Origin of the sequence: Bacteroides sp. ET225 (assembly GCF_024733745.1) — a bacterium.
Taxonomy (GTDB): domain Bacteria; phylum Bacteroidota; class Bacteroidia; order Bacteroidales; family Bacteroidaceae; genus Phocaeicola; species Phocaeicola excrementipullorum.
The window spans coordinates 1-57,671 of sequence record NZ_JANRHN010000013.1; the positions used below are offsets into that span (position 1 = coordinate 1).

A 57,671-nucleotide genomic window follows, 5' to 3' on the forward strand; every position below is an offset into this window, starting at 1 on the left:
AATAGCATGAACGCAGATTCACAAAGAGATTGACCCCTTATGAATCTGCGTTCAACGCATAGCGCATTACGCTCCATACCATCCGGCCGTTTATTTCTTCGATTTCTTATAATCCTTTTCAATAGCCAAAGCTATCCAGTTAGCCAAAGCCTGCCTGTTGTCAGCAATGACCAAACGTTTCTGGTCGCGTGCATTCTGTATATTTCCCACCTCAAGGAAAACAGCCACGGGAATTGTGTTGCGGAGCACATACAAGTCACGCCCGCTTACAGTCCCGTCGAAGCCACGGTTAGGCTGGTGCCGGTCGTACTTCGCTCTGAACGTCCGCTGAATCTCTTTCGCCAACCGCTTTCCATAGGTGCTGCCCGGAGCATGGTAAAAGAACACATCCGTCTGATCACCGCGCGAACGGCTGTCAACATGAACGAACACGCATCTTTTATAACGGCTCTTGTCCTTGCGTGACAAGCGGTTCAGCGCATCACACCGCTGCTTCAGACGCTCAACCTGATTCAACGGTATCGCTTTCCCAAGACAGGTTTCCCTTTTGCTGTTATTCAGTATCTCCTGGTCACGAATGCCGTCTTTCGCATCCTGAATGATGAAATGCACCTTCGCCCCCCTGCGCAACAGCTCTCTCCCCAGTCGGAGAATGATGTCATAAGCATATTCATCCTCGTGAAGTTCCTTTCCTCTGTATTTTCCGATGCATCCCGGATCCGGTCCGCCATGCCCGCTTCCCAAATAGAACACAGCTCCCTCCAATGAATTCGAAACCTTTCCATAAGAAGCGTATTTCTTCCCGAACAGCGGTTCGTAATTCTTCTTTTTCTTCTGTGCTGAAAGAGGAAAAGCTATCAGAAAGCACAAAAGAAAAGCCACATAGCACTTCATCCCTCTCATTTCAACAGTTCATCAATCTTCTTGCACAAAGCGGCAAACTCATCTTCATTATACAGACGGGTCATCAAGACAATCTTTCCGTCTTTATCTATCAGAACATTCCTTGTTATCCCGGCGTTCCGCTCCGCATAAAGCGCAAAGATGTCCGCTCCCGGATCCAGCCCCAACGGATAAGTCACTCCCGTCTGTTTGGCAAATGCCTTCACACGCTCCAACGGTTCGTCGCGGTCGATTCCGTACAAAGCAAACGAAGCATTATCCTTGTGCTTCTGCCAAATATCCTTTTCGATAAAAGGCATCTCCTTACGGCACACCCCGCACCAGCTGGCCGTAAACTGAAGCATCACTACCTTACCACGCAAATCTGAAAGCTTCACCTTCTGTCCGTCAGTCAGCGTCATCTCAAAATCCGGAGCTGCGTCGCCCAACTTCACAATATAACCGGCAGCATCAGAAGCATTCTGCGCCGAAACATTTAAACAGAAGCAAGCAGCCAAAACTAAAAGAAAAATACATTTTTTCATGTCGTAACAATTTATTTTCACGCCAAAGATACAAAACTTTTGGAACTCATTCATATCTTCTCCTTCCACCGAAGAGTAAAAAACGCAGATGTTCAGGATATTGTTCTTTTCTTTCTGATACTTAAACGCCTCCATTTGTTTATTTTTTCAACAAATAACATTATATTTGCAGAAATTGAAAAACAATCTCTCACCATCATTCAACTGACAGATAAAAACACACAATTATGGATTACACAAATATTATAGGAGAAAAAATCAAATCGCTGAGAACAACAAAAGAGATAAGTATCAATGAATTGTCGGAAAGTACGGGACTGAGCGTCGAACAGATCAAGCGCATCGAAGACAATACAGACATTCCGTCGCTTGCCCCGCTCATCAAAATAGCAAGGGCGCTGGGTGTACGGCTCGGCACATTCCTTGATGACCAGCCCAACGAAGAGGGACCTGTCGTGTGCAGGAAAGGAGAAGCTGACGACACCATCAGCTTTTCGAACAATGCATCCGACGCACGCCACCACATGCACTATCATTCGCTTTCAAGAGCCAAAAGCGACCGGCACATGGATCCGTTTATCATAGACATCGATGAAAGCGGCAACAACGAATTCAGCCTATCGGCGCACGAGGGAGAAGAATTCATCATGGTATTGAAAGGGAAACTTGAAGTTGAATACGGCAAGAAAAAATACCTGCTGGATGAAGGGGATACAATTTATTATGACTCAATTGTACCTCATCACGTGCATGCCTATGAAGGCAAAGCCGCACGTATCCTTGCTGTCGTTTACACCCCCATCGAACTTTAAAAAACAGACCGCTATGCCGCAATTATATGAAAGGACACTGGGAGAATGGCTGGAACATTGGGCAGAAACCACTCCCGACAAAGAATATCTCGTATACTCCGACCGTAACCTGCGCTTCACATGGAAACAGTTTAACCAGCGTGTAGACAACATGGCGAAAGGACTGCTTGCTATCGGAGTGCAAAAAGGTACACACGTAGGCATCTGGGCAGGAAATGTCCCCGACTGGCTGACATTTCTTTATGCCTGCGCCAAGATCGGCGCAGTGGCCGTAACTGTAAATACAAGCTACAAGCAGGCTGAATTGGAATACCTTTGCGAAAACTCCGACATGCACACACTCTGCATCGTCAATGGAGAGAAAGACAGCAACTATGTGGAGATGACATACAAGATGCTTCCCGAACTGAAAACGTTTGAGCGGGGACGGATGAAAAGCAAACGCTTCCCACACATGAGAAACGTCATTTACATCGGACAGGAAAAGTATCGGGGCATGTATAATACCGCCGAAATTCTGCTCCTCGGGAACAATGTGGACGACGAAGAACTGGCCAAAGCAAAAAAGGAAGTGAACTGCCACGATACGGTCAACATGCAATACACTTCAGGAACCACCGGATTCCCGAAAGGCGTCATGCTCACACATTATAACATCGCCAACAACGGCTTTCTGACAGGCGAACACATGAAGTTTACATCCGATGACAAACTGTGTGTCTGCGTGCCCCTTTTCCATTGCTTCGGCGTGGTGCTGGCAACAATGAACTGCCTCACCCACGGGTGTACGGAAGTAATGGTTGAAAAATTCGACCCGCTGCTTGTGCTGGCATCTGTACACAAAGAACGGTGTACGGCTCTCTATGGCGTACCCACCATGTTCATCGCAGAACTGAACCATCCCATGTTTTCGATGTTCGACTTAAGCAGCCTGCGTACCGGCATCATGGCCGGCTCGCTTTGCCCGGTGGAGCTGATGAAACAAGTGGAAGAAAAAATGTTCATGAAAGTAACCAGCGTATACGGTCTTACTGAAACCTCTCCGGGAATGACGCACAGCCGCATTGACGATGACCCGGAAGTACGCTACAACACTGTAGGCCATGAATTTGAATTTACGGAAGTTAAAGTCATCGATCCCGAAACGGGCGAAGAATGTCCGGTTGGGGTACAGGGAGAAATGTGCAACCGGGGATACAACACCATGAAAGGATATTACAAAAATCCGGAAGCTACGGCAGAAGTCATAGACAAAAACGGATTCCTGCACTCCGGCGACTTAGGCGTAAAAGACGAGAACGGCAACTTCCGTATCACAGGCCGCATCAAAGACATGATTATCCGCGGAGGCGAAAACATCTATCCGCGGGAAATCGAGGAGTTCCTCTATCAGATGCCGGGCATAAAAGACGTGCAGGTAGCCGGCGTTCCGTCAAAGAAATACGGTGAAGCGGTAGGAGCGTTCATCATTCTCCACGAAGGATATACGATGAACGAATTTGACGTCCGCGAGTTCTGCCAAGGAAAAATCGCCCGCTACAAGATTCCCAAATATATATTCTTCGTCAAAGAATTCCCGATGACAGGAAGCGGAAAAATTCAGAAGTTCAAGTTGAAAGACCTGAGCCTCCAGCTTTGCAAAGAACAGGGAATCGAAATTATCTGACAACAACCACATAAAAGAGAATGCTTCCATCCGTCAGGCATCAAAGCGGATGTATGGAAGCATTCTTTATGCACGAACCGCTCTTATGCGACTCCAAGCAGTTCTATATCAAAAATCAGGACAGAGCCTCCGGGGATGCCCGGCTGACTGAGTTTTCCATAACCCATCTCAGCAGGAATATATACCTCCCAACGGTCACCGACATGCATCTGCTGCAAAGCGATTATCCAACCTTCTATCAAATCGCTCAGACGGATAGCCAGAGGCACACTCCCGCGGCTGGAATCAAACTGCTTTCCGTCGATAGTCTGCCCTGTATAGTGAACGGTGACAATGCTCCGGGCCAACGGACTTTTGCCACTGGAATCTCCCGACGAAAGTACTTTATAAAAAACTCCTTTCGCCAAAGCATGTACTCCCTCTTCCTTTGATTTTTCAGCCGGCCAATCTTTATTGGCCTGTATGTATGTCTTCTTATCCATGACTTATCAAACCGTCAGTTCTTTTCCACCTTTACCAGTAACGTTTTCCCAGCTTGCTCTCCGTCCATCTTGAACGATTCCGACTTAACCAGCCCCACTCCTTCGGCATACCATTCATTTACCCTGAGCGTAGTGGTCTTCAAGATAATCTTCGTCCGCTTCAGGTATGAAATCTTCACACAATTGAATTTTCCGGCTCTCGTATTCACCTGCTCCGTTCCCATATACGAAGCGCCCGAAATGGTTACATCATTCTTCAGCATGTTGCGAATCCACTGGAACTTCCGGTCCGGAAGATTCTCCCCCGCTTCTGCCCCATCTTTTATGGAAAACGAATTGTCGCCCTTGAACTTCAGCTTTTCCGTCCATTCCAAGCGAGCCGCCGTATCATAGCGGGCAGGATCGGAATCCGAATCAACATAAGGCCCATACATCAAATCTTCCGTACAGGTCGAAACCGTCCCGTCATAAGTCCAGTTATATAATGTATAGCTTGTATTGTTTTTAGTTTTCACAGTCACGATCTTGTCGTAATAGCTCGCCTTCACCGTATTCCCCTCTTTGGTCACATTTTTCACCGTTATTTCCTCATCCGAGGTGCTCTGCCCCACTTCATCATAATTCACATAATGCAGTTTGGTACCTTCTGCCGTGCAGAAATATTGTGCCTGCGCCGCATGGCAGGCGAACACCCCGGCCAATAAAAACAAAATCTTTTTCATAATACAAATCCGTTTTGCAATAAAATGTGACGCAAACTTACGAATTTCTTTCTTTTTCTGCCTATCTTTGCGCTTGAAAAACATTTAAATCAACTTATTATGGGTTTATTATCAGCTTTATTCGGAGAAAAAAAGCAGGAAAAAGACCAGCAGACTCCGGAAGAAAAACAGAACTTGAAGAATTTCGACATATTGAAATACGATGGCATCAGAGCGCGGAATATGGGCAAACTGGACTATGCCGTCAAATGTTTTGAAGAGGCTGCAGCACTGAACGAAGAACCGGAAACGTTGGGACTGCTAGCCAGTGCGTACTTGCAGGCAAACCGCACGGACGACGCCCGTACCACGCTCGACAGGCTGGTAGAAAAAGATCCGTCCAACATACAAAGCCTGCTTTCACTGGCAAGCGTATGCTATCTCCAGCAAGATTATGAAAGCATGGATACGGCCTGCCAGAAAGTGATCGCTGCAGATGACAAAAACGCGCAAGCCTATTTCCTCGCAGCACGTGCCGCCAAAGGACTGAACAATGACCTGAATGCCATTGTAATGCTCACCAAGGCCATCGCGCTCAACGAAACATTCGTACAAGCCTACCAACTGCGCGCCGAAGTGCTTTGGAGCATGCGGCAAGCAAGCGAAGCAACGGACGACCTCAACCGTATCCTGTCGCTGAATCCCGACGATGAAGACGCTCTGCTGCTGAAAGGGAGAATCGAAGCGGCTCTCGCCCACACAGAAGAAGCCTGCAAATGTTTCGACAAAGTAATGGAAGTCAACCCGTTCAACGAAACGGCCTATCTGCTGAAAGGAGAAATGCTGAACGAACAGAAGAAACTGACGGAAGCAGAAGCTCTCTACACAGAAGCTATCGACCTGATGCCGGACAAAGCCGTCTTCTATCAGGAAAGAGGACGTATCCGACTGCTCAGCGGAAACAAGGCCGGAGCAACGGACGACATGAAGAAAGCCATCGAAATCGCCCCGGAAAAGGAAGAGCAAATCTCTGGAAATTTCAGCAACTTCGGAAACAGCGGACTGCAAACGGGAATATACTGACCGGAAAAGTATCTCCGCACACCATAAAACACTTTTTAAGCCGGTACGTTCATGTGGTCCGTATCCGGCTTTTGTTTTTCAGAATATGCCCGTACAAGATGTACATCCGCCCCTTCAGTTTTATGCTCCAGCACCTGGACTGTATAGTCCAAAGGCTGGAACATAGAATCGGCCGCGGCATCTAAAGGATATATTCCTGCTAAAACAGACGGATGAAATAAGTGGCGAAAGTTCGCGTCCTGTATTTATTCTTTACAGGGCCGCACGCCATGACCCGCACTTCTGCTAAAATTATCCAACGGCAATACCCGATAATTGGTATGGAGAGTAAGATTGTGGGAATATCTGGAGCCGACAGAGGCTGCCGACCAAGTATGCCCCAACATACCTGTTGCCGATACGTTTCCTCCTGATGCCAGCCGCTCCCCCGTTATGGGAAAGAAAATCGTTCCTCCCGTCTTGTTCGGTCCGCAGTAAAAATTCCACCCCAGCTGGCTGCTATCCCATTCACCGTTATATTCCGCAGCATTATTGGTAACGTTTTTACCCGTTGTAGTGAATCCCGTAAAGGCATTGCTTGGCGGCAGTGAAAAACCTGCCGGACAGGGATCATACACGGTTTTTATCACTGGAGTGTCGTTATAGGTATTATTGTTGCCATAAGCATCAGAAATCTGCATTCCATAAATTAACATACGCATTGTCTCCCCATAATTCTTTTTGCATAACGTCGGGTTTGCGGATGTAATTTTTGATACACTCGCTGCCGAACGGAAATGATTCTACCCCATGGCTGGCCGTAGAAGCAATCCCCTCTGCATTATACCATGTTTTATTGTTGCTGCCATAGCCGCTGGCTGGGCGCAGGGGATCTTTGCGTCCCCATTCATAGAAAGTACAGTTTCCGCGGGTAGAGGTGGTTGCAGCTGTTTGGTTGATGGTTATGGCACGGGGCTGCCCGTGGGCACTGAATCGTATCCGGCAGGAGCGGGGTGCATAGCTGACTACTTCTTTTTCGCACCATCCCAATTGAACAGGCATCAATTCATAGGAAACATTCTGATGGTTGGTCACTCTGACGGTACGGAATACATCTTCGTCCGTTACCCAAATATGCCACGACCAGAGAATTGTATTCTGGCTGTCTTTAATGGCAATAAGGGCATTTCCCTGCCGGATGCTTTCTTTGCCTACTGTGAAAGAAATCGTACCGCCATTGGCTCCGCTGTTATATTTGATATCGGTTACCAGCGAAGGACCGTCCTGCCAGACCAGTTCAGCTTTTGCGGGGATGCAGCCTGCATTGTTAGCGATATAAGGGTCGGTTATGCCATTACCCAGATGATTGATGAACGGACTCAGCGCCCCCCTTATGGAAGCCTTAGAGGTGTATGCCACCTGGTTGGTCTGTCCGTTCTTAATGGCATTGCCATACACCAGAGGGAGCGAATATGTGCCCGGTGCATTTACCACGTAACAGTTTGCCGTATTTTCCACAGCTTTTCCCCCCGTGCTGTTCGACAGGTTGTAAGGAAGAGCTTTTGAGCCTTTCTCTGCCGTTGCCCGGAGAGCTGCCGTATGAGTGCTTTGAGATACGCCGGTCTGGACAGCGGCTGTAACCTCGAAAGGAACGGCCTCCTCGCTTCCTGTTCCACTTGCTGTAAATTGAGTGAGCCAGTCGGGTTTGGCGTCAGTCCATGTCACTCCGTTGTCAACAGAATATTGGGTTGACCATTCCACAGGCTCCGTCACTCCCTGATTGTTTTTCCGGTAGCTGGTAACGCTGTACGTCTGCGTGCCTCCCAAATAATTAAAAGACAAGTTTCCGGAGGAAACCGCCAGCGTGTACTGCCAATTTATTGAAGTGCTTGAAAGCTGGTAAGTTACCGTCTTTCCTTTCTGCCACTCACTGTTTCCGATCTGTCCGGCAAGAATATTGTCGGTTATTCCATCATTGAATATTACCTCGATTACTGCCCCATCGGGTAAGGTCTGCGGAATCATCATGAAGGTTTGTTCCGGGGCAGTAATAACGGCATTGAGTGCTCCTGAAGTGGAACGGTTCAGTGTTTGCGAAAAGTTTTTCGGATTGCCTACGTTGCTCCATGTGCCGGTTTCAAGATTATAAACTCCTGCCGAGTTTACACCTTTAAGCGTAACGCTCTTTACCGTGCCCGCCTTCATGTCACTGCCACATACAAACTTCACCGCCGTCAACGCATGGTGGAAGGTCAGATTGACCGCCGTATTGGTTCCGCCGCTGACTTCTCCCGATGCGGCTACCAGCAAATCCTGCTGTTCTGCTACATTGTCCGGAACCGTGCAGGCAATGGTTGGCGTACCCGCAGTTTGTCCCGAAAGCCGATAGGCGCTGTTATTCTGAGGCGCATAAGCAAAGAATTTCAATTTATAGGCACTGCCCGGCCAATAGTGTATAGAAGCAGGCACCCATAAACTGCCCGTTTTGCTCACCGATACATCATACATATAGCTCGAAGTTTGCGTATTGTTCCAACTGCCCGTATACGCGTAGGCGGAAATGCTGAATACATCATACATATTGCTCGTGGTAACGGGAGCAGAACGGGCAGACAGACCACTTTCAGGCAGGAAGGCAGATACTATGCTATCGGTGTAAAGCGTATGCAGATAGAAAGGTTTTGTGCCTTCTGTGTGCAGGGTGGAAACAGTAGAGCGCGTAGTCCCTCTGCCTTCATCTGCATCAAAGGAAACCCATGTATCCTGAATATCCGTTGTAAAGCTGATACGGTTCCCCTCATGAGATTGTTCCATTTGATCGGAACAGGAGGTCATAAAGACAGGTATTGCAAGTAATTGAATAATAATAGAATAGTGTCTAAATTTACGATTTGTCATACATGATAAATTATATACATTACATAATTTGTAAAAATAGGCATTAAAAAGCATTCCGGGAATGGTTTTCAATGTACATTTTATACAGTTACATAATTGATTAACAGCAATATGAATTTGTACTGCCATGTACACCGCTCGTTGCACCCCCTTTGCATGACTTGCGTTTGTCTGGTTTTTATGTGAAAAAGAGCACCAAAAGGCAGGAAGCGTATCCCCCTTGCCTCTGGTTGGAGATATTGGTACACCGAAGCTGTGCTTGCGTTTGCATGTCTGCTCCAAACCATATCAATCCTTCGGCGAAGAAACCATCATTTGCCGGAAAACTAGATGGCAAGAAAAAAATCCGAAATAAACAAAGAAAAAATTCAATCAAATGCTTGTTTTTTCAAGAAAAGTATTACATTTGCAACCGATATAATGACAAAATAACAACTGACGTATGAACACATTTGCAACATACTTCTTCTTTTTCTTTTATTACTTTTACTTTAGCAATGAAGTGAAGCGGGAGTTTGTGTATGTACGTTAAAACAAAATGAAACAAACAAGAGACGAATGAATATAACGAAATCCCGCTTCAATACGAAGTCGGGATTTTTTTTTAGACAAAAGCAAACAAAACAAGATGAGAAGAATAGCAATACAAGGAATTGTGGGATCGTATCATGACATTGCAGCCCACAAGTATTTCAAGGAAGAAGATATCGAACTGGTCTGCTGCAACACCTTTGAAGAAGTGTTCGAAGCGATGAAGAAAGACAGCAATGTGATCGGAGTCGTTGCCATCGAAAACACCATTGCAGGAAGCCTTCTCCATAACTACGAGCTATTGCGGGACAGCGGAGCAACCATCATCGGAGAGCACAAGCTGCGCATCAGCCACAGCATCATGTGCCTGCCCGGTGAAGACTGGGGAACGCTTACAGAAGTAAACTCCCACCCTGTCGCACTCGCACAGTGCAGAGATTTTCTCCAGCATCACCCCCAGCTGAAAGTGGTGGAAACGGAAGACACTGCGGCCAGCGCACGCGACATCAAAGAAAAAGGACTGAAAGGGCACGCTGCCATCTGCTCCAAATATGCCGCCGAACTGTATGGGATGAAGATTCTTCAGGAAGGCATTGAAACAAACAAACACAACTTCACCAGATTCCTTGTAATCAGCGATCCCTGGATGGCCGACGAACTGAAGGTGCGCTCAAAGATGAACAAGGCAAGCATCGTCTTTTCGCTCCCGCACAATCAGGGAAGCCTTTCGAAAGTATTGTCTATCTTTTCATTCTACAACATAAACCTGACAAAAATCCAGTCGCTGCCCATCATCGGACGTGAATGGGAATACATGTTCTATGTTGACGTCATGTTTGACGATTACCTGAGATACAAACAATCCATTGATGCCGTAACACCGCTTACCAAAGCACTTAAAATATTAGGAGAATATGCAGAAGGAGAATCAACAATATAAGATTGCGCCGGCCGACCGTCTGGCCAGCGTGAGTGAATACTATTTCAGCCGCAAGCTGAAGGAAGTGGCCCGCATGAACGCGGAAGGAAAAAATGTAATCAGCCTCGGAATAGGAAGCCCCGACATGCCACCATCAGAAGAAACCATCAAGGTGCTGTGCGAGAACGCCCAAAAGCCAGACGCACATGGCTATCAGCCTACAGTAGGCATTCCGGAACTCCGGCAAGCCATGTCGGAATGGTATAAGCGATGGTATGACGTGGATCTTGACCCGAATACGGAAATCCAGCCGCTCATCGGATCGAAAGAGGGAATCCTTCATGTTACGCTGGCTTTCGTGAACCCAGGCGACCAGGTGCTTGTTCCTAATCCGGGCTATCCAACCTACACTTCGCTGAACAAGATACTGGGAAGCGAAATAGTGAATTACGACTTGCGTGAAGACAATCACTGGCAGCCGGATTTCGAACAGCTTGAAAAGATGGACTTGAGCCGTGTGAAACTGATGTGGACCAACTATCCGAATATGCCTACCGGAGCCAACGCCACAATGGAGCTTTATGAAAAGCTGGTGGATTTCGCCCGAAGACACAACCTGGTTATTGTGAACGACAACCCGTACAGTTTCATACTCAACAAAAAACCGATAAGCATACTCAGCGTCCCCGGAGCCAAAGAGTGCTGCATTGAGTTCAACTCCATGAGCAAGAGCCACAACATGCCCGGCTGGCGTGTGGCAATGGCTGCAACCAATGCACAGTTCATCCAATGGATCGTGAAGATCAAAAGCAACATCGACTCCGGAACATTCCGTCCCATCCAGTTAGCCGCTGCCCAAGCCTACCGGAACAGCGCGGAATGGCATGAAGAAGCAAACGTGAAGGTGTATGGACGCCGCAGAAAACTGGCAGAGGAGATTATGCAGGTATTAGGCTGCAGCTTCGACCGCGAACAGGTGGGCATGTTCCTTTGGGGACGCATACCTGACACGTATGCCGATGTAGAAGACCTGACGGAAAAGGTGCTTCACGAAGCAAGGGTATTCATCACTCCGGGGTTCATCTTCGGAAGCAACGGAAAGCGGTATATCCGCATCTCGCTCTGCGCCAAGGAAGAGAAGCTGGCCGAAGCCCTCGAACGAATCAAACAAATCATGCAATAACAGAAACTTAAACACTCAATAACATATGGAACTCGAATTACAACCCATTGAACTGGAAGGCGTATCAAAGGAAAGGCCTCTGGTGATTGCAGGCCCATGCAGTGCCGAAACAGAAGAACAAGTGATGTCAAGTGCCAAACAGTTGGCCGACAAAGGTATCAAGATATTCCGTGCAGGCATCTGGAAGCCCCGGACCAAACCGGGAGGATTTGAAGGAATCGGGGTGGACGGACTTCCCTGGATGAAAGAGGTGAAGAAGGAAACCGGAATGTATGTAGCAACCGAAGTGGCGACAGCCAAGCATGTATACGAATGCCTGAAAGCGGGTATCGACATCCTTTGGATCGGAGCACGAACTACAGCTAATCCTTTTGCCGTACAGGAAATTGCCGATGCGCTGAAAGGTGTAGACATTCCCATATTGGTGAAAAACCCCGTCAATCCGGATCTGGAACTGTGGATAGGCGCACTGGAGCGCATCAACAACGCCGGACTGAAACGCATCGGAGCGATCCATCGCGGATTCTCTTCTTATGACAAGAAGATCTACCGGAATCTTCCGCAATGGCACATCCCCATCGAACTGCGCCGCCGCATACCCAACCTGCCGATTCTCTGTGATCCCAGCCACATCGGCGGCAAGCGGGAACTGATTGCTCCGCTCTGCCAGCAGGCGATGGACCTCGGTTTCGACGGGCTGATTGTTGAATCGCACTGCAACCCCGATGCGGCATGGAGTGACGCTTCGCAGCAGGTTACTCCTGATGTGCTCGACTATATACTGAGCCTGCTCGTCATCCGATCGGAGCATCAGAGCACGGAAAACCTGAATAACCTGCGCCGGCAGATTGACGAATGCGACAATGAACTGATGGACATTCTGGCCAAACGGATGCGTGTATGCCGCGAAATCGGAACGTTCAAAAAAGAGCACAACATGACCATTCTGCAAACCGGCCGCTACAATGAGATCCTTGACAAACGGGGCGCACAGGGTTCACTTTGCGGCATGGACGCTGATTTCGTAAAGCAAGTGTTTGAACTGATCCATGAAGAGAGTGTAAGGCAGCAAATGGAAATAATCAACAAATAATGCGTACTTTCTCTTTCGGGTGGCCGAAAGAAAAAGATACCCAAAAGAAAGGGTGCCGTCTGCACTTCCAAAGCTACTGCGGGAACGTTTCGGACTAAAGTCCGGAACTCCCTCCGCTTCACGCTTTTCCAGTGAAGACAGATTTTTTTCTTTTGGTATCTTTTCTTTTTGCCTTGATGCAAAAAGAAAAGTACATAAACACCCACAAAAACATAACAACATGAGAATACAAATATTAGGAGCCGGGAAAATGGGATCCTTTTTCAGCGATGTACTTAGCTTTGAACACGAAGTAGCCGTTTACGATGTAAATCCGCAACGGTTACGCTTTATGTACAACTGCCTCCGGCTTACAAAAACAGAAGAAATAGAAGAATTCAAGCCGGAACTGGTAATCAATGCGGCAACAGTGAAATATACGCTCGACGCTTTCAGGCAAGTCTTGCCTGCACTTCCGAAGGACTGCATCATCAGTGACATCGCTTCAGTAAAGACGAACCTGAAGGAATTTTATGAAGGATGCGGATTCCGCTACGTATCCACCCACCCGATGTTCGGACCGACTTTTGCCAGCCTCGACAAGCTGAGCGAAGAAAATGCCATCATTATCAAAGAAGGCGACCACCTGGGACGGATATTCTTCAAAGACCTCTACCAGCGGCTGGGACTGAACATTTTCGAATATTCTTTCGAGGAGCACGACGAAACGGTGGCCTATTCGTTGTCAATCCCGTTTGTATCGACCTTTGTGTTTGCAGCGGTAATGAAGCATCAAGACGCTCCGGGAACAACTTTCAAACGACACATGGCTATCGCAAAAGGGGTGCTCAGCGAAGACGACTATCTGCTTCAGGAGATTCTTTTCAATCCGCGCACTCCGGCACAAGTGGAAGGCATACGCACAGAGCTGAACGAACTGCTCGACATCATCAGCCGGAAAGACTCGGAAGGGATTCATGCCTATCTTAGCAAGATTCGAAACAATATAAAATAAACGACTAACAACAAGCAGAAGAGGCGCATCCGTTATGGAATGCGCCTCTTTTATTGGATACTTATGGTTCTTTTCTGTTTAGAATCTGTAGCCAACGCCAATTGCAAAGCTCATGTTCTTAGGAGATATTTCATCACCATTTCCATCTTCAGATTTACCCGGAGCAATGAATCCATGCTGAGCAGTGAAGTTTACGAGGTAGTGTTCGCCAAGTTCAACACCTACTCCCCATTGAAGCCCTAAATCGAAGCGTTTCCAATCACCGCCTTTATCATCAAAAATCTTATAATCATCACCATTATCCCAATGCTCTTTGGCTTTTCCACCAAGACCAATAGCCAGATAAGGACCTGCATTGATTACAAATTTTGTATTGTCGGTAATATCAAACTTATAAGCAGCCAGAATAGGAATATCCAAATAAACAGGTCTGACTGTTACTTTTTCACCTGCATATTTCACCTTATATCCTTTGGAAGTAATCATTACTCCCGGCTGAAAATACCAATTTTCATTAAATGCATAATCAGCTCCAACTCCCATTGTGAAACCAGGAAGTGCTTTAGTTTCATCCAATTTAGTCTGATTACTGAAGTTCATGCCAAACTTCACGTCCCATCTTACCTGAGAGAAACCAAATACGGCAACCATTCCCAAAGCTAACGTTAACAATAACTTTTTCATAACTCTAACTTTTTTAATTAGCGGCCAATCCTTGTGATGCCAAATCTTTTTTATTTTTTTAAGAAAAAGGACAAGGACTCTTCATCCGCATAAAACGGAAAAATTCCTTTTTCTGTCTATTTTACAGAAACAAAAATGCTTTCTGTCTGAATACAAAACTATAAATAAGTTTTAGAAAAACAAACACATTCAAGGTTTATAAATGAAATTTATACAAATAAACAAAACACTTCTTATATTGTTTTCCAGCATAAAGAATCGAGTAGGAGGAAAACGAAGCAGTTTTCTTCCTACTTTCGTTTTCCGACCTCTCACACCACCACGCATGCGGTTCCGCACGTGGCGGTTCTTTATTTAGGATACCATTTGAGATACTCGTCATAAAGGGTTGGATACCCGGCAATTTTTAGTCGTTCGTTAGTCATAGAACTGTGTGTTATCCAACTGTCAGCGATACGCCAGTACCCCAGTCGAGTATAACCCCATTCATAGGCTTTCCTCTTAGGGATTCCACATCGAATCAGATTTGATATTCTCGTCTTAGGGTTTTTCCAAGATTTCCATATGCACATTCGTATGCGACGTCGTAACCACTCGTCTGTTTCAAGGAGAAGACGTTTCATGTTGGCAAGGTGGTAATAACCTATCCAGCCTCTTATATATTCCTTAAGTTTTTGTTTTCTACGTTCATAACCCATTCCATTGCTACGACCTGTCAGCCCTTTCAAACGGAGCTTCATCGTGACTTTGGATTTGGGGTGTACACATAATTCAAATTTACCTTTGGAGTTATAAAAGGAATAACCTAAGTATTTGACACCTTTGACATATGAGACGGTTGTCTTTTCCTTGTTTACTCTAAGATGAAGTTTACCCTCTATAAATCGGGTAATAGACTCCTTGGTTTGTTTCGCAGCACTTTTACTTCGGCAGAATATCATTGAATCATCAGCATACCGAACAAAGAGATGACCTCTTCGGGTTAGCTCCTTGTCGAGTTCATTAAGCATGATATTACTTAACAGGGGACTTAAAGGACCGCCTTGAGGAGTGCCTTCGTTGCTCGCCTCAAACATACCATGATTCAGGATTCCGCTGCGGAGATATTTGTGTATAAGACTCACCACTCTTCCATCCTTTATTGTACGGCTCAGTATTTCTATCAGACGGCTGTGGCATACTGTATCGAGGAATCGCTCGAGGTCAAGGTCTACTACATATTTGTAACCTGAATTGACGATGCCTTTCGCTCTGCGTAATGCATCATGGCAGCCACGTCTCGGACGGAAACCGAAACTGTTTTGGCTAAACTGAGGTTCGTAGATGGGGGTCAGTACTTGGTTGATGGCTTGCTGTATCAGTCGGTCTACAACGGTCGGTATTCCTAACTGTCGCATCTTGCCGTTATCCTTAGGAATTTCCACTCTAAGGACAGGATTGGGACGGTAGCTGCCGTCAAGCACAGAGCATATCAGGCTTTTCCTGTTGGTGAGGAGCCATGGGAGAAGTTCATCACATGACATCCTGTCGATACCGCCACACCCTTTGTTTCTGAATACAGTCTTATAAGCCTTATTCAGATTCTCGGGTGAAAGAATAACTTCCAGAAGATGCTCTCTGTCAAATGGTACTTCCACGACATTGTCTTCAACCATCCATATGCAGGTCTGCGCTCCCACATACCGTTCAGATTCCGTCTTAGCTCTCTGAGGGCAGCCTGAAACTTCAGTTCCAGTTTTGTGCATTCTCTCCAGCATACGGTAGTTTTCAATTATTATCGTTTAAATAAAGTTCTGTCCTTCACAAACTTATCGACACGTTTGCTACTATGACATCTGCTGACTTCTCACGGCAAGCTTTACTCCGCTGATTTCGATTTTTTTTCACTATTCTCATGCGTCCGTGAGACCTCCTCGGATAAGGGCATTAACTTTCAATCTTATGTCTGCTTCATTTACATCAACCGTTCCGAATAGCTATAGGGCTTTGGTTTGCTTTGCAACCTTACCCACGGTTATATGCCTTATATGAAGTTTCTGTTCGTCAGACCAGATGTTTGCCGCCAGCTTCTTTCAGATTCCAACTCGCGATGGACACCCTTGCTTTTGGCTGTATGATTCCCGCTATTAGGGCTCATTGGGGACTTGCACCCGTTAGCTAATACTCATGCCGAGCATACAAAAAAATAACCCGTCATCTGATTTGAGATAACGGGTTATTTTAATTAAGATGACGGCTCATTTTAATCAAGATGACGGCTCATTTTTTTGCCGGCATCATTTGTCATAATTTTATCTTCTTCGATACGGGTTTCGACTCATTGTGCAGGCGGTCGAGAGCAGTCACCACATACCGGTATTTTGTCTTGCCGTCTTCGTACGGGAGCTTGTAAAACTCGTTATGCGTAATGGCAACGATATGGGAAGGATCGTCAAGATTTACCTTCTCCTTCCGCAGGAAACGGTATACGACATAATGTTTCGCCTCGTCCATCTCGTGCTTTGCTTTCGGGGCGGTCCAGAACAGGATGTAACCGTCTGCCGTCCATACCGGCTTCAGTTTCCTCACCTTCTTGGGAGCCTCATCGTCCATGAAGGGCGAAGCCGGCCATAGCGCAGGATATTTATGGTATTTGTTTGCCAGCATGTCGCGATAATTGCCCTTGTTTTCAACCACTGCGGCTGCATACCACTGGCAACTCCCCTGCACCGCGGGAAGCGAGCGCTGCAAATTATATTTGGCAGGAATCTGACTCTGGTTCGGATTCATCAGGTCCGGCTTGGTAACCGTCCGCACCACATCCTGCCCGATGTACAGCGGACGTGCCGCCGCATTCTTCGCCCACCAGCGGATCAGCGTTTCGTAATCGGCCGCGGGGTGACCGATTTCCCAGTAGATTTGAGGTATATTGTAGTCCACCCAGCCGTTGTTCACCCACAGCAGCACATCGGCATAGAGATCGTCGTAATTCTGAAGGCCGTTTGTGTTGCTTCCGTTGGGGTTGCTTTTCTTGTTCCGATAGATGCCGAACGGCGAAACGCCGAACTTGACCCACGGCTTGGCAGCACGCACCGTTTCGTGAATCTCCTTTATCAGCACGTTCACATTGTCCCTGCGCCAGTCGCCGCGGTCTGTAAATCCGCGTCCGTATGCCGCAAAGCTCAAGTCGTCCGGAAACTTCTCTCCCGCATTGGGGTAAGGATAAAAGTAGTCGTCCATGTGGATGGCATCGATGTCATAACGGGTCACGATGTCGCGCACAATCTTGCAGATATACTTGCGTGATTCGGGAAGCCCCGGATCAAAATACAGCTGGCCGGCATACTCAACGAACCACTCGGGATGCTTGTTATAGGGATGCAGAGGCGAAAGCGCCGTTGTCCCTTTGGTCTTTGCGCGATACGGATTGATCCAGGCATGAATCTCCATGTCGCGCTTGTGACACTCCTCCACCATAAACTGCAGAGGGTCCCATACCGGAGAAGGAGCTTTTCCCTGCACTCCCGTAAGGAAACGGCTCCAAGGTTCGTACGGAGATTTATACAAAGCGTCGGCCTCCGCCCTCACCTGAAAGATAATGGCATTGATTCCCGCCCCTTTCAGGTTGTCGAGCTGGCTTTCCAGAGTTTTCTTTATCTGCTCGGCCGGCACTCCCTGAAACTGTCCGTTCACACACTGAATCCACGCGCCGCGGAATTCACGCTTCGGGGATCCATTCTGAGCATACGCTGCGCAAATGCCGAATACAAACGCCATTGCGAGCCACAAGTTTCTTAGTTTCATCTTTATATTTTTATTGGTTCATACACCTGTTAACGCGCGGCAAAGATAACCAAAATACAGAGAAATCTAAAAAAAGTGGTTATCTTTGCATCTCAATCAAGAAAGAAAAATCATGTCGGAAAGCAACTACATAACCATCAAGGGAGCAAAGGTAAACAACCTGAAAAACATCGACGTAGACATACCGCGCGACAAACTGGTAGTCATCACCGGCCTGTCGGGCTCCGGAAAGTCATCACTGGCTTTCGACACGCTTTACGCCGAAGGGCAACGGCGCTACGTGGAAAGCCTTTCATCATACGCCCGCCAGTTTCTGGGAAGAATGGGAAAACCTGAATGCGACTTCATCAAGGGAATCCCGCCAGCCATAGCCATCGAACAGAAGGTTATCAGCCGCAACCCGCGCTCCACCGTAGGAACTTCGACCGAAATCTATGAATACCTCCGCCTGCTGTTTGCACGCATCGGAAAGACTTATTCGCCCGTCAGCGGCAAACTGGTGAAGAAGGACAGCCCCGAAGACATCGTAAACTGCATGCTGGCACACCCGAAAGGGATGCGCTATACGGTGCTCACGCCCATCCTTCCACGCGAGGGACGCTCTTTCTCCGAGCAGATTGAAATGGACATGAAGCAGGGATTTACCCGACTGGAAGTGAACGGCGAAATGACCCGCATCGAAGATTATGCCTATAACGAAAAAGACACCGTCTATCTGCTGGTCGACCGCATGAGCTGCGATGACAGCAAGGATGCCATGAGCCGGCTCACAGACTCGGCAGAAACGGCGATGTACGAAGGCGACGGTGCCTGCCTGCTGCGTTTCTACCTGCCCGACGGGACAACCGAGCTTCATTCGTTCAGCACCAAATTCGAAGCCGACGGAATAAAGTTTGAAGAGCCCACCGACCAGATGTTCTCGTTCAACTCCCCCATCGGAGCCTGCCCCACTTGTGAGGGATTCGGCAAAATCATCGGAATCGACGAACATCTTGTCATTCCCAACCGGGCACTGAGCGTATACGACGGTGCCGTGCTCTGCTGGAGGGGAGAGAAAATGGGAGAATGGCTCAACGAATTTCTCCGCGAAGCTCCCGCCCACGACTTTCCGATCTTCGCGCCCTACTACGAACTGACACAGGAACAGAAAGATTACCTCTGGCACGGGCCGCGCGAGAAAGCATGCATCGACTCGTTCTTCAAGATGCTCGAAGAAAACCAATACAAAATCCAGTACAGGGTGATGCTGGCCAGATACAGAGGAAAAACGCAGTGTCCCACCTGCCATGGCAGCCGGCTCAAAAAAGAAGCCAACTATGTACGGGTAGGCGGAAGAAACATTTCCGAACTGGTTGAGATGCCCGTATACGAGCTGAAAGAGTTCTTCCGGACACTGCATCTGGACGAACACGACCAAACCATAGCCAAACGCCTGCTGAACGAAATCACCAGCCGGCTCAACTTTCTCGACGATGTGGGATTGGGATACCTTACGCTGAACCGGCTGAGCAACACGCTGTCGGGAGGTGAAAGCCAGCGCATCAACCTCGCCACATCGTTGGGAAGCAGTCTGGTAGGCTCGCTCTATATCCTCGACGAACCAAGCATCGGCCTGCACAGCCGCGATACAGCCAGGCTGATAAAGGTGCTCCGCCAACTTCAGCAGCTGGGCAATACCGTGGTGGTTGTGGAACATGACGAAGAAATTATCCGCGCCGCCGACTATATCATCGATATCGGACCGAAAGCCGGACGACTGGGAGGAGAGATTGTGTATCAGGGAGATATGAAGGACTTGCAACCGGGAAGCAACAGCTACACCGTAAAATACCTGCTTGGCGAAGAAATCATCGAATGCCCCAAGACACACCGCTCATGGAACAATTACGTTGAAATAAAGGGAGCGCGGGAAAACAACCTCAAAGGAATCGATGTCCGTTTCCCCCTCAATGTCATGACCGTGGTAACAGGAGTGAGCGGATCGGGAAAAAGCACGCTGGTGCGCGACATATTCTACAAGGCACTCAAGCGCGAATACAGCGAAGCCAGCGACCGCCCGGGAGAATTTGTATCGCTGGAAGGCGATATCAGGCAAGTGAAAGATATCGAGTTCGTCGACCAGAATCCGATAGGCAAATCCTCGCGAAGCAATCCGGTGACCTACATCAAGGCCTACGATGAAATCCGCAAGCTGTTTGCCGAACAGCCTCTGTCGAAACAGATGGGATATACAGCCGGCTATTTCTCGTTCAACACAGAAGGCGGACGCTGCGAAGAATGCAAAGGAGAAGGAACAGTGACGGTAGAAATGCAGTTCATGGCCGACCTTGTGCTGGAATGCGAATCGTGCCACGGCAAACGTTTCAAGAAAGAAACGCTGGAAGTAAAATATGAAGGGAAAAACATCTACGACATACTGGAAATGACCGTAAACCAAGCTGTCGAATTCTTTACGGAACACAACCAGAAGAAAATTGTAAAAAAGCTCCAGCCCCTTCAGGACGTGGGATTAGGATACATCAAACTGGGACAATCGTCGTCCACTTTGTCCGGAGGCGAAAACCAGCGGGTCAAACTGGCCTACTTCCTGAGCATAGAAAAGGCTCAGCCCACCATATTTGTCTTTGACGAACCGACCACAGGGCTTCACTTTCACGACATCAAGAAGCTGCTCAGTGTGTTTGACGCGCTCATCAGCCGCGGACATACAATTGTTATCATCGAGCACAACATGGATGTAATCAAGTGCGCGGATTATGTAATAGACCTCGGTCCGGAAGGAGGAGAGATGGGAGGCAATCTGGTTGTAGCGGGCACACCCGAGGAAGTTGCCAACTGTGCAGCATCTTATACGGGACAGTTTCTGAAAGAGAAACTGGCGGAAAAATAAGCATCCGCAGAAAGGAGGGGCGCAGAAAAGCTTTCAAAAGAAAAACCTTTCTGCGCCCCGCACGCTGATTTATCATTACATCTTACACTTTCAGAAGACCGTTTTTCAGTTCATCGTCTACTACGGCCATCATGCCTTCCACTTGAGCAAGTGCCAGCATACGTCCGTGGAACGAATATCCCGCATTGTAGCCTTTATCTTCGTCACCCAACATCGTGCGGCCATGATCGACACGCATCGGCAAGCCCGGCTTTTCGGTTTCAAAAATACGGATCAGATCAATCAGATGGCCCCTGCCCTCCAGGTGTGAACTCTCAATAAAGTTGCCTCCCGGCATAGCGGCTGTACTGCGCAGATGCACAAAATGGGTGCGCTTTGCAAATTTACGCGCCAGTTCACGGGTATCATTGTGCTCGCCCGCGCTCAGCGAACCGGCACAGAAAGTCAAGCCGTTATGAGGGTTATCCACTGCATTCAAGAACCAGGCAATGTCCTCTTCATTGGTCACGATGCGCGGAAGTCCCAGAATTTGGAAAGGAGGATCATCAGGATGCACGCACATATTGACTCCGTACGCTTCGCATACAGGCATAATCGCTGCAAGGAAATAACGCATATTTTCCCGCAGGGCATCACGGTCGATGCCGTCGTATAAAGCCAGCAGGCGCTTGAAGATTGCTACCGGATTCTTGTCGCCTTCTTTTATGTTTCCGTTCACAAATCCCTGCGTCTTGACAATAATCGAATCGATCAGTTCGTCCTTTTCAGCCTCGGTTATCACCTTGTCAAGCTCTGCCACCTTGCCCAGCTCGTCTTCCGTGTAATCGGCCTCTGCACCGGCACGCTGAAGAATCTTTGTATCAAAATAAGCGAAACGCACGCGATCGTAATAAAGCGATGTGCTGCCGTCGGCCCAAGGATGAGCCAGATCCGTACGGACCCAGTCGATAACAGGCATGAAATTGTAACAGACGGTCTTAATGCCGCATTTTCCCAAGTTGGCCAGGCTTACTTTATAGTTCTCGATCAAGTGCTCACGCTCAGGACCGGCATACTTGATCGCTTCACACACCGGAAGACTCTCCACCACCGACCAGCGCAGCCCGTACGATTCAATGTACGATTTCAGGTCGTTGATAGCTTCTTCCGTCCAAATCTCACCGTTCGGCACATCATGCAAGGCAGTAACAATCCCCTCCACTCCTATCTGACGGAGCATCGGAAGGGTTATCTTATCCTTCTTGCCGAACCAACGCCATGTTTTTTCCATCATAACTAAATTCCTTTTATATTATATAATGCTTTGAATCAATTGTCAGCCGGCAGCGGGATTCTTCCTCCACCGAACAATGGCGGCCTTCTTCTTACTGCTGCACGGGCGATACAAAAGTAATGGGTTTTTGCAGCAAAACAAAATCGAAATAAGAAAATCTCTTGCATGAAGACAACCAGCAATATCTGCGCTCCAAAATGTGACAATTCCGGCGGAAAACTTCACCGGAAAATTCAAATGCCTCCAAATATATGCCCATAAAAAAGAATATTCAAACCGAATGTTGTATCTTTGAACATCAATCATCCGACTTTATGAATACTGACAACTTAAAACTGCTTTATCAGAAATACACGGGAAAGTTTCCCGAAACAGCAGAGCCGCTGCCCGGTGCCGGATCAAACCGGAAATACTACCGGCTGAAAGGCTCTTTCCAATGCATCGGCGTTTGCGGCACCTCACCGGAAGAAAATGCGGCATTCATCTACATGTCAGAGCATTTCAAGAAGAAAGGCCTTCCCGTACCTGAAGTTTATGCCGTTTCTGACGACAGGCTCCATTACCTGCAGGAAGACCTGGGAGATACTTTGCTGTTTCAGCTCATACAGCAGGCGCAGCACAGACAAAACGCAGACACAGGCCTGATGAATCTGCTTGAAAAAACCATCCGCCTGCTTCCGGAGTTTCAGTTCAAGGGAGGAGCGGATATGGATTTCAGCAAATGTTACCCTCCCGTATCATTCAGCCGGCGCAGCATTCTGTGGGATCTGAACTATTTCAAATATTGCTTTCTGAAGACAACAAGGCTGGAGTTTGAAGAAAACGCACTCGAAGATGACTTCGAAAGCATGTGCGGCATATTGCTGAAAGCGGCTTCCGAACCGACGTTCATGTATCGGGACTTTCAGAGCCGGAATGTGATGATAAAGGACGGAGAACCCTGCTTCATCGATTTCCAAGGAGGAAGAAAAGGGCCTTTCTACTATGATGTGGCTTCCTTTCTGTGGCAGGCAAAAGCAAACTTTCCAAACAGTGTCCGGCAGCATCTGACAAATGAGTATCTGGACGCACTTCAAATTTACAAGCCCATAGGAAAAGATGAGTTTGCATCCTGCCTGCGCCATTTCGTCCTGTTCCGCACGCTGCAAGTGCTGGGAACCTATGGCTTCAGAGGCCATTTCGAACAAAAGGCACATTTCATAGAAAGTGTCCCTTTTGCCGTCGAGAACTTACGGCAACTGCTGGAAGAGGGATTCGCCGAATATCCATACCTCTGTGACACACTCCGCAGAATGGTGGAGCTTCCCCAATTCTGTTACGAACGAAACAAAAAGAAACTGACCGTCACCGTAATGAGCTTTTCCTATAAGAAAGGAATACCCGAAGACACAAGCGGAAACGGAGGAGGATATGTTTTCGACTGCCGGGCGATACACAATCCCGGACGTTACGAACAATACAAGCAGCTGACCGGACTTGACGAGCCAGTCATCCGTTTTCTGGAAGATGACGGAGAGATCACTGCCTTTCTTGCCCATGCAGACGCATTGACAGAGGCACACGTAAAGCGTTTTATCGAGCGGGGATTCACCCACTTGTCGGTCTGCTTCGGATGCACGGGAGGGCAGCACCGCTCAGTCTATTCCGCACAGCACGTGGCAGAACATCTATACCAGAAATTCAACGTCAACGTCCGTGTTATCCACAGAGAACAGCACATTGAACAATTCTTCGAATCAAAATAAGTCTTATGAAAGCCATGATATTTGCAGCCGGACTTGGAACCCGGCTCAAACCGCTCACTGATCATACGCCGAAGGCACTGGTCAAGGTCAACGGACATCCAATGCTCGAACATATCATCCTGAAGCTGAAAGCATCCGGATTTACGGAAATAGTGGTCAACATCTATCACTTTGGGGAGCAGATCATCGACTTCCTCCAAGCCAACGGAAACTTCGGACTGAACATTCATATCAGCGACGAACGCGACCAGCTGCTTGATACAGGAGGAGGTATCAGAAAAGCGTCTGCCTTTTTTCAGGGAAACGAGCCTTTTCTCGTACACAATGTAGACATTCTGTCAAATACAGACTTAAGGAATCTTTATCTGCACCATCTGAAAGAAGGATCCGACGCAACATTGCTCGTAAGCCAACGCGCAACAAGCCGTTACCTGCTGTTTGACGGGAACAACGTCTTGAAAGGATGGATCAACAAGCAAACAGGAGAAACAAAGCCCGAAGGGTTCGTATGCACACCCGGACTATACAAAGCATATGCCTTCAGCGGCATACACGTGCTTTCGCCTTCCATTTACCGCTACATGAACGAACAATGGAAAGGAAAGTTTTCGATTATGGATTTCTATCTGCAAAACTGCCAGCATGCGACGCTGAAAGGATTTTTCGACAAAGACCTCCGGCTGATTGACATCGGAAAGCCCGAAACATTGGCTCAGGCTGAACAATTCATCAATACCATGTAACGGCACTTCCCGTATTGCTTCGCTGGTCCCACTTCAGAGCGTCAGTCAGCATACTTGAATTGGCTCTGATTGAGAAGTTGTACGAAGTGAACGGACCGAACACCAGACCGCAGCTCATGTTGAAGCAGTGCAGGTCGCGCGTAATATTGAGCGTCGTCATTGACATTTCTTTCGATGTAAAGTCATAACCCGTAGAATACGTCATGTTCCAGCGGCTTCCTATCTTGAAGTTACCCGATACGTTGAGCGAATGCGTCAGCGAATAGGGATAACGCATCTTCTTGATGTTGATTTTCTTCGTGCGGTCTTCACGGATACTGTAACTGTAACTCAGACTGATGCTCCAGGGGAATTTGAACGCCAGATAACCGTCCGAGTCGATTGTTGCCGCTTCTGTCTTGCGCATGTTCGACTTGTTGTCGGTTTCTTCCGTTGCTTCCTCATCGCTCTCTTCATCCACATTGTCCTCTTCCTTTCCCTCTTTCTCCTTATCTTCCTTTTTCCCGAAGAGTTTCTTGAACGTATCGTTGTTCAGCGTATAAGAGAACGAACCGCTATATCCCTGGAAACGGCCGAACCTACCGTATGACCACTCCGTACGGTCGCCCACAACAACATTCCCGTTTTCATCAAACTCATACGCATAAGTGGCGAACGAGGCGTTCATGTTAAAGGTATAGCTTTTGGTGAGCTTCAGACGAAGATTCATGCTCAGGTCGCTCCAGCGCTTGTTGGCTACATCGTATGACAGCGAAGCCCCCAACTGGTCGATCAGGCTGACCTTCTTGTATCCCGTGGAATCCTTGTCGGACCGGAACTTCATTTCAATGTTGTTGTCAACCGAAAAGCTGATGTTTTGTGACATGCCTTTTCCCGGATAGCTGTAGACGGCTCCTTCGTAAGGCGAATACTCTACCGTCTGCACCTCGCCGTTTTCATCGGTATAGGTGTAAGTGTCATAATAACCGTACTTTTTCTTTCCGAAATCCGGCGTATAAGTATAGCTGACAGTCGGCGTAAAGACATGGCGTATCTGAATTTCCTTGCTCTTCATGAACAACGGCTTGTACATACCATACAGCTTGGTGTTCATCTGCAACGAAAGGTTATAGTCCCACACACGGTTGAAGCCGTTAATGGTATCCCTGCGCGCATGATCCCTTGAGTTCGGGTTGGGATCGTAGCTCTGCTTTACTTTCCGCAGATACCAACGCTCCGTATAGTTGAACGAAGGCACAATGTTGATATACTTAAACAGGTTGAATGTTGCGGAAATCGGGATGCGGTGCTGCATACCGTTGTCCCACTGGGTGAGCGGAGTCTTGAACAGCAGATTGTCTTTCGTGCTGATGCTGTTCGTCATGCTACCAGTATATTGCAGAGAAATCTTCTCATACCATTTTTCATCTCCGACCGACTTCTTCCGCTTGAACGGGTAGATACGGTTCAAAGAAATGTTCACGTCCGGCAATGTCATGTTGATGGACGAGTCACGGGTGTTTTGCGTAATGTTGAATGTTCCCGATATGCTCAATCCGATTTCGGAGAAGGTACGCGAATAACTCACACTCGAAGCCTTTGTGTTCTGCGCGTAGACCTGCGGATTATACAAGCTGCTCAGACTTGAACGGTCGTAGCTGCTGGTAGAAAAGTTCACGCTTGCCGAGAACGAACTGTTCGGATTGGCTTTTGCATCCTGCCGATGGCTCCACTGAAGCCTGAAGTCTTTCGACACAGCATAGTCGGGCATGTTCTTTTCACCGGTCTTGGTCACCAGATAGCTGGCATTGAACGAACCGCTGTATTTATAACGCTTGTTATAGTTTGAAGCGACAGAGAGTCCCCACGACCCCTTGGTAAAGATTTCGCCCAACACCTTCAGGTCCATCTTGTCACTGATGGCGAAATAATACCCACCGTCACGCAGATAAAAGCCCCGGTTCATTTCGTCACCGTAAGTCGGCATAATGAACCCCGACGAATAGCTGCTGTTGAACGGGAAAAAGCCGAACGGAACGGCTATCGGCAAAGGCACATCCTCTACGACCAGCTGAGCCGGTCCGAACACCACATTTTTCTTGGGACGCACTTTAGCCATCGAAAGCTTCATGTAGAAATGCGGATGATCGTGATTGTCGCATGTTGTATACTTTCCGTGGCGCATATAGATCTCATCGTCAGCACCCTTCTTTCCCTCTTCCGAGGTCACGTATCCTTCTCCCTGCTGAGTCACGATGTTGTTGATGAATCCCTTTTTCGTCTTGAAGTTATAGCGCATTGTCTTCGACTCGTACGGGGTTTCTCCGTCTTTAAAGACAGGAAGTCCGGTAGCCACGCCCGCCGTATCCTCCACACCGTGCGCATAGACCGTACTGCTGTCCATATTCATGGAGATCACGGCAGAAGTCAGTTCGATATTCTGATAATTCACCTTCCCTTCTCCGTACAGGTGAGCGTATCCCTCCTTTGTAAAGACAATCGAATCGCTCGCCTCATAGATGACAGGCGCATCCAGCGGCTCCTTCTTCTTTGCCGTATCTTCAGCCAAAGAATCAGCAGCCAGCGAATCGAGTGCCAAAGAATCGAGCAACAAGGAATCAGTGCGCACTGAATCCGCCCTCACTTCTTTTCCGGCAGACCTCCGCAGTCTTCTGTTCTTCACGCGCTGGGCCTCGGCGTAAAACGAGCAGAAGAAACCTAGCAGGAACAGGGCTATCAGTAGATATGTTGTTTTTTTCAATGATGTCATTACCGTCTTTTTACACGATGCGCGGTGCAAAAGTAAACAATATCTGCCAAATAAACTTCATCGCTTCTGTTTTTAAAGTATTTTTAGTACACCGCATCAGCCTATAGAAAAAGTTTGCACCACCTGTCGAAACGCTCCACACCGTCCTCGCCGTACTTCGCAATGCTTTTGCGAGCTTTCTCAACCGTTTTTTCCCGGTCGAGATGGGTCTTGGAATAAAACTTGTCGGCAAAGCACACCAACTGTTCTTCCAGCGAAACCGGCACCATCTCCCGATGAGGCAGAGGCAGCTTCTGTTCGTCCATCGCTTCCAGCGTGATGCCGGCACCTGTGTGGCGTTCGCATACCAGCGCGTGGCGAGGATACCCCTCCTCACGCATCAAATCGGCTCCCAAATATCCGTGACAGATATAAGGATAGGAGCCGAAGCAATAAATGTCACTGGCGTCCGTCTTGAAAATGCCAATATCATGCAGCAAGGCAGCTTCCTCTACAAACTGCAGGTCAAGCTTCAGCTCGGGATGTTTTTCCGCCATAGCCAGAGCCTTGTCGGCCACCGAACGGCTATGCACCAGCAGGATGTGTTTCAGCTCATTGTTTTCCGGATAATATTTGTCAATCAGCGCCAATGGATTCATGATGATTCAGTTTTTATTCTTATCTTTGTTAATGTACACAAAGCTACAAAAATTCCATGAGTAATCCGAAAAGAATCTGCACAATTCTAGCATTAGGCATTCTCCTGCTCCCGTCAGCGCTGACCGCCCAAATCCGCACAGGAGCGGAACAGCTGGAAACGCTCGTCCGGCTTGTCGGCAACAAGCGCGTCACCTTAACGGTCAACCACACCAGCCTTTGCGGCAAAGTCCACCTGGCCGACACGCTGATCCGGCAGGGCATAAACATCGTACAGCTTTTCGCTCCGGAACACGGCATACGAGGAAAGGCCGATGCCGGAGAAACCATCCGCGACGGAAAAGACACCCGGACGGGCATTCCCGTCGTTTCGCTCTACGGAAAGAACAAGAAGCCGCAACCCGACCAGCTGAGCAAGACCGATGCAGTGGTATTCGACTTGCAGGACGTTGGCGCACGCTTCTTCACATACATCAGCACCCTTTACTATGTGATGCAAGCCTGTGCGGAAAACGGAAAGGAGGTCATCGTGCTCGACCGCCCGAATCCCTGCGACTGTGTGGACGGCCCTGTGCTGGACATGAAATACAGAAGCTTTGTCGGAATGCTTCCCATCCCCCTGCTCCACGGATGCACGACGGGCGAACTTGCCCGGATGATCAACGGAGAAGGCTGGCTGGGACAAGGAAAGCAATGCCGGCTCACTGTCATCCCCGTTGAAGGATGGAAGCACGGGCAGCCCTATTCTCTTCCGGTCAAGCCGTCGCCCAACCTTCCGAACGACCTGTCTGTCGCGCTCTACCCGTCGCTCTGCCCGTTCGAAGGCACGTCGGTAAGCGTAGGGAGAGGAACACTGTTCCCCTTTCAAGTCATCGGAAGCCCTTGCCTGGACAAATGCGAAGACAAGACGCTGGACTTCACATTCACGCCCCGTCCGCTGCCCGGATTCGACAAGAATCCGCTCCACAAAGGACAAACATGCAGGGGAACAGACTTACGGAAAACCGCTCCGCCGAAAGGTCTTACGCTGCAATATGTATTGCAGATGTATCATCTGTACCAAAAAGCCGGCTGTGGCAGCAAGTTCTTCTCCCGTCCCCACTGGTTCGACCTGCTGATGGCTACAGACCAGGTGCGCCGGGACATCATCCAAGGAAAAACAGAGGATGAAATCCGCCAAGCCTGGCAAGAAAAGCTCGAAGCGTACAAGGAGATGAGGAAAAAATACCTGCTTTACGAAGAAGGATCAAACGCTCTTTAAGTTTATCTTCAGCCTGAAGACATGTATCTTCAGGCTAAAGACATGTATCTCCAGACTGAAGATTTACATCTCTAGCCTGAAGATACAGATTTTTCTGCGGGAAGCAAGGATTGGTGCACCGGCACAGAGCCTTCTTCAAGCCATCATTTTACATAGGCGTTATACACATCTTTAAAATACCTCTTCGAAAGGTTTCCCTTTACTCCCGCCTTACGGTAATAGAACATTCCTTTATAGAACTTATCGTAATTGAACATTCCGGAAGGGCTGAAAGGATAGCTATGCAGACTGCCGTCGCTTTGAATATAGACATAGTCCTTTGCCGAAGGACTTGCCTGAAGATCGATGAAATGCTTGCCAAAAATGTCAGCCGGAGATGCCGTCCTGTACAAACGTTTCCTGCGGCTCTCCTGCGACCTCAGAACCCACTTGCTGCTGTCCCTGTATTTGCAGGTAAACGGGAACAGACAGCGTACAGGCGTTTCTCCTACCTTTGCCGGCTCCCAACACATCTTGCTGATGGCATCCGCCACAACGCTGTCCGCACGGATGCCTTCTGGTGCGAAATCAGGCAGACGGGTGAATCCGATACTGCTTGCCGTACCGTCCTTTTCCACCACAAAGCTTCCGGAAACGGAGTACTCCACATTTACCCCTCTCTGCTTCAGCATTTCATCCAACGCACGGAGTGCATCCTTATGAAAGCTCTCTCCCGACAGATAAACCGGATTCCTGTCCGGATTGTACACGATTCCGCCATAATCTTCCGGCATGGCTGCATCCCGCCTATACACGCCGCCTTCATAAGCCTGACACAACAGCCTTCCTCCACTGCCCGGACGGAACACCATTCTGTCCCGCATCACCACATCAACAGTCCGATACCGGTCTGCCGTCGCAGGCTTCCATTTCGGAGATTTTCTCGCTGCACGCTCCAGTCCGCTGCCGAGCCACTCCTCCTTACAGCGGAGCACAGCAAAGTCTTTCACTTTTCCTTCCGACGTAACTGTATATTGCACGGTTACCGTGTCGGCAATGCTGCCTGAAAAAGATCCCGGAACCCGAATCCTGCCGCAAAGCCACTCCATATAGGCCTCACGCCCATCGAAATAAGAAGACCGTATCCCTTTCGCACGGAAAACCGGAGGAGTATGCAGAGAAACCCGCATCATCTTTCCCCGTCTGCCTTCCGGGATATACTGATAAAAGTCGACCCTTACATAACGGTAAGCTTCCTCCATTCCTTGGGAAACGCCGGTGCAACGCGGAGCATTTGCAACAACCCGCTCTATCTCCTGTTCATAAGCAGGATGGAGCGTATTAAGACGACTGGCGAGAAAAGCCTTTCCGTCCCACGAAACGCTGAGGCACATCTGTTCTTCTCCTGCCATTCCAAACGAATAGGCTTCTTCCGGAAAACGGATATGCTCCAGCACCCATTCAGACACCTTATCCAGATTCCACGCTTTTTCTGCACCACCGGAACGGCTATAAGCACCGGAACAAATTGAAAGAAACAAAAGAAAAAGAAACCGCCTGAAACAATAGCTGCCCATATCTCCTGCGTATTTGATTATCCGACTATCCCCAGGCTGAATATCCGAACGATATCGCCTTTCTTGTAAAGTTAGGAGAAAAATTCAGAACGGTCAAGAACTCCTTTCTTTTCTATCTGACATTTTAACACAAAATAAACAAAAAAAATGCATTAAGACATCGAGCCGCAACATATGCCAGTCCGCAACCAAACGTATCCCGCTTTTTCCCTTCTTACAGGACACCGCATCTTAAGAACGCAAGGAGCACCCTTCCTGCCCAGACGCACACCAGTCCAAGCCTTACTTATAATACATCATTCCGTCTTTGAAAGTCAGCGTATGCAGATCCGGCGAATTGATCGGACCGCTGTTTATATCCAGATACTCCAACGTATTGGACTGCAAAGTAAAAACGGTTTCATACCCGTCGCTCTTTATGTCATTCACATAAAAAGGCTTGTTGAACACAAAACCTCCATGCCCTTTCTTCAAGACGAATACAGTGAGATAAGGGGGCTGACTCATTATATAAATGCCCATGAAAACCAAGGCTATCGTATCATCATCCAAGTTCACCTTATAATAGAAAGACGTCTTTCCGGGACCTTGAGTTTCGTTGTCAATACATTCCCACCCCAAATCATTGGTCATGGAAAAGACTCTTCTTCCGCCTCGCCTTATTTCGACCACATGAATGTCCCCGGGATCATTTTTCCAGTTCCTGAATTTCATGCAGTTCACAACATACCGCCTTCCGGAACGGTCAAGCTCAAACGTTTTCTGCTTCAGGATATAGGGAGTCACATTGTCATACTTGGCAAAGCGAAACCCCTCCACAAACTTGGCTTTGGTCACGAACAAACCGTCCTCGGTTTCTGAAAAAACAGGCTCTTGCCCATAAGCCCTTATGGAAAGCAACAGAACGAACAGCAGAATCAACTTCGTTTTCATATATCCCCAATAAAAAAGGTTTGCAACGAAAGAAGAACCAATATTCCCCGCTGCAAACCAACTCTATATATTCATATCCTTATCTTTTCTTCATCCGCTGCATCATCCCGGCCACTTTTCCGCCTGTCACCATCTTCATCATCTTGCGTGTCTGGTCGAACTGCTTCAAAAGACGGTTCACATCCTGAATGCTCGTACCGCTTCCTTTGGCAATACGGGTACGGCGTGAACTGTTCAGGATTTCGGGATGAGTACGTTCTTCGGGAGTCATCGAATAGATAATGGCTTCGATACTCTTGAACGCGTTATCGTCGATATCAATATCCTTGATGGCCTTGCCCACACCCGGAATCATGGAAGCCAGCTCCTTCAGGTTACCCATCTTCTTGATCTGGTGAATCTGGCTGAGAAAATCGTTGAAGTCAAACTGATTCTTCTGAATTTTCTTCTGAAGACGTTTGGCCTCCGCCTCGTCATACTGCTCCTGCGCACGTTCAACCAGCGACACGATATCGCCCATGCCGAGAATACGGTCGGCCATACGTGCAGGATGGAACACGTCGATTGCTTCCAGCTTTTCGCCCGTACCGATAAACATGATCGGCTTGCTGACCACCGTGCGGATGGAAAGAGCCGCACCGCCACGGGTATCACCGTCGAGCTTGGTCAATACCACACCCGTAAAGTCAAGCCGCTCGTTGAACTCACGCGCGGTATTCACGGCATCCTGACCGGTCATCGAGTCAACGACAAACAAAGTAGCATCCGGATTGACAGCATCCTTGATGGCAGCTATTTCGTTCATCATCTGCTCGTCCACCGCCAGACGTCCCGCCGTATCGACAATCACCAGATCGTATCCCTTGGCCTTTGCTTCCTGAATGGCATTCAGTGCAATCTTTACCGGATCCTTGCTTTCCAGTTCGCTGTATACGGGAACTTCGATCTGCTCACCCAACACCTTCAGCTGTTCGATAGCTGCCGGACGGTATACGTCGCAGGCAACCAGCAAAGGCTTGCGGTTCTTTTTCGTTTTCAGCATGCGGGCCAGCTTTCCGGAGAAAGTCGTTTTACCCGAACCTTGCAGACCCGACATCAGAACCACTGCCGGACGGCCTTTCAGCTCCAGTTCGGCCGTATCGCCTCCCATCAGGCGGGCCAGTTCATCATGCACTATCTTTACCATCAGTTGGCTGGGCTTCACAGCCGTCAGCACATTCTGTCCCAACGCTTTCTCTTTCACCGTATCGGTGAAGTTCTTTGCAACCTTATAATTCACATCGGCGTCAAGCAGGGCGCGACGCACATCCTTCAGGGTCTCCGCCACATTGATTTCGGTGATCTTGCCTTCACCCTTCAATATCTTGAACGACCGTTCCAGTCTTTCGCTTAAATTGTCGAACATAATTATATTGTATTGTTTTAATTGTCCTATCAAACGCAGAGCGCAAAATTACAAAAAAATCGGAACGCTCAAATCTTTTTGTTCTGCCATTTCGCTTTTTTCAAGTAAATCAGGCTGATAGTCAGCATCAGAGAATAATAAACCAGCTCGGTAGTAAAGCAAATGCTGACCGGCGCCTGCACCACCATACCGACAACAACAATGTATACGGCATAGAACACCAGGACAAACACCTCCAGATAAAGCGCAGCCTGCGTATTCCCCGTTCCGGAAATGCCGTTGAAATAAATGTTCGCCACCGAAGCGATCAGCATCGCCGCACACACCACATAGAGCGATGACACAGACTCTTCCAGCAATGCCGCCTCATTGGTATAGACCGACAAGATGGCGTGAGGAAAGAGGGCGCAAAGGCCCGCGCAGATTATCATTATCAGAAACGACATCCGGGCTATCTTGCCCAGCAGCGACATGACATGGTCTACGCCGCCCGCTCCGATAAGATTGCTCACCAGCGTATTGGCGGTGGTAGACAAGGATTGGGCGGGTATAAGAAGCACCACATATACGCTCCGGACAATATTGGCGACGGCAAGCTGGCGCTGGCCCAGACGCTCCAACGCAATAAAGAACACAAACCAGATTCCCATCGAGAAAAAATACTGCACCATCGTAAAGCATGAGATATGAAGGATGCGCAGCACCATCCCTCCGTCGAAACGAGGAATACGGCCCAGACCATATTTCCGGTGATCTACCTTGACATACGTATAAACAAGGTAGAATACCAGCGACGAAGCCTCCGAGATGACAGAAGCCAGCGCCGCGCCACGGACTCCCATTTCGGGCATTCCCAGGCGTCCGAACACCAGCGCATAATTGAATACCAGGTTGACCAGCGCCATCACTACCGCACTCATGGTAAGCACCTTTGTCTGCGTAATGCCAATGTAAAGGGCGCGGAACATCACGTTGAGGAAAGCGAAGAGAAACCCCCACATGCGCCACACATAAAACTCGCAGGTAGCTTCGAATATGGCATCGGAAGACACGATCAGACGGATAAGCGGTTCGGCTATAAAATACATCAGTCCCAGCAGCACAACCGCCATAATCAGGCTGAAAGCGGACCCTTGCCACATGATAGGCCCCACAGCCCGGTAGTTTCCCTCACCGTTGCGGCGCGCAATCAATATCTGCGAACCCACACTGAATCCGAACGCCACGGTATAAAAACAGATATAGAGCAGCCCTCCCATGGCGGCAGCACCCAATGCAACTTCGCTTACGTGCCCCAAAAAGGCCGTATCGGTCACATTAATCACATTCTGCGCAATCAGCCCCAGGAAAATCGGGTACGTTACATGCCAGATTTCTTTATTCGAATATGTCGTCATAAGAACAGATGAAAATTTAACGGATAAAAATACATGCAAAGGTACACATTTTATTCCGCTCCACAAAATGCCCCTTTCATGCGCCCGTCATGCCTTCACTATCCGTTTGCCACCTTCCATCCTTCGATTCCCCGAATCTCGTTGCTGAAGTTCACACCTATCTTATATACTTTCCGCGGGTCGGAAGCGAAAGGAAGGGCATAATTCTTCTCTTCTATCTGGCGGAGGGCCTCATCCGATGTGCCCTCAAGTTTGAACTCCATCACGTAGATGTACTTCTCGGTCTGAAGGACAAGGTCAACGCGGCCTTGGGAGGTATGGTACTCCACCTGCGTATAGAAGCCCATCAGCTTGAACACAATGAACAGCACGTTCTGATAATGAAGCTCCAGCTCGCGGGCAAGTTCGTAAGGCGTATCAGCGAAGAAGCTCTGAAGACGCTTCATGAAACCGTCTACATTGCCGCCTCGGACATCCTGCACAAAGTTCATCACTTCGAAGGCTGAGTTTCCCGAATCCAAATGTGCATAACAGGGAAGAAGGAACTTCGTGAATCCTTCCTCCACTTCCTTGTTAGGGAAGCCAAGCTCATACACCCGGAACTCCGGATTGTATCCTTTAATGGTAAGATAGCCGCTCTGATAAAGATAGGGCACGGGGTTGTTGCCCATCGAGTCAATGCCCATAAGCGAATCGGACATCGCGACTTCGTCTGTCAGACGGTGAAGGTTGTAACGGCTCTTCTTCAACAGTTCGACCAGAAACGTAGGCGTACCCGTTTCAAACCAGTAGCTGCCGAAATCCCGGCGCTTCAACGTATTCAGCACACTGAAAGGATTATAGATATCCATGCCGTTCCGGGTAAAATGGTAGCCGTCATACCACTCCTTCAATTTATGATAGGCAGCTTCCTGACTTATGCCGCCAGACTCCGCCAAAGCCACAACATCCCCTGCAAGCTCCGAATGCAGTTCATCTTCCGTTATGCCACAAACACTTTCGTATACGCGGGACATGGAAATGTCTTCCAAATTGTTCAGATCGCTGAACACGCTCACCTTGCTGAACTTCGTCACGCCTGTAAGCAGAGCGAAACGGATATAGCGGTCGCAGCTTTTCAGCACGCCGTAAAAGGCCTTGAGCGTGTTCCGGTAATCAGTCTGCAGGGAATCGTTGCCTATGGACTGGAGAAGAGGCTTGTCGTATTCGTCAACCAGTATCACCGCGTTGTGCCCAGTCTTCTCGGCCGCGCGCTGCACCACCCCCTGAAAGCGCAGGGAAAGCGAGGTTTCAGCCTCTTCCCGGCCGTATTCCTTCTCCCATTTGGTCAGAGCTGCGTTCAAGATGTCGGCCAGACTTTGGGGCGTTTCGTATTTCTGCGAGTTCAGGTCGAGGTGAAACACCGGATATTCCGTCCATTCCCGTTCCAGACGCTCCATGGCAAGTCCGGCAAACAGCCCTTTTTTCCCCAGGAAGTAAGCCTCGAGCGTAGACACAAGCAGGCTCTTGCCGAACCGACGCGGGCGGCTCAGGAAATAGTGCTTTCCGGTTGTCGCCAAACGGTACACCAGGGAAGTCTTGTCCACATAAACATATCCGTCCTCACGGATTCTTTCGAAACTCTGTATGCCTATCGGATAAAGTCTGCTCATAACGCTGCTTGTTTGATGATTCACTTACAAAGATACGTTTTTTTCTTTGATTCTGATCCCCGAAACAGGAAAAAGACAAAAAGTCAGCGTCTTGCAGAATATACGGACAAAAAGCAAGCGATACGGGCTTTTCAAAAACCGTCACTACCGGAAAAAACGGGCAATCCGGGGTGAAATTGCAACAGATGCCAAACAGAAGCCCCATCCAGAAGCCTTTTAAAGAGGGTGCCGATCGGAAAAACCGTGAAAAACAAGCCGTCATTCCACATAAAACAACGGGACATCCTGCACAAAATGACCTGTCAGACCGAACAAGACACCGGGACATTTTCTGAAACCTTCCGCAGAACGGCAAAAAGAAGTGCCGTCTGATGCCATTTCCCTACAGATAAAGCATCTAGAGCCTCGCCCTTCCACTGGCAAAAGGAAAGGAAATCAGAGGAGAACTCGTCCACAAAGACAGCCCATTCTGTCCGGCGAGCCGTCAACCTGCGCAGAAAAGCCCCATCCACCGACACAATGAAATCCGCCCGGTCATCGCCCATCCGTTTTTTCCAACCTTCCGGCCGCCAGCCCTCAAACAACGGAATCTCAGCAAGCGGAAATGACATTCTGACAATCTGAAAAAGGCGCGGAACACCCCGTTTTAAAACAAAATAACAAACGCAGACAAAATAAGCCCGCATCATTCCGCTTCATAAAAATTTTTTCTTAACTTTGCGGTGCATCAGAAAAAGAAACACTTTAAACAAAAATATTGAGTTATGATGACAATTGACAAATTCAACTTTGCCGGAAAAAAGGCAATCGTCCGTGTAGACTTCAATGTACCCCTGGACGAAAATGGTAAAATCACCGACGACACCCGTATCCGCGGTGCCCTGCCTACCTTGAAAAAAATCCTGGCCGACGGCGGCGCACTGATTATCATGTCACACATGGGCAAGCCCAAAGGTAAAGTCAATGCAAAATATTCTTTGAGCCAGATTGTTGACGCTGTATCAGCAGCTCTGGGCACTCCGGTGAAATTCGCTCCCGACTGCGCCAAAGCTCAAGATGCTGCCGCAGCCCTGAAACCGGGCGAAGTGCTGCTGCTCGAAAACCTGCGCTTCTATCCGGAAGAAGAAGGCAAGCCGGTAGGAATCGAAAAAGAAGATCCGAACTATGAGGCAGCCAAGAAAGAAATGAAAGCCCGCCAGAAAGACTTCGCCAAGACTCTGGCTTCTTACGCTGACTGCTACGTGATGGACGCATTCGGTACAGCTCACCGCAAACATGCTTCTACAGCTGTCATCGCCGACTATTTTGACGCTGACCACAAGATGCTGGGCTATCTGATGGAAAAAGAAGTGAAAGCCGTTGACAACGTGCTGAAAGACATCAAGCGCCCCTTCACTGCAATCATGGGAGGCTCTAAGGTTTCTACCAAAATCGGCATCATCGAAAACCTGATGGACAAGGTAGACAACCTGATTCTCTGCGGCGGCATGGCGTTCACCTTCGCAAAGGCACAGGGCGGACACATCGGCAACTCGCTGGTAGAAGACGACAAACTGCAGCTTGCGCTTGACATCATCGCCAAAGCCAAGGAAAAAGGCGTCAACCTGGTATTGGGATGCGACTGCATCGCAGCCGACAAATTCGCAAACGATGCCAACACACAGGTATGCGACGATGACAACATTCCCGACGGATGGATGGGTCTGGACGCAGGTCCCAAAACACGCGAAGCATTCAAAAATGCCATCAAGGACGCAAAAACCATCCTGTGGAACGGTCCTGCCGGCGTATTTGAGTTCGACAACTTCACAGGCGGCTCAAAAGCCATTGCAGAAGCAATCGCAGAGGCTACCAAGAACGGTGCATTCTCACTGATCGGCGGAGGCGACTCTGTAGCATGTATCAACAAGTTCGGCATGGCCGACCAAGTTTCTTACATCTCAACCGGAGGCGGCGCCCTTCTGGAAGCTATCGAAGGCAAAGTTCTGCCGGGCGTAGCTGCTATCCGCGGCGAAGAATAATCATTCTCACTCTATAAGGAAGCCGCTTCAAGCTTTTGAGGCGGCTTTTTTTATGTGCTTTCCGAAAAAGAAGAAGAAGTCTTTTGACAAGCCATTATTTTTTCGGAACTTTGTGTTCAATAAAAAAACAAGTCATGCCCAAACTATTATTCCTGCTCTTTTTGCTGGCAATGAATCCATTCCGCATACAAGCCCAAATTTTCCAATACATCACAATGGAAGACGGACTGAGCAGCAGACGTGTCTTTTCTATCCGGCAAGACGAACAGGGCTATACCTGGATACTCACGCACAAGGGCATCGACAGGTACGACGGAAAAAGATTCACTTTCTACCCTCTTCTGAAAGAGGGGATTCCAGTTTATGCCTACCCCAACCAGAACATGCTGCGCACGGGTACCGACAAGACGCTGTGGGAGATAGGAGAAGACGGAACAGCCTTCCGCTACAACGAGCTGAAGGATTCGTTCAAGCTGGCATTCGACTTGAAAAAGAGTTATCCGGAAACCGGAAACAGCCCCGTAAGCACAACCCATTTCGACGATGACGGAAAAATATGGTTCTGCACCGGGCAAAAGCAGTTTGTCTACCAAACGACAGACGGGAAAAGCTATCCCGTAGAAAACTCCATACCCGAAAGCATTGTCAGCATCACTCAGGCCGGACCGAACCGCTACTTCATGGCTTCGGAACGGAACCTCTATGCTGCCAGACTTGCAGGAAACCGGCTGGAGGGCATCGAAAAGATACAAATAGCCGGAATCAACTACTTCGACTTCATCTACTGCCACAAGGCAAGCGGATGCCTTGTCATCAATTCGCTGCTGAAAAAAAGCATTCTGTACAATCTCCAGGACAAGAGCACGGAAGATTTAAGCAACCTGCTGAAGGACATCAACATAAACAACATCATCCCGGACAGGAACAACCCGAACGAACTGCTGATGGCCACAGACGGAGGGGGCGTGGTGCGCCTGAACATCACGGAAAAAAAGATATCGCAATTCCTTCAGGAGGAACGCACGAGCCTCAACAAAATGAACGGAAATATCGTGAAGGATATTTTCATGGACAGATCAAACCGGATATGGACCGCCGTCTATCCGATAGGAATCACCGTCTACTCAAAAAAGTATCCCTCTTACACATGGTTCACACACACTACCGATTCTGACAACTCGCTCTCAAACAACTGCGTGAACAATATCATGGAAGACAAGGACGGGGATATCTGGTTCGCCACAAACAACGGAATAAGCTGCTTTCTGAACAGCCGGAAGAAATGGGTCACCTACTGCACGGCCGAAAAGCAGCCCCAATACAAAAACCATATCTTCACCTCTCTATGCGAAATACCGTCCGGCGAGATTCTGGCCGGAGGATATATGAGCGGAATCTATGTCATCAACAAGAGAACAGGCGAGGCCATCCTTTACCAGCAGAGCAAAAACAGCAAAGGGGACGAAACTCCCGACAAATATATCCGAAGCATACTGCGCGATCCGGACAACACAATCTGGACGGGAGGATTCTATAGCCTGAAAAGCTACAACGCAAAAAGCGGAAAGAAGCAAGAATATACAACGCCCTATCCCATCACCCACCTGGCAGCGTGTGACACCAGCCGGCTATGGATCGGAACAACAAACGGAGTCTATGTGCTGGACCGAAAGAAGCAGTCGATATATCCTTTTGAAACGGCTGAAAACTTCGGAATGATAAACATGGTCTACACGACCAAAGAGAAAACATTCGTAGGAACATACGAAAACGGCCTGATTGTAATAGACAACGCAACCTCACGGTTTGTCCGCTACCACTCGGGAAACAGCGGCCTGAGAACGAACAATATCTACAGCATCGCTCCGGGACGCAAAGGGACGCTTATGCTCGGAACTGAAAACGGCATCAGCATCTACGACATCAAAAACAGACATTTTTCAAACTGGACCAAAGAGCAGGGGCTGATGACGGCAAACTTCAATCCCAACGCAATCGTCCATACGCAGAAGGGAAATGTCATACTGGGAAGCGACAAGGGGTTTGTCATGGTCGCCGACTCCATCAAGCTTCCGTCCGAAATCAAGAACCGGATGGTTCTGTCGGACTTGAACATCATGTACCGGGCTGTACACCCGCTGGAGAAAAATTCGCCCCTGACCCAGATACTGGACGAAACCAGCCGCATAGACCTGAAGTACAACCAGAATACCTTCTCGCTCAACGTGTCGTCGATCAATTACGATACGCAAGAAAGCATCTACTACAGCTGGAAACTGGAAGGCTTCTACGACAGCTGGTCCGCACCGACTAAAAGCGGACTGATCCGCTATACCAACCTGTCGCCGGGAAATTACCGGCTCAAGATCCGCGCCGTTTTTCTCGACAACCAGAAAATCATCGGGGAACGACAGCTGCAGATAATCGTTGAACGCCCGTTCTGGCTGACATTCTGGGCTTTTATCATTTATGCATGCATCCTCATAATCGCCATGTATGCAGTGATGAAGTATCTTAACATCAGACGTGAAAGAAAGATATCGGAAGACAAAATCACGTTCTTCACACAGGCCGCCCACGACATCCGCACTCCGCTTACCTTGATAAAGGCTCCTCTGGACGAAATTCTGGAAAAGGAAGAGCTGAGCGGAAAGGGACTGGAAAACGTACGGCTGGCCATGCAAGGCACAGACACCTTGACCGAACTAGCCGACAACCTGATCAATTTCCAGAAAGAAGAACTTTATACGACAGATATAGTAACTTCAGAATACGATCTGAACCGCTACCTGCAAAACTATATCTATCAGTTCGACAGCTACGCGCGGCAAAAAGAAATAACGCTGAGCTACGAACCGCTTCCTCAAAGCCTGACCGTTGACATTGATACACAGAAGATGGATTCCATATTGCGTAACCTGATTTCAAACGCTTTCAAATATACTTCCAAAGGAGGAAGTGTCACCATTAAGGCGGAAACGGGGAAAAACACATGGACCGTAGCAATCAGTGACACGGGAATCGGCATACCGAAAGAGGATCAGAAGAAGCTCTTCAAATACCTGTTCAGAGGAAACAACGCCGCCAACCAGAGCAAATCCGGAGCAGGAATAGGCCTGCTACTTACATATAAGCTGATAGAAAAGCATGAAGGGAAAATTTCTTTTGAAAGCGCAGAGAATGCAGGCACCACTTTCAAACTGACATTCCCCGTCAGAAGCAAGCATTTCCGCCGCAGGCAACAGCAGGCCGTACAGCAGACCGCAGCACCAGCCTGCGAAAAAGAAAAGAAAGAGCCGACGGAATACCTGCCGGCACAGACTTCTTCCGCCTCAGCAGAAGCTCCCTGCATTCTGGTTGTAGAAGACAATGACTCGCTCCGCCAGTTTATCATGCAGAACCTTTCTGACATTTATCTCACGGAAGGAGCCGGAAACGGAAAGGAAGGCATCGAAAAAGTGCAAGCCCACCAGCCGGATCTGATCATTTCAGACATCATGATGCCTGTAATGGACGGACGGAAAATGTGCCGCATGCTGAAAGACAACATGGAAACCAGCCATATCCCGGTCATCCTCCTGACTGCACTCAGCGGAAACGACCAGATATTGCTGGGACTGGAAACACGGGCCGACCAGTATCTGACCAAACCGTTCGACATCAAGATTCTAAAAGCGACCATACACAACCTTCTGGAGAACAGACGCCTTATACGCCAGCAGTTTCAACAGGCTATAACAGCCCTTCCTTCTGACGGAAGAAGAATCGAACTGCCGAACAGCCTGGACAATGAGTTCATAGAACATGTCACCCGGATTGTGAAGGAGAATCTCGGAAAAGAACTGAACGTCGATATTCTATGCGCTGCAATGAATATGAGCCGCACAAGCTTCTACAACAAAATAAAGGCACTTATCGGAATCGCTCCGGCCGAATTCATCCGGAATATCCGTATGCAGGAAGCAGCCCTGCTGCTGAAGAGCAGACGCTATACCGTGGCCGAAGTGTCGGATAAGATGGGATTTGCAGATCCCAAATATTTTACAGACACGTTCAAGAAATTTTACGGAGTTCCTCCAAGCACGTACATGAAAAATTAAAAAGAACAAGAATAATATGAACTTCTATCTAAAGTCTTTTCTCATCTTCACACGGATCGGACTCTTCACCATCGGCGGGGGATACGCAATGGTGCCGCTGATTGAGGCTGATTTGGTGGATAAGCGGAAATGGATCAGCAAGGAGGACTTCCTTGACCTGATGGCTCTTGCCCAGACTGTACCGGGAATTTTCGCTGTAAATATCGCCATCTTTATCGGCTATAAACTGAAAAAATTCTGGGGCGCTTTCTGGATGGCGGCAGGAACAATCCTCCCCTCGTTTGCCATCATGCTGGGAATCGCGCTGTTTTTTCGCCAGTTCCAGCACATAGAAGCCGTTGAAAACATATTTAAAGGAATCCGCCCGGCGGTGGTTGCACTGATTGCAGCGCCGACATTCAAGATGGCGAAATCTGCACGCATCAACCGCTACAACGTGTGGATCCCCATCGTTTCAGCACTGCTTATATGGCTTCTGGGCTTTTCGCCGATCTATGTTATTATCCTTACCGGCTTAGGAGGATTCTTTTACGGACAATACCAGCACAGACAAAAAAAATAAAGAGGAAAAGAAATGATACTGCTATTTTTCAAGCTGTTCTATACGTTTTTCAAAATCGGCCTCTTCGGATTCGGAGGAGGCTATGCCATGATTTCAATGATTCAAGGAGAAGTTGTCACCCGCTATGGCTGGCTCAGTTCATCCGACTTTACAGACATTATAGCCCTTAGCCAGATGACACCGGGACCGATAGGAATTAACTCAGCAACGTATGTGGGGTATGTGGCTGTTGTCAATGCCGGATATTCACATGCTTTAGGAGTATTGGGGTCAACAATTGCCACAATATCGGTGGTGCTTCCTTCTTTCATCCTCATGGTAGTGATCAGCCGTTTCTTTTTGAAATACCAGAAACATCCCGCAGTTGAGGCTGTATTCTGCGGGCTGCGTCCCGGAGTTGTCGGACTGCTTGCTGCGGCAGCCTTGGTTCTGATGAACGGAGAGAACTTCGGCACAGACACTGCACAAATAATTATCAGCAGCATGCTGTTCATCGTTTCATTTATCGCCTCTTACCGCTATAAAGCGAACCCCATACTGCTGATAATCAGTTGCGGAATCATAGGATATTTCATCTATTGACCATTATAGTCAGTCTTCATCTTTCGGAGCCGGCATCATCGGCTCCGGTATTGAAAAGTCCTTATCAGCAAAAAGAGCAGCAAGCCCGGAAATCTGCTTCAGGCGGAGCAGTTCATCCTTGTCCATACCAATATTCTTCATTATCCAGCTGTCCGACATACCGGCTCTCGTCAATTCCGCCACAATGCTTGTCATAAGCTCTACACTGTGTGTGCCACGGGCACGGTTATGACGGATTGTCGAACCCATACGATGCGACAGATCCTTGTCTATCACAACGACAGGAAGCAAGCCTTTTTCTCTTTTATAAATTCGCTTCGAAGTCAGCATCACGCGGTAACGGTGGAATCCGTCGACAATGATATACTTGTCGTTTTCCTTATCATAATAACAGACACAAGGCATGGTAAAGCCATCCTCCCAAATAGAAAGCTCCAGCAACTTCATCTCTGGAGGAGCCACCACGTTCGGATTATAATCATTCGCACACACCTTTTCAACGGGTACAGCAATCACACTGTATACCGGACTTTTATATTCTTTTACGTCCATATATTCTTATATTGTTGCAATATGTAATTTTTCATTTTCGCATCTTCCTTCGTCATGGCAAATCCCATGTACTTGCATGCATAATCGTTGCGGAGAATACAGAGGCACATCCGCTTATAAGTCGGTATCTCTCGAAACTCCGGAATATCGATGTCATCCAGATACTCCATCATGACAGGATGTTTTGTCGTTTTGTAGTTCGACTTATTGCGCACTTCAATCGGAATGCCCAGATCAACAAGTTTCTGTATGGTTTCGTTGCTCAAACATCCGCCTTTTGTACGCCAGAACTTGATGCTGGTATGCAGCTTCGAGAGGTATCCCCTTTGAGCATCTTCGGGCAAAGTAGACAGCAAGAACTCCATAAAAGACTTCCAGGTATGTCCCTCGGGCAGTTTGATTGAATTGCGTCCCATAGCTCTCGTCCCGCCATATATGCCGGAGAAGTTCACTCCGTTCACGCGTCCGATCATTTTTCCCCACGTGTCTGGGTCAATCACCTTGTATAGCCGCAAGCTCTCAATAGCCTCACAGATAAACGGACTTGCCACCCGTTGGCGTTCAAGATTCACCCCTGCCTGATAATACAAATCATACAGTTTGTTATAATCCCAGCCGAACTTGCCGTTGGCTGTCCATATATCCGTGGTTTTCCAGTCATATATCGGATAAAGGTTGAACACATCGTTCGCTATTTTCGAGCTCCACTGATAATTATGGTAAAGTTGCTGCTTCAAACCTCCATAGATGGTTCTCCAACGGTTATAGCTCTCCTGCGTCCGGATACCGACCAGACATGCAGTTCTGACAGCATCTTTCTGTTCGTGAAGCCACGCTGCAAATTTAAGCTGAAATTCATAATCCCACATGTCCTCCCTGAAAAAGGGAAAATCTTCTGCCGTCAGGACATCCTTTGGCATCTCACGAATCCAAAGCTCCTTTTTTGAAGGATCCCACGGACGCCAGTAGCTCTGATACATGGAAGTACATGTCCTCACCTTGAAAGGCACACAAATGCGATAGACATCCAGAATGTCTTTGTTTGCTTCAAATATCCGGTCTACAAAGTCAATCGTCATTTTATACTGCACCTCATAGTCCATATGAAACACTCCGATCCGCCGTTTCAGATTATGCTTGCGGATGAAATCGATGCATAAGTTCAGCAGAACCCCACTATCCTTTCCACCAGAAAACGAGATATAGATATTGTCAAATTCTTTAAACAAAACGGCCAGCCTCTCTTCTGCCAGTTCATAAACATTTTTCTTCTTCTCCTTCATGCTTTCTCCATTTTCTGATAGAGCCTCCAACTCTTTATCACTTCAAATCCCATATCAGCAAAGTATTGCGCATGCCTAACCATCACAACTGCCTGAAACGTTTTCGAATGATCTTCCAACTTTTTCAGTACAGCCTTCAACAATTGAGGAAACAATTTTTTTTCCAACTTTTCATCCACATAATAATTGTTGATGACAAAATGTTTTCCCCTGATTTCCACAGGCACAAATCCCTGCACCAGCTCTTCCTTAACGGCCACGAACCATACGAATGAGTCGCTCGTCTTAAAAGGATAGTTATTGTTATATTTCAATATTTCGGAATTCATGACCAACGGAGCCACCAGCTGATACAACCGGGGCTCCGTACCTTTCAATAAAACAATCTTTGCCATAAAATGTTATCATAATATTCAGATACAAATATAGTTTTTTTTCAAAAATACAAAATCATGACCGGCAAGAAAGGACATGAAACAAATTTTCGAATGAAGAACAGCAGATTTCCGTGCCATTAGCCTCCAATAGAATCTGATCCGGAGAAATAACTTTCAGGACAGGCAATCCATGAAATTCGGTCTGCTGACCGGGCATCAAACAAAAATAATCATGCCGGTTCAGTGCATTCTGAGTCCAGTGGCGCAAGACCTCGTCGGCGGTTTCAAGAACAATGAACTTCTTTCCCTTCACTTCCGGCGAGAATCCGCCATGCATTAAATCGAAACGGATGTCCGGCTGAAATTCAAAAAGAGAATCCATCCGGTTGGCCAGAATCAGATCTTCCGTGCAACCGCATTCCAAACCATACCGGCCGGTCATGAGCCATAGACGGTCGGCAAGAACAAGAGCCTGCTCCACATCATGCGTAGACATTAAAACCGCCTTTTGCCCTGTCGCAGCAATCCGATGCAGCAACGTCATGATTTCTATCCGGCTTACAACATCGAGAAACGCTGTGGGCTCATCCAGCAAAATCAACGGACATTCTTGAACCAGCGCTTTCGCAATCATCACTTTCTGCCGCTCTCCGTCGGAAAGCTGAGCCATGTATGAATCCGCTTTATGCAGCATGCCTACAGCTTCAAGCGACCGGGAAACAGCTTCTTTATCATGCGTGCTCAAACGGCCGAAAAATCCCGTATGAGGCTGACGCCCGAGCGATACCAAATCATAGACAGACAAGCCGCCCGTCTGCGTCTTATCTGTCAGCACAAGACCTATCAACCGTGAACGTTCCTTGGGATCGTATGCATTGACCGGTTTTCCGAACAATGTCAGACTGCCGGATAGAGGAGGCTGGGCCGCTGCGAGCGTACGCAGCAACGTAGATTTTCCGCTTCCATTCGCTCCCAACAAACAGGTGAACTCTCCGCAACAGAGGCGGAAATTCAAATCACGGTGCACCGTCTGGCCCTGCTTGCCTGCATATCCTATGGCAAGCTTATTCCCTTCCACTATAACCTGACCCGCTTCCATCAATTAAAATATTGCAGTTTCCGACGGTTGATAATCACATAAATAACAACAGGAGCACCCAAAACGGGAGTCACGGCATTCAAAGGAATGATGCCCGACTCACCGGGAAGCGCACAAATCAGATTGCACAAAAGGGCCATCGCCGATCCGCAGAGCAAAGTAACAGGCATCAGCGAATTATGATTAGACGTTCCCAACAGCAAACGTGCAATATGAGGTACGGCAAGACCGATAAAGGCTACAGGCCCGCAGAAAGCTGTTGTCACGGCAGTCAGAATGCCTGTAGACAACAACAGCAGGTTCCGCACCCGACGGACGTTGATTCCCAGGTTTTCCGCATAGCGAGGCCCCAGGAGCAAGGCATTCAGCGGCTTTATCAGCAAAAGAGCGACAACCAGACCGGCTACGATGCAAAGACTGAAGGCAGAAAGCTGGTCAAAAGACACTCCGCCAAAATTGCCGAGCCCCCAAATGACAAAAGACTGTACGTTGTCGGCTGCTGAAAAGAAACTCAGCAGAGAAATTACAGAAGACACAACATACCCGATCATGATCCCTGCAATAAGCAACATCACACCGCTCTCTATCAGAAAAGAAAGAAACAAAATCAAGGCAAGAACGGCCACAGCACCTGCCAGTGCGCCCAGGAAAACAGAAAAGAAGCCCGACAGACTGAAAATGCCTGCCGCCAGGCTGCTGCCTCCAGCCATTACGACAAGAGCGACTCCCAGACTTGCCCCCGAACTGATTCCAAGAATAGAAGAATCGGCAAGAGGATTATTGAATACGGTTTGCAGCATCAATCCCGAAACTGAAAGGGCTGCCCCGCAAAGCAAAGCCGCCACACACTGAGGGAAACGTGATTCCCAAACAATATACGCCCAACTCGCTTTTTCCGCCTCGCCGCCGGAAAGAATTTCCCAGACAGCTCTGGCTGGTATATCAACCGAACCGAAAAACAGGTTCGCCGCAACAAGCAAAAGAATGCACAGCGAAAGCAGCATTCCAAACACAAATCCTCTACGCCTGTTCATTCCGCCAACTCTGTAAAATATTTAGTACGATAGCCTTCCAGCAGTTCCGGATGAAAAATGCTTACCATATCTTTCAGCAGCCAGTCGGGATGAAAAGGCGTTTCCTCATAAAAAGGAATGCGACGGCTGTTGCATCCGTAGATCTGCCGGTTACGGAAAGCAAGAAAACGGGAATAAGGAGCGTACTCTGAGGCCAGCTCACTATAAGTCTTGTCATGGGGCTGGTTATACTTTATCAGCCAGTAGTCTGCATGCTGTCCTTTATCAAACACGGCTTCGAAAGCCATCGGAACAGAACCGCTGTTCTTCAGGTCTGCAAAAACATAGTCGGCTCCGGCATCAGCCAGCATTTTTCCCGTGGTGCTTTCTCCGCCCGAGATGTACCAGACAGAACCGTATTTCAAGTCACAGATAACCGCAGGACGCACTTTTGCTTGAGCAGCCAGCGCTTTCACCCGAAGATACGTTGTTTCGACCGCTCTGAACAACGAGTCAGCGCGCCCGCAACTGCCTGTCAGCAATCCATAAAACATCATCCATTCCGCACGCCCCAGGGGAGAAGCCTCCATGTAATCGGCACATTCAATCAAAGGAATGCCCAGCTTGCCTATTTTGCCATAACTCCCGCTGTTCTCGAATGGAGAAAGCAGTATTGCATCGGGATGCAAATCAATGATCTTCTCCACGTCCGGAGCCAGACTGTTTCCGCAGTCTGCAATTGTTCCTTTTTCGCATCCGTCCTTTATTTCCGGCATATTCATATACTCCAGACCGCATATGCCCGCAATCCGGTGCAGCGCATCCAGTTCCTTAAGCAGGCTGCAATGAACGGACGAATAAACCATGCATCTTTCCAGCGGCACTCTGACCACAGTGGCATTGTCAGGCAACCCTTCCGGCAGCGAATCCCTTTTGTCCACCAGCGCATAGGTGTGCAGCGTTTTCAAGGTATCCCACGGATTGCGCAATACGGCCATGGTGTAATCCGGATAACGGACAATACACAAGTTGCGGGCATACCTCAACTGCAGCGTGTCACCTGCCGAAACAGAAGAAGTCTTGCTTCCTCTGCCGCAAGCAGCCGAAAGCAAGACCAAAGTTATTATGCAAGCAGCTAATAATACACGTTTCATTCTTCTCAGTCTACGAATATCATGGAATTGGGATTGATACCTCCGGCATCAAACTTTTCTTTAAACGTGCCGCTGGCATCAAAACGATAAACCGTTCCTTCCGACACATAATCGCTCGTACCGATATAGATGTCGCCCGTTTCATCATCCACTTCAAACAGATAAATCGTTGCGCTTGAAAGCTCTTCCGGATTATTGTTCAAGAAAGTATGGTCTGTAATCTTCCCGGTGCTGATATTGTAAGTGAAGAACGAATTTGTCTGGTTATAACTGCTGTCATATTCGGTATTGATCAGATACAAGACATTGTCTCTCTCGGTGAGCTTCGCCGCTTTTTCTATGTCGGTCTTCGTATTGGTTTGCGTATCTATAACCTGCAGCCAGCTATCTGTTACGGTGGCATAATCACCCCTAGAAATCAAATAGACCTTGCCGTCACATTCCCACAAGCGTTCGGGATTCACCGTAACAGACACAGTCTGCTTAAGCTGCATCGAGTTCGGATCGATTACAAGCACTTCGCTGTTATATCCCAACACCACTGTGGCAGACTCGTCACGGGTCTGGCTGTCGGCTACATACAGCAAACCGTTGCATTCGACGATGCCTTCATATGCATGGTCAGACTGCCCCTGATAAACGCCAACCTCATCCAGCGTAACCGCATCCAGCTTGCTCACGCGCCCTCCATACTGAGTTACATAAACATAGCCGTCTTCTGCATCAATATACCGGGGCATGTACTCAAACTCGTGGCGGCATTGCTCCACTCCCGCAGCATTCAGGCGGGCCACATAGCTCGAACCGGAAACAACGACATAAATATTATCGTCATGTTCGATCATCGCCGAGCCGGTATCCCCCAGTCCCTTTCCGTTCTGCACCGCATATATGTCGCCGATAAAATCCGCATTGCCGTCGGGAGCATAGAATGCCAGGCCGGAATTGCCCTGTCCGTAGCTTCCTTCATACAGGATGTAAGCCCTGCGCCCCGGCAAAGATACTTTCGAACCCGTATCATCCAGGAAATCGTCGTTGTCGTCATTGCAGGACACAAACGATACACCCGTCGCCAACAGGCAAAGCATGCCCATCAAAAAACTCTTTACATTCATAATACTTTATTTTAAGTTTGAAACGTTTGCACACCTCAATCTTGCCATCCTTTCCTCGAGAATGCAAGCATGACTTCGTTTTGCAGGTCTTCTGACTTACTCCGGTATTACCCTGCCTTCCCGTTTTCCCGACAATCAGCGGAAAACAGTGGCTTGCAGCAAACGGGCCAACCGCTTATGGAGCTTACAGCAGCGGGACTGTCCGGGACTTTCACCCGATTCCCTTTTCATCCGCGGCTTCGCCATCCGGAAGCACAAACGGAACAAAACATTGCAAATATAACGATTTTTTTATTTTTATTCCTATTTTTGCAACAAAAAGTATCCATTTCTGACCATACGTCCCATGAGGACAATGCAGCGGAAAGCCGACAGGAAATTTATACCGGCCTGTAAAAATCTATATCTCTAGCCTGAAGATGCAAATCTCCAGACTAAAGATACATATCTTCAGCTTAAAGATAACCATCTCCAGGCTGAAGACAAACTTTTTCAAAAGCCGGGCCATCTTTCTTGCCAGCAAAGGCCGCACCGGAAATGGATAAAACAGACATTTCACAAACCACAAAAAACTCAAGCCCATGATATTTACGGCAGAAAACATTCTTCTTATCGGCTCCATCCTGATTCTTTCAAGTATCCTTATCAGCAAGACGGGCTACCGGTTCGGAATACCGACCTTGCTGCTCTTCCTCGTTGTAGGCATGCTGTTCGGAAGTGACGGACTGGGACTGCAGTTCCACAGCGCATCCGACGCCCAGTTCATCGGAATGATAGCGTTGAGCATCATCCTCTTTTCAGGAGGCATGGACACAAAGTACGCCGACATCCGTCCCGTACTCAAGCCCGGCATCGTACTGTCTACGTTAGGCGTGCTCCTGACCACTTTGCTCACCGGAGCGTTCATCTACTGGATTTCGGGATGGGACAACACCAACATCCAATTGCCTCTGCTCACTTCGATGCTGCTGGCCGCCACCATGTCGTCAACCGACTCTGCCTCCGTGTTCAATCTTCTGCGCTCACAGAACATGAATCTGAAGCAGAACCTCCGGCCCATGCTCGAGCTGGAAAGCGGAAGCAACGACCCGATGGCCTACATGCTTACCATCATCCTCATCCAGGTCATATCCAGCGGAAACGACCTGAACTTTCTGATTGTAGGAAAAGACCTGCTCATCCAGTTCTTCTTCGGAGGCGTGATCGGATACGCCGCCGGACGCTTCTCCGTGTGGCTGGTAAACAAGATCAACCTCTCAAACAGCTCGCTCTATCCGATCCTGCTGCTCAGCCTGGTATTCATCACATTCACCGTAACCGACCAGCTCAAAGGCAACGGATACCTGGCCGTATACATTATGGGAATGATTGTAGGAAACGCACGGCTGGCATTCCGGAAAGACATCAGCACATTCATGAACGGACTTACCTGGCTGTTCCAGATCATCGTATTCCTCACGCTAGGACTGCTGGTCAATCCGCATGAAATGCTCGACATAGCTGCGGTAGCAATGCTCATCGGCATTTTCATGATCCTTGCGGCACGCCCGATAAGCGTGTTTCTATGCCTGCTTCCGTTCAGAAAACTGACCAACAAGGCACGCCTGTTTGTATCATGGGTGGGACTGCGCGGCGCTGTTCCCATCATATTCGCCACTTATCCGGTTCTGGCAGAAATCGAAGGGTCGCAGCAACTGTTCAACATCGTGTTCTTCATCACGCTGCTCTCACTGATTATCCAGGGGATGAGCATTGCCAAAACGGCACGGATACTCCACCTTGACCTTCCGGCAGAGAAGGAAGGAAACGAGTTCGGCGTAGAATTGCCGGACGAAATCGACTCGTCGCTCAATGATCTGACCCTGACAACAGAGATGCTTCAGAAAGGGAACAGGCTGGCCGACATGAAGCTCCCGCAGGGAACACTCGTGATGCTGGTGAAACGGGACAGCGAATTCATCATCCCCAACGGGCAGCTGGAACTGCATCCGGGCGACAAGCTGCTGCTCATATCCGAAAACAAAAAAGAACAGGCATGACAAGAATAGGACTCTTATCCGACACCCACGGCTATTGGGACGAACGCTATCTGAAATATTTTGACAGCTGCAACGAAATCTGGCACGCAGGCGACATCGGTTCGCTTGAAATCGCCGAACGCCTTGCGGCCTTCCGTCCGCTACGCGCCGTATACGGCAACATTGACGGACAAGACATACGCATCCGGTATCCCGAAACAGCTCGGTTCAGCGTAGACGGAGCCACCGTGCTGATGAAACACATCGGAGGATATCCGGGGAAATACGACCCTTCAATACGCAGGCAGCTTTTCGCCAACCCGCCCAAACTGTTCATAAGCGGACACTCGCACATTCTGAAAGTAAAATTTGACAAGACGCTCGGACTGCTGCACATCAATCCGGGAGCGGCGGGCATCTATGGGTTCCATAAGGCAAGAACATTGGTTCGTTTCACCGTTGACAACGGAAATTTCTCAGATATGGAAGTCATCGAACTGAATGATAAAAGATAAAAAAACTTGTCACTTTCAAAAAACTTTCCGAAATTTGCGGCGATAAATTAAAGACCAAATTATGAAAACTTATCTTGTAACAGGAGCGGCCGGATTCATCGGTGCCAACTATATCAAATACATCCTGGCAAAATACGATGACATAAAAGTGGTGGTTCTTGATGCATTGACTTATGCCGGCAATCTGGGAACAATTGCCGATGACATTGACAACGAACGCTGTTATTTCGTCAAAGGGAATATCTGCGACCGCAATCTGGCCGACCAGCTGTTTGCCGAATACAAGTTTGACTACATCGTGAACTTTGCAGCAGAAAGCCACGTTGACCGCAGCATAGAAAATCCGCAACTGTTCTTGCAGACCAACATTCTCGGCACTCAAAACCTGCTTGACGCAGCCCGCCGTGCGTGGGTGACAGGCAAGGATGAATATGGCTATCCCACATGGAGAAAGGGTGTGCGCTATCATCAGGTTTCAACGGATGAAGTCTATGGCTCGCTGGGAGATGAAGGATATTTCACTGAAGAAACTCCAATCTGCCCGCACAGCCCGTACAGCGCCTCAAAAGCCAGCGCCGACCTTATCGTAAAGGCTTATCGCGACACCTATAAGATGCCGGTCACCATTACACGCTGCTCAAACAACTACGGCCCTTACCATTTCCCTGAAAAACTGATACCGCTGATAATCAAGAACATTCTTGAGGGAAAACGTCTTCCGGTTTATGGCAACGGGACCAATGTCCGCGACTGGCTGTATGTCGAAGACCACTGCAAAGCCATCGACATGGTAATCCAGCACGGACGCAACGGGGAGATATACAACGTGGGAGGACACAACGAAAAACAAAATATAGAAATCGTCAAACTGACAATCGCCACCATCCATCGTCTGATGACAGAAGAGCCGGCATACCGTTCTGTACTCAAGAAAAAAGAAATCGGCTCCGACGGACAAATCAATATCGACTGGATCAACGATTCGCTGATTACATTTGTAAAAGACCGCTTGGGACATGACCAGCGTTATGCCATCGACCCGACAAAAATCAAGAATGAATTAGGCTGGTATCCCGAAACCAAATTCGAAGACGGAATCGTAAAGACAATCAGATGGTATCTGGACAATCAGGAATGGGTGAAGAACGTAACGAGCGGTGACTATCAGAATTACTACGAAAATATGTACAAGAACCGATAAGCCTGCTTTTCGGTAAAAAAAATGAATCAAGGCCTGCCGTCTGTCAAGTGAGAACGGCAGGCTATTTTTTTGCGCATCTGCCCTATGGGCAACAGCAATCCATGAAATAAAAGCAGACAACAAACGCTTTTCAAAATAACGCTATCACAGCAGAAGAACAATCATTTTGACAAGTTTTCCAAAGAAACATATTGCACATTTACAAAATAAGGCTATCTTTGCCAAACATATACAATAATAACAAAACAAACCGAAGTATGAGCTATCTTATAAAACCTGCGAACTACAAGCCATTGCTCGACATGAAACAAACCGAGCTGGGCATTAAACAAATAAAGGAGTTTTTCCAGCAGAACCTGTCATCCGAACTCCGCCTGCGCCGTGTAACGGCACCGCTTTTCGTACTGAAAGGAATGGGCATCAACGATGACCTCAGCGGAACGGAACGCCCTGTTACTTTCCCCATCAAAGACTTGGGAGATAAGGAAGCTGAAGTAGTGCACTCGCTTGCAAAATGGAAACGGCTGACACTGGCCGATTATAAAATCGAACCGGGATACGGCATATACACGGACATGAATGCGATACGGGCAGATGAAGAGCTCGGAAACATCCATTCGCTCTATGTTGACCAGTGGGACTGGGAACGAGTAATCACTCCCGAACAACGCACTGTTGAATTCTTGAAAAGCATTGTCACTCGCATCTATGCTGCCATGCGGCGCACCGAATACATGATCTGTGAAATGTATCCGCAAATCACCCCTTTCCTTGCACATGACGTGCATTTCATCCATGCAGAAGACTTGCTGCAGATGTACCCCGACAAAACGGCAAAAGAACGTGAAAACCTCATTACCGAACGTTACGGTGCCGTGTTTATCATCGGTATCGGCTGCAAGCTGAGCAACGGACAACCGCACGACCTGCGCGCTCCGGACTATGACGATTATACTACGATCGATCCCAAGACCGGCCTGCCGGGACTGAACGGTGACCTGATGGTATGGAACAGCGTATTGGGACGTGCCTTTGAAATCTCATCAATGGGTATACGCGTAGACAAGGAAGCAATGCTGAAGCAGCTGGAACTGGCCGGAAAAGAAGAACGCACCAAACTGTATTTCCACCGACGCCTGCTGGAAGGAACGCTGCCTCTCACAATCGGAGGAGGTATCGGACAGTCACGCCTCTGCATGCTCTATCTCAAAAAAGGACATATCGGAGAAATTCAGGCAAGCATATGGCCGGAAGACATGCGCAAGGAATGTGAAAAACTGGGCATGCAGCTGATCTAACAACACATTATACCGCAAAATAGAAAAAACCGACAAACAAACTGAATGCAGAAACACAAGGTCACAAACAGCGTTTTGCAGCCTTGCGTTTCTGCATTTGAGTTTCTGTTCTGCTTCAATCCGCTTCCGGGACTACCACTGTATGGGCTTTTCTCCATGCTCTACAAGATAAGCATTGGCCCGGCTGAAGTGTTTGTTTCCAAAGAAACCGTGATAGGCCGACAAGGGAGAAGGATGTACGGATGTCAGTACAAGATGCCTTTGCCGGTCGATAAAGGCACCTTTTTTCTGAGCGTATGATCCCCATAAGATGAAAACAAGATGCTCACGGCTTTCAGCGAGCACACGAATTACCGCATCGGTAAAAATCTCCCAGCCTTTCCCCTGATGAGAGCCAGCCTGATGGGCACGCACTGTTAAGGTAGCGTTCAGCAAAAGCACCCCTTGCTCTGCCCATCTTGTCAAGTTCCCGCTCGCAGGAATCGGCATACCCAAATCGTCATGAATTTCTTTGAATATATTCTGCAACGAAGGAGGGAAAGGAATGCCATCATTCACCGAAAAGCACAATCCATGAGCCTGTCCCGGCCCATGATACGGATCCTGACCGATAATCACAACCTTCACCTTGTCGAAAGGGCAAAGATTGAATGCGTTGAATATCAGCCGCCCCGGGGGATATACTGTGGTGGCACGATATTCCTGCCTGACAAAATCGGTCAACTCTTTAAAATAAGGCTTTTCAAATTCCGGAGCCAAAACCCGTTTCCATCCTTCTTCGATTTGTACATTCATATACTGCCAGTATTAAAAGTTTCAGTCCCAAAGATTCAGCCGGTTTTTCTGCGCCTCTTCCAACGAAACGGTACTTACCGTTTTCATACAGTTACTTTCACGCAGCCGCTCATATTCAGCCGCAAGCTCTTCCGCAAAATGTTTTGCCGTATCCGGATTCAGCAAACGCGCCGCAACGGGTGCATTCTGAGAGGCGTCTTTCAAATAAACGACCGTACCGCCATAAGCAGGATCAATCTTCAAGGCTGTATGCAGCTTGGAAGTCGTAGCCCCTCCGATCATTACCGGAATATGCAGACCTGCACGCTGCATCTCACCGACTACATGCACCATTTCTTCAAGCGACGGAGTAATCAATCCGCTCAACCCCACAATGTCCACTCGCTCACGGATTGCCGTTTCCACAATCTTTTCTGCCGGCACCATCACACCCAAATCAACAATTTCATAATTATTGCAGGCCATCACAACCGATACAATATTCTTTCCGATATCATGCACGTCCCCTTTCACCGTTGCCAGCAGCACCTTTCCTGCCTTTCGGGCACCTTCCTGCTTTTCCGCCTCAATATAAGGCTGAAGAAAGGCCACGGCTTTTTTCATCGTGCGGGCTGTCTTTACTACCTGCGGCAAAAACATTTTGCCGGAACCGAACAGTTCGCCTACCCTGTTCATGCCATCCATCAGCGGTCCTTCGATGATACTTACCGCATTCGGATACTTTGCCAGCGCCTCATCAAGATCCTCTTCCAGATAATCACCGATACCTTTGACCAAGGCATATTGCAGACGTTCTTCAACTCCGGTGTCTTCCCTCCATGCCTGATGGGTCTGTGCACCTACGCTTCCCGCTTCGTCCCTCTCCGCTTTCAGCCGCTCGGCAACCTCCACCAGACGCTCGGCCGCATCGGAGCGGCGATTCAGCACCACATCTTCAATACGCTCCAGCACATCAGCCGGAATATCCGTATAGAGTACAGAGGTACCCGGATTGACTATTCCCATATCCATGCCTTCGCGGATAGCATGATAAAGAAACACTGCATGCATAGCCTCACGGATGTAATTGTTGCCCCGGAAAGAAAACGAGAGATTGCTCACCCCTCCGCTGACATGCGCTCCGGGCAAATGCCTGCGTATCCATCCGGCCGCCTTGATAAAGTCAACCGCGTAATTGCTGTGCTCTTCAATGCCTGTAGCAACAGCCAAGACATTCGGGTCGAAAATGATGTCAACCGGATTGAAATCCAACTTACCGACCAACAGGCGGTAAGCCCGTTCGCAAACTTCAATCTTACGCTCAAACGTATCTGCCTGCCCCCGTTCATCAAAAGCCATGACTACCACAGCCGCTCCCATCCGCCTGATTTCGCGGGCATGTTCCAGAAATGTTTCTTCACCCTCTTTCAGCGAAATGGAATTAACCACACACTTTCCCTGCACGCACTTCAGCCCAGCCCGGATCACTTCCCACTTAGACGAATCAATCATCACAGGCACACGGGCCACAT

At 48.4% G+C, this 57,671-nt stretch carries 46 protein-coding genes and 1 riboswitch (1 of these 47 running past the window's edge); of the genes, 19 read left to right on the plus strand and 27 right to left on the minus strand.

Going from position 1 to position 57,671, the window contains the following annotated elements:
- Window positions 1-90 precede the first annotated feature (90 nt).
- Complete coding sequence (locus NW212_RS07330; protein WP_258337997.1) at window positions 91-903, minus strand: N-acetylmuramoyl-L-alanine amidase; 813 nt, start codon at window positions 901-903, stop codon at window positions 91-93.
- A complete protein-coding gene (locus tag NW212_RS07335; RefSeq protein WP_258337998.1) occupies window positions 900-1,427 on the minus strand; it encodes a TlpA disulfide reductase family protein in 528 nt (175 codons plus the stop codon). The genes NW212_RS07330 and NW212_RS07335 overlap by 4 nt, the downstream gene beginning before the upstream one ends.
- A 227-nt stretch (window positions 1,428-1,654) precedes the next feature.
- On the opposite strand from NW212_RS07335, the gene NW212_RS07340 reads away from it, so the two are divergent.
- Together NW212_RS07340 and NW212_RS07345 are read left to right on the plus strand one after the other, a co-directional pair.
- Window positions 1,655-2,239, plus strand: coding sequence for a helix-turn-helix domain-containing protein (locus tag NW212_RS07340; RefSeq protein WP_258337999.1), 585 nt, complete (start codon window positions 1,655-1,657; stop codon window positions 2,237-2,239).
- Window positions 2,240-2,252: 13 nt separating this feature from the next.
- Complete coding sequence (locus tag NW212_RS07345) at window positions 2,253-3,905, plus strand: AMP-binding protein (protein WP_258338000.1); 1,653 nt, start codon at window positions 2,253-2,255, stop codon at window positions 3,903-3,905.
- 83 nt (window positions 3,906-3,988) lie between these two features.
- Here NW212_RS07345 and NW212_RS07350 read toward each other — a convergent pair whose 3' ends face one another.
- Entirely contained in the window at window positions 3,989-4,387 is a 399-nt protein-coding gene (locus NW212_RS07350) for an FKBP-type peptidyl-prolyl cis-trans isomerase (RefSeq protein WP_258338001.1), read from the minus strand.
- A gap of 14 nt (window positions 4,388-4,401) precedes the next feature.
- Window positions 4,402-5,109 (minus strand): hypothetical protein, encoded by a 708-nt coding sequence (locus NW212_RS07355; protein WP_258338002.1) that lies wholly within the window; start codon window positions 5,107-5,109, stop codon window positions 4,402-4,404.
- A gap of 99 nt (window positions 5,110-5,208) precedes the next feature.
- Between NW212_RS07355 and NW212_RS07360 the strand changes: the two genes are divergently transcribed.
- Entirely contained in the window at window positions 5,209-6,171 is a 963-nt protein-coding gene (locus tag NW212_RS07360; protein ID WP_258338003.1) for a tetratricopeptide repeat protein, read from the plus strand.
- Window positions 6,172-6,416: 245 nt separating this feature from the next.
- Here the strand turns inward: NW212_RS07360 and NW212_RS07365 are convergent, their stop codons facing one another.
- Window positions 6,417-6,872 (minus strand): hypothetical protein, encoded by a 456-nt coding sequence (locus tag NW212_RS07365; RefSeq protein ID WP_258338004.1) that lies wholly within the window; start codon window positions 6,870-6,872, stop codon window positions 6,417-6,419.
- Window positions 6,838-8,964 (minus strand): fimbrillin family protein, encoded by a 2,127-nt coding sequence (locus NW212_RS07370; protein WP_258338005.1) that lies wholly within the window; start codon window positions 8,962-8,964, stop codon window positions 6,838-6,840. Before NW212_RS07370 ends, NW212_RS07365 begins: the two co-directional genes overlap by 35 nt.
- Before the next feature lie 712 nt (window positions 8,965-9,676).
- On the opposite strand from NW212_RS07370, the gene NW212_RS07375 reads away from it, so the two are divergent.
- From NW212_RS07375 to NW212_RS07390, 4 genes are all read left to right on the plus strand, one after another.
- The gene (locus tag NW212_RS07375) at window positions 9,677-10,519 is read left to right on the plus strand and encodes a prephenate dehydratase (RefSeq protein WP_258338006.1); all 843 of its coding nucleotides are present in this window, start codon (window positions 9,677-9,679) and stop codon (window positions 10,517-10,519) included.
- Window positions 10,494-11,681 (plus strand): pyridoxal phosphate-dependent aminotransferase, encoded by a 1,188-nt coding sequence (locus tag NW212_RS07380; RefSeq protein ID WP_258338007.1) that lies wholly within the window; start codon window positions 10,494-10,496, stop codon window positions 11,679-11,681. Before NW212_RS07375 ends, NW212_RS07380 begins: the two co-directional genes overlap by 26 nt.
- Before the next feature lie 25 nt (window positions 11,682-11,706).
- Window positions 11,707-12,774: a bifunctional 3-deoxy-7-phosphoheptulonate synthase/chorismate mutase type II gene (locus NW212_RS07385; RefSeq protein WP_258338008.1), complete on the plus strand. Its 1,068-nt coding sequence runs from the start codon at window positions 11,707-11,709 to the stop codon at window positions 12,772-12,774.
- Between the two features lie 220 nt (window positions 12,775-12,994).
- A complete protein-coding gene (locus NW212_RS07390) occupies window positions 12,995-13,768 on the plus strand; it encodes a prephenate dehydrogenase/arogenate dehydrogenase family protein (RefSeq protein WP_258338009.1) in 774 nt (257 codons plus the stop codon).
- Between the two features lie 78 nt (window positions 13,769-13,846).
- Here the strand turns inward: NW212_RS07390 and NW212_RS07395 are convergent, their stop codons facing one another.
- The 3 genes from NW212_RS07395 to NW212_RS07405 form a co-directional block, all read right to left on the minus strand.
- Window positions 13,847-14,452 carry a porin family protein gene (locus NW212_RS07395; RefSeq protein ID WP_258338010.1) on the minus strand — a complete coding sequence of 202 codons (606 nt, stop codon included), beginning with the start codon at window positions 14,450-14,452 and terminating at the stop codon, window positions 13,847-13,849.
- A 350-nt stretch (window positions 14,453-14,802) separates the two neighbouring features.
- Window positions 14,803-16,209 (minus strand): group II intron reverse transcriptase/maturase, encoded by a 1,407-nt coding sequence (gene ltrA / locus NW212_RS07400; RefSeq protein ID WP_258338011.1) that lies wholly within the window; start codon window positions 16,207-16,209, stop codon window positions 14,803-14,805.
- 526 nt (window positions 16,210-16,735) lie between these two features.
- Window positions 16,736-18,235, minus strand: coding sequence for a glycoside hydrolase family 10 protein (locus NW212_RS07405; RefSeq protein WP_375337966.1), 1,500 nt, complete (start codon window positions 18,233-18,235; stop codon window positions 16,736-16,738).
- Window positions 18,236-18,347: 112 nt separating this feature from the next.
- Between NW212_RS07405 and uvrA the strand changes: the two genes are divergently transcribed.
- Window positions 18,348-21,125 (plus strand): excinuclease ABC subunit UvrA, encoded by a 2,778-nt coding sequence (gene uvrA, locus NW212_RS07410; RefSeq protein ID WP_258338012.1) that lies wholly within the window; start codon window positions 18,348-18,350, stop codon window positions 21,123-21,125.
- 82 nt (window positions 21,126-21,207) lie between these two features.
- Here uvrA and uxuA read toward each other — a convergent pair whose 3' ends face one another.
- Window positions 21,208-22,398 carry a mannonate dehydratase gene (uxuA, locus tag NW212_RS07415; protein WP_258338013.1) on the minus strand — a complete coding sequence of 397 codons (1,191 nt, stop codon included), beginning with the start codon at window positions 22,396-22,398 and terminating at the stop codon, window positions 21,208-21,210.
- Between the two features lie 314 nt (window positions 22,399-22,712).
- Between uxuA and NW212_RS07420 the strand changes: the two genes are divergently transcribed.
- Window positions 22,713-24,143, plus strand: coding sequence for a phosphotransferase (locus NW212_RS07420; protein ID WP_258338014.1), 1,431 nt, complete (start codon window positions 22,713-22,715; stop codon window positions 24,141-24,143).
- A 5-nt stretch (window positions 24,144-24,148) separates the two neighbouring features.
- Window positions 24,149-24,886 (plus strand): nucleotidyltransferase family protein, encoded by a 738-nt coding sequence (locus NW212_RS07425; protein ID WP_258338015.1) that lies wholly within the window; start codon window positions 24,149-24,151, stop codon window positions 24,884-24,886.
- Here NW212_RS07425 and NW212_RS07430 read toward each other — a convergent pair.
- Window positions 24,873-27,635, minus strand: a complete 2,763-nt coding sequence (locus tag NW212_RS07430) for a putative LPS assembly protein LptD (RefSeq protein WP_258338016.1) — start codon at window positions 27,633-27,635, stop codon at window positions 24,873-24,875. The genes NW212_RS07425 and NW212_RS07430 overlap by 14 nt on opposite strands.
- Before the next feature lie 101 nt (window positions 27,636-27,736).
- Complete coding sequence (locus NW212_RS07435; RefSeq protein ID WP_258338017.1) at window positions 27,737-28,273, minus strand: HD domain-containing protein; 537 nt, start codon at window positions 28,271-28,273, stop codon at window positions 27,737-27,739.
- A gap of 56 nt (window positions 28,274-28,329) precedes the next feature.
- On the opposite strand from NW212_RS07435, the gene NW212_RS07440 reads away from it, so the two are divergent.
- Complete coding sequence (locus NW212_RS07440) at window positions 28,330-29,532, plus strand: DUF1343 domain-containing protein (RefSeq protein WP_258338018.1); 1,203 nt, start codon at window positions 28,330-28,332, stop codon at window positions 29,530-29,532.
- 143 nt (window positions 29,533-29,675) lie between these two features.
- Here NW212_RS07440 and NW212_RS07445 read toward each other — a convergent pair whose 3' ends face one another.
- From NW212_RS07445 to NW212_RS07470, 6 genes are all read right to left on the minus strand, one after another.
- Window positions 29,676-31,088, minus strand: coding sequence for an energy transducer TonB (locus NW212_RS07445; protein WP_258338019.1), 1,413 nt, complete (start codon window positions 31,086-31,088; stop codon window positions 29,676-29,678).
- A 282-nt stretch (window positions 31,089-31,370) separates the two neighbouring features.
- Complete coding sequence (locus tag NW212_RS07450; RefSeq protein ID WP_258338020.1) at window positions 31,371-32,021, minus strand: hypothetical protein; 651 nt, start codon at window positions 32,019-32,021, stop codon at window positions 31,371-31,373.
- Between the two features lie 79 nt (window positions 32,022-32,100).
- Window positions 32,101-33,426, minus strand: coding sequence for a signal recognition particle protein (ffh, locus tag NW212_RS07455; RefSeq protein ID WP_258338021.1), 1,326 nt, complete (start codon window positions 33,424-33,426; stop codon window positions 32,101-32,103).
- A 68-nt stretch (window positions 33,427-33,494) separates the two neighbouring features.
- Window positions 33,495-34,823: an MATE family efflux transporter gene (locus tag NW212_RS07460; RefSeq protein ID WP_258338022.1), complete on the minus strand. Its 1,329-nt coding sequence runs from the start codon at window positions 34,821-34,823 to the stop codon at window positions 33,495-33,497.
- Window positions 34,824-34,921: 98 nt separating this feature from the next.
- On the minus strand, window positions 34,922-36,475 hold the full coding sequence (locus tag NW212_RS07465) for an ATP-binding protein (protein WP_258338023.1): 1,554 nt from the start codon (window positions 36,473-36,475) through the stop codon (window positions 34,922-34,924).
- 302 nt (window positions 36,476-36,777) lie between these two features.
- Window positions 36,778-37,086 (minus strand): hypothetical protein, encoded by a 309-nt coding sequence (locus NW212_RS07470; protein WP_258338024.1) that lies wholly within the window; start codon window positions 37,084-37,086, stop codon window positions 36,778-36,780.
- A gap of 153 nt (window positions 37,087-37,239) precedes the next feature.
- Between NW212_RS07470 and NW212_RS07475 the strand changes: the two genes are divergently transcribed.
- The 4 genes from NW212_RS07475 to NW212_RS07490 all read left to right on the plus strand — a co-directional run bounded on the left by NW212_RS07475 (window position 37,240) and on the right by NW212_RS07490 (window position 43,740).
- Window positions 37,240-38,496, plus strand: coding sequence for a phosphoglycerate kinase (locus NW212_RS07475; protein WP_258338025.1), 1,257 nt, complete (start codon window positions 37,240-37,242; stop codon window positions 38,494-38,496).
- A 134-nt stretch (window positions 38,497-38,630) separates the two neighbouring features.
- Window positions 38,631-42,596 (plus strand): ATP-binding protein, encoded by a 3,966-nt coding sequence (locus NW212_RS07480; protein ID WP_258338026.1) that lies wholly within the window; start codon window positions 38,631-38,633, stop codon window positions 42,594-42,596.
- A gap of 16 nt (window positions 42,597-42,612) precedes the next feature.
- Window positions 42,613-43,158, plus strand: coding sequence for a chromate transporter (locus tag NW212_RS07485; RefSeq protein ID WP_258338027.1), 546 nt, complete (start codon window positions 42,613-42,615; stop codon window positions 43,156-43,158).
- Window positions 43,159-43,176: 18 nt separating this feature from the next.
- The gene (locus tag NW212_RS07490) at window positions 43,177-43,740 is read left to right on the plus strand and encodes a chromate transporter (RefSeq protein WP_258338059.1); all 564 of its coding nucleotides are present in this window, start codon (window positions 43,177-43,179) and stop codon (window positions 43,738-43,740) included.
- Between the two features lie 9 nt (window positions 43,741-43,749).
- Here the strand turns inward: NW212_RS07490 and NW212_RS07495 are convergent, their stop codons facing one another.
- Genes NW212_RS07495 through NW212_RS07525 form a run of 7 tightly spaced genes read right to left on the minus strand, consistent with a single transcriptional unit; the run spans window position 43,750 to window position 50,333 of the window.
- Window positions 43,750-44,292 (minus strand): ParB/RepB/Spo0J family partition protein, encoded by a 543-nt coding sequence (locus NW212_RS07495; RefSeq protein WP_258338028.1) that lies wholly within the window; start codon window positions 44,290-44,292, stop codon window positions 43,750-43,752.
- Window positions 44,283-45,575, minus strand: a complete 1,293-nt coding sequence (locus NW212_RS07500; protein ID WP_258338029.1) for a DUF3440 domain-containing protein — start codon at window positions 45,573-45,575, stop codon at window positions 44,283-44,285. The genes NW212_RS07495 and NW212_RS07500 overlap by 10 nt, the downstream gene beginning before the upstream one ends.
- Window positions 45,572-45,970 (minus strand): hypothetical protein, encoded by a 399-nt coding sequence (locus tag NW212_RS07505; protein ID WP_258338030.1) that lies wholly within the window; start codon window positions 45,968-45,970, stop codon window positions 45,572-45,574. The genes NW212_RS07500 and NW212_RS07505 overlap by 4 nt, the downstream gene beginning before the upstream one ends.
- 55 nt (window positions 45,971-46,025) lie before the next feature.
- On the minus strand, window positions 46,026-47,051 hold the full coding sequence (locus tag NW212_RS07510; RefSeq protein WP_258338031.1) for an ABC transporter ATP-binding protein: 1,026 nt from the start codon (window positions 47,049-47,051) through the stop codon (window positions 46,026-46,028).
- On the minus strand, window positions 47,051-48,085 hold the full coding sequence (locus NW212_RS07515; protein WP_258338032.1) for an iron ABC transporter permease: 1,035 nt from the start codon (window positions 48,083-48,085) through the stop codon (window positions 47,051-47,053). Before NW212_RS07515 ends, NW212_RS07510 begins: the two co-directional genes overlap by 1 nt.
- Window positions 48,082-49,218, minus strand: a complete 1,137-nt coding sequence (locus tag NW212_RS07520; protein ID WP_258338033.1) for an ABC transporter substrate-binding protein — start codon at window positions 49,216-49,218, stop codon at window positions 48,082-48,084. The genes NW212_RS07515 and NW212_RS07520 overlap by 4 nt, the downstream gene beginning before the upstream one ends.
- A 5-nt stretch (window positions 49,219-49,223) precedes the next feature.
- Window positions 49,224-50,333: a hypothetical protein gene (locus NW212_RS07525; protein ID WP_258338034.1), complete on the minus strand. Its 1,110-nt coding sequence runs from the start codon at window positions 50,331-50,333 to the stop codon at window positions 49,224-49,226.
- Between the two features lie 63 nt (window positions 50,334-50,396).
- Window positions 50,397-50,617, minus strand: a riboswitch (cobalamin riboswitch).
- A gap of 297 nt (window positions 50,618-50,914) precedes the next feature.
- Here NW212_RS07525 and NW212_RS07530 point away from each other — a divergent pair.
- The 4 genes from NW212_RS07530 (at window position 50,915) to asnA (ending at window position 55,365) form a co-directional block, all read left to right on the plus strand.
- Window positions 50,915-52,372, plus strand: a complete 1,458-nt coding sequence (locus NW212_RS07530; RefSeq protein WP_258338035.1) for a potassium/proton antiporter — start codon at window positions 50,915-50,917, stop codon at window positions 52,370-52,372.
- On the plus strand, window positions 52,369-52,866 hold the full coding sequence (locus NW212_RS07535) for a metallophosphoesterase (protein WP_258338036.1): 498 nt from the start codon (window positions 52,369-52,371) through the stop codon (window positions 52,864-52,866). The genes NW212_RS07530 and NW212_RS07535 overlap by 4 nt, the downstream gene beginning before the upstream one ends.
- A 61-nt stretch (window positions 52,867-52,927) precedes the next feature.
- Window positions 52,928-54,067, plus strand: a complete 1,140-nt coding sequence (rfbB, locus tag NW212_RS07540; RefSeq protein WP_258338037.1) for a dTDP-glucose 4,6-dehydratase — start codon at window positions 52,928-52,930, stop codon at window positions 54,065-54,067.
- Window positions 54,068-54,324: 257 nt separating this feature from the next.
- Entirely contained in the window at window positions 54,325-55,365 is a 1,041-nt protein-coding gene (asnA, locus tag NW212_RS07545) for an aspartate--ammonia ligase (protein ID WP_258338038.1), read from the plus strand.
- Between the two features lie 132 nt (window positions 55,366-55,497).
- Here asnA and ung read toward each other — a convergent pair whose 3' ends face one another.
- Window positions 55,498-56,160, minus strand: coding sequence for a uracil-DNA glycosylase (ung, locus tag NW212_RS07550; RefSeq protein WP_258338039.1), 663 nt, complete (start codon window positions 56,158-56,160; stop codon window positions 55,498-55,500).
- A gap of 21 nt (window positions 56,161-56,181) precedes the next feature.
- Window positions 56,182-57,671: the 3' portion of a methionine synthase gene (gene metH, locus NW212_RS07555; RefSeq protein ID WP_258338040.1), read on the minus strand. The gene runs 1,261 nt beyond the window's last position; 1,490 of the gene's 2,751 nt are visible here — the last part of the coding sequence; its start codon lies beyond the right edge, outside the window — the gene reads right to left on this strand; it ends in the stop codon at window positions 56,182-56,184.

Coding starts and splice junctions, on each gene's coding strand:
- NW212_RS07370 (WP_258338005.1), bottom strand. CDS start 8,964: ATGGAACAATCTCATGAGGGGAACCGTATCAGCTTTACAACGGATATT.
- NW212_RS07330 (WP_258337997.1), bottom strand. CDS start 903: ATGAGAGGGATGAAGTGCTATGTGGCTTTTCTTTTGTGCTTTCTGATA.
- rfbB (WP_258338037.1), top strand. CDS start 52,928: ATGAAAACTTATCTTGTAACAGGAGCGGCCGGATTCATCGGTGCCAAC.
- NW212_RS07500 (WP_258338029.1), bottom strand. CDS start 45,575: ATGAAGGAGAAGAAGAAAAATGTTTATGAACTGGCAGAAGAGAGGCTG.
- NW212_RS07390 (WP_258338009.1), top strand. CDS start 12,995: ATGAGAATACAAATATTAGGAGCCGGGAAAATGGGATCCTTTTTCAGC.
- NW212_RS07440 (WP_258338018.1), top strand. CDS start 28,330: ATGAGTAATCCGAAAAGAATCTGCACAATTCTAGCATTAGGCATTCTC.
- NW212_RS07365 (WP_258338004.1), bottom strand. CDS start 6,872: ATGCGTATGTTAATTTATGGAATGCAGATTTCTGATGCTTATGGCAAC.
- NW212_RS07405 (WP_375337966.1), bottom strand. CDS start 18,235: ATGAAACTAAGAAACTTGTGGCTCGCAATGGCGTTTGTATTCGGCATT.
- NW212_RS07480 (WP_258338026.1), top strand. CDS start 38,631: ATGCCCAAACTATTATTCCTGCTCTTTTTGCTGGCAATGAATCCATTC.
- NW212_RS07340 (WP_258337999.1), top strand. CDS start 1,655: ATGGATTACACAAATATTATAGGAGAAAAAATCAAATCGCTGAGAACA.
- NW212_RS07465 (WP_258338023.1), bottom strand. CDS start 36,475: ATGAGCAGACTTTATCCGATAGGCATACAGAGTTTCGAAAGAATCCGT.
- uvrA (WP_258338012.1), top strand. CDS start 18,348: ATGTCGGAAAGCAACTACATAACCATCAAGGGAGCAAAGGTAAACAAC.
- NW212_RS07395 (WP_258338010.1), bottom strand. CDS start 14,452: ATGAAAAAGTTATTGTTAACGTTAGCTTTGGGAATGGTTGCCGTATTT.
- NW212_RS07430 (WP_258338016.1), bottom strand. CDS start 27,635: ATGACATCATTGAAAAAAACAACATATCTACTGATAGCCCTGTTCCTG.
- ffh (WP_258338021.1), bottom strand. CDS start 33,426: ATGTTCGACAATTTAAGCGAAAGACTGGAACGGTCGTTCAAGATATTG.
- uxuA (WP_258338013.1), bottom strand. CDS start 22,398: ATGATGGAAAAAACATGGCGTTGGTTCGGCAAGAAGGATAAGATAACC.
- NW212_RS07535 (WP_258338036.1), top strand. CDS start 52,369: ATGACAAGAATAGGACTCTTATCCGACACCCACGGCTATTGGGACGAA.
- NW212_RS07360 (WP_258338003.1), top strand. CDS start 5,209: ATGGGTTTATTATCAGCTTTATTCGGAGAAAAAAAGCAGGAAAAAGAC.
- ltrA (WP_258338011.1), bottom strand. CDS start 16,209: ATGCTGGAGAGAATGCACAAAACTGGAACTGAAGTTTCAGGCTGCCCT.
- asnA (WP_258338038.1), top strand. CDS start 54,325: ATGAGCTATCTTATAAAACCTGCGAACTACAAGCCATTGCTCGACATG.
- NW212_RS07375 (WP_258338006.1), top strand. CDS start 9,677: ATGAGAAGAATAGCAATACAAGGAATTGTGGGATCGTATCATGACATT.
- NW212_RS07380 (WP_258338007.1), top strand. CDS start 10,494: ATGCAGAAGGAGAATCAACAATATAAGATTGCGCCGGCCGACCGTCTG.
- NW212_RS07460 (WP_258338022.1), bottom strand. CDS start 34,823: ATGACGACATATTCGAATAAAGAAATCTGGCATGTAACGTACCCGATT.
- NW212_RS07520 (WP_258338033.1), bottom strand. CDS start 49,218: ATGAAACGTGTATTATTAGCTGCTTGCATAATAACTTTGGTCTTGCTT.
- NW212_RS07470 (WP_258338024.1), bottom strand. CDS start 37,086: ATGTCATTTCCGCTTGCTGAGATTCCGTTGTTTGAGGGCTGGCGGCCG.
- NW212_RS07485 (WP_258338027.1), top strand. CDS start 42,613: ATGAACTTCTATCTAAAGTCTTTTCTCATCTTCACACGGATCGGACTC.
- NW212_RS07420 (WP_258338014.1), top strand. CDS start 22,713: ATGAATACTGACAACTTAAAACTGCTTTATCAGAAATACACGGGAAAG.
- NW212_RS07345 (WP_258338000.1), top strand. CDS start 2,253: ATGCCGCAATTATATGAAAGGACACTGGGAGAATGGCTGGAACATTGG.
- NW212_RS07385 (WP_258338008.1), top strand. CDS start 11,707: ATGGAACTCGAATTACAACCCATTGAACTGGAAGGCGTATCAAAGGAA.
- NW212_RS07445 (WP_258338019.1), bottom strand. CDS start 31,088: ATGGGCAGCTATTGTTTCAGGCGGTTTCTTTTTCTTTTGTTTCTTTCA.
- NW212_RS07425 (WP_258338015.1), top strand. CDS start 24,149: ATGAAAGCCATGATATTTGCAGCCGGACTTGGAACCCGGCTCAAACCG.
- NW212_RS07335 (WP_258337998.1), bottom strand. CDS start 1,427: ATGAAAAAATGTATTTTTCTTTTAGTTTTGGCTGCTTGCTTCTGTTTA.
- NW212_RS07525 (WP_258338034.1), bottom strand. CDS start 50,333: ATGAATGTAAAGAGTTTTTTGATGGGCATGCTTTGCCTGTTGGCGACG.
- ung (WP_258338039.1), bottom strand. CDS start 56,160: ATGAATGTACAAATCGAAGAAGGATGGAAACGGGTTTTGGCTCCGGAA.
- NW212_RS07515 (WP_258338032.1), bottom strand. CDS start 48,085: ATGAACAGGCGTAGAGGATTTGTGTTTGGAATGCTGCTTTCGCTGTGC.
- NW212_RS07510 (WP_258338031.1), bottom strand. CDS start 47,051: ATGGAAGCGGGTCAGGTTATAGTGGAAGGGAATAAGCTTGCCATAGGA.
- NW212_RS07530 (WP_258338035.1), top strand. CDS start 50,915: ATGATATTTACGGCAGAAAACATTCTTCTTATCGGCTCCATCCTGATT.
- NW212_RS07450 (WP_258338020.1), bottom strand. CDS start 32,021: ATGAAAACGAAGTTGATTCTGCTGTTCGTTCTGTTGCTTTCCATAAGG.
- NW212_RS07475 (WP_258338025.1), top strand. CDS start 37,240: ATGATGACAATTGACAAATTCAACTTTGCCGGAAAAAAGGCAATCGTC.
- NW212_RS07505 (WP_258338030.1), bottom strand. CDS start 45,970: ATGGCAAAGATTGTTTTATTGAAAGGTACGGAGCCCCGGTTGTATCAG.
- NW212_RS07495 (WP_258338028.1), bottom strand. CDS start 44,292: ATGGACGTAAAAGAATATAAAAGTCCGGTATACAGTGTGATTGCTGTA.
- NW212_RS07435 (WP_258338017.1), bottom strand. CDS start 28,273: ATGAATCCATTGGCGCTGATTGACAAATATTATCCGGAAAACAATGAG.
- NW212_RS07350 (WP_258338001.1), bottom strand. CDS start 4,387: ATGGATAAGAAGACATACATACAGGCCAATAAAGATTGGCCGGCTGAA.
- NW212_RS07355 (WP_258338002.1), bottom strand. CDS start 5,109: ATGAAAAAGATTTTGTTTTTATTGGCCGGGGTGTTCGCCTGCCATGCG.